57 protein-coding genes (2 of these 57 cut by a window edge) are annotated in these 57,671 nt (G+C 38.5%); 5 read left to right on the top strand and 52 right to left on the bottom strand.

Going from position 1 to position 57,671, the window contains the following annotated elements; genetic code table 11:
- The 6 genes from spoIIID to BMX10_RS03260 all read right to left on the bottom strand — a co-directional run.
- A protein-coding gene (gene spoIIID / locus BMX10_RS03285; protein WP_090439290.1) for a sporulation transcriptional regulator SpoIIID crosses the window boundary here: on the bottom strand, positions 1–131 show its beginning. 139 nt of this gene lie to the left of the window's left edge; only the first 131 of its 270 coding nucleotides appear in the window; it begins with the start codon at positions 129–131; its stop codon lies beyond the left edge, outside the window.
- A 199-nt stretch (positions 132–330) separates the two neighbouring features.
- Positions 331–1,200 (bottom strand): M23 family metallopeptidase, encoded by an 870-nt coding sequence (locus BMX10_RS03280; protein WP_090439287.1) that lies wholly within the window; start codon positions 1,198–1,200, stop codon positions 331–333.
- A gap of 72 nt (positions 1,201–1,272) precedes the next feature.
- The gene (spoIID, locus tag BMX10_RS03275) at positions 1,273–2,280 is read right to left on the bottom strand and encodes a stage II sporulation protein D (RefSeq protein WP_090439283.1); all 1,008 of its coding nucleotides are present in this window, start codon (positions 2,278–2,280) and stop codon (positions 1,273–1,275) included.
- 113 nt (positions 2,281–2,393) lie between these two features.
- Positions 2,394–3,671 carry a UDP-N-acetylglucosamine 1-carboxyvinyltransferase gene (gene murA / locus BMX10_RS03270; protein ID WP_170834660.1) on the bottom strand — a complete coding sequence of 426 codons (1,278 nt, stop codon included), beginning with the start codon at positions 3,669–3,671 and terminating at the stop codon, positions 2,394–2,396.
- A gap of 44 nt (positions 3,672–3,715) precedes the next feature.
- Positions 3,716–4,543 carry a YwmB family TATA-box binding protein gene (locus BMX10_RS03265; RefSeq protein ID WP_170834659.1) on the bottom strand — a complete coding sequence of 276 codons (828 nt, stop codon included), beginning with the start codon at positions 4,541–4,543 and terminating at the stop codon, positions 3,716–3,718.
- Positions 4,544–5,035: 492 nt separating this feature from the next.
- Entirely contained in the window at positions 5,036–5,587 is a 552-nt protein-coding gene (locus BMX10_RS03260; RefSeq protein ID WP_090439274.1) for a YueI family protein, read from the bottom strand.
- Positions 5,588–5,906: 319 nt separating this feature from the next.
- Between BMX10_RS03260 and BMX10_RS03255 the strand changes: the two genes are divergently transcribed.
- A complete protein-coding gene (locus BMX10_RS03255; protein WP_244272625.1) occupies positions 5,907–6,323 on the top strand; it encodes a NusG domain II-containing protein in 417 nt (138 codons plus the stop codon).
- Positions 6,324–6,501: 178 nt separating this feature from the next.
- Here the strand turns inward: BMX10_RS03255 and BMX10_RS03250 are convergent, their stop codons facing one another.
- From BMX10_RS03250 to BMX10_RS03145, 22 genes are all read right to left on the bottom strand, one after another.
- Positions 6,502–6,909 carry a F0F1 ATP synthase subunit epsilon gene (locus BMX10_RS03250; protein ID WP_090439268.1) on the bottom strand — a complete coding sequence of 136 codons (408 nt, stop codon included), beginning with the start codon at positions 6,907–6,909 and terminating at the stop codon, positions 6,502–6,504.
- 8 nt (positions 6,910–6,917) lie between these two features.
- Positions 6,918–8,315, bottom strand: coding sequence for a F0F1 ATP synthase subunit beta (gene atpD, locus BMX10_RS03245; RefSeq protein ID WP_090439265.1), 1,398 nt, complete (start codon positions 8,313–8,315; stop codon positions 6,918–6,920).
- A gap of 156 nt (positions 8,316–8,471) precedes the next feature.
- Positions 8,472–9,341 carry an ATP synthase F1 subunit gamma gene (gene atpG, locus BMX10_RS03240; RefSeq protein WP_244272624.1) on the bottom strand — a complete coding sequence of 290 codons (870 nt, stop codon included), beginning with the start codon at positions 9,339–9,341 and terminating at the stop codon, positions 8,472–8,474.
- A 15-nt stretch (positions 9,342–9,356) separates the two neighbouring features.
- Positions 9,357–10,868, bottom strand: coding sequence for a F0F1 ATP synthase subunit alpha (gene atpA / locus BMX10_RS03235; protein WP_090439262.1), 1,512 nt, complete (start codon positions 10,866–10,868; stop codon positions 9,357–9,359).
- A gap of 18 nt (positions 10,869–10,886) precedes the next feature.
- Positions 10,887–11,429 carry a F0F1 ATP synthase subunit delta gene (locus tag BMX10_RS03230; RefSeq protein WP_090439258.1) on the bottom strand — a complete coding sequence of 181 codons (543 nt, stop codon included), beginning with the start codon at positions 11,427–11,429 and terminating at the stop codon, positions 10,887–10,889.
- Entirely contained in the window at positions 11,417–11,926 is a 510-nt protein-coding gene (atpF, locus tag BMX10_RS03225; protein ID WP_244272623.1) for a F0F1 ATP synthase subunit B, read from the bottom strand. The genes BMX10_RS03230 and atpF overlap by 13 nt, the downstream gene beginning before the upstream one ends.
- A 49-nt stretch (positions 11,927–11,975) precedes the next feature.
- On the bottom strand, positions 11,976–12,242 hold the full coding sequence (atpE, locus tag BMX10_RS03220; protein ID WP_090439255.1) for an ATP synthase F0 subunit C: 267 nt from the start codon (positions 12,240–12,242) through the stop codon (positions 11,976–11,978).
- A gap of 76 nt (positions 12,243–12,318) precedes the next feature.
- The gene (gene atpE / locus BMX10_RS03215) at positions 12,319–12,873 is read right to left on the bottom strand and encodes an ATP synthase F0 subunit C (protein ID WP_244272622.1); all 555 of its coding nucleotides are present in this window, start codon (positions 12,871–12,873) and stop codon (positions 12,319–12,321) included.
- Positions 12,874–12,903: 30 nt separating this feature from the next.
- Complete coding sequence (gene atpB, locus BMX10_RS03210) at positions 12,904–13,605, bottom strand: F0F1 ATP synthase subunit A (protein WP_090439252.1); 702 nt, start codon at positions 13,603–13,605, stop codon at positions 12,904–12,906.
- On the bottom strand, positions 13,606–14,043 hold the full coding sequence (locus tag BMX10_RS03205; protein WP_244272621.1) for an ATP synthase subunit I: 438 nt from the start codon (positions 14,041–14,043) through the stop codon (positions 13,606–13,608).
- Positions 14,018–14,254 carry an AtpZ/AtpI family protein gene (locus BMX10_RS03200; protein WP_090439248.1) on the bottom strand — a complete coding sequence of 79 codons (237 nt, stop codon included), beginning with the start codon at positions 14,252–14,254 and terminating at the stop codon, positions 14,018–14,020. Before BMX10_RS03200 ends, BMX10_RS03205 begins: the two co-directional genes overlap by 26 nt.
- A gap of 229 nt (positions 14,255–14,483) precedes the next feature.
- Positions 14,484–15,638, bottom strand: coding sequence for a non-hydrolyzing UDP-N-acetylglucosamine 2-epimerase (gene wecB, locus BMX10_RS03195; protein WP_090439245.1), 1,155 nt, complete (start codon positions 15,636–15,638; stop codon positions 14,484–14,486).
- A 312-nt stretch (positions 15,639–15,950) separates the two neighbouring features.
- Positions 15,951–17,186 carry an efflux RND transporter periplasmic adaptor subunit gene (locus tag BMX10_RS03190; protein ID WP_090439242.1) on the bottom strand — a complete coding sequence of 412 codons (1,236 nt, stop codon included), beginning with the start codon at positions 17,184–17,186 and terminating at the stop codon, positions 15,951–15,953.
- Positions 17,187–17,337: 151 nt separating this feature from the next.
- Positions 17,338–19,701 carry an ABC transporter permease gene (locus BMX10_RS03185; protein WP_090439994.1) on the bottom strand — a complete coding sequence of 788 codons (2,364 nt, stop codon included), beginning with the start codon at positions 19,699–19,701 and terminating at the stop codon, positions 17,338–17,340.
- The gene (locus BMX10_RS03180; RefSeq protein ID WP_090439239.1) at positions 19,701–20,411 is read right to left on the bottom strand and encodes an ABC transporter ATP-binding protein; all 711 of its coding nucleotides are present in this window, start codon (positions 20,409–20,411) and stop codon (positions 19,701–19,703) included. Before BMX10_RS03180 ends, BMX10_RS03185 begins: the two co-directional genes overlap by 1 nt.
- A gap of 2 nt (positions 20,412–20,413) precedes the next feature.
- The gene (locus BMX10_RS03175) at positions 20,414–21,004 is read right to left on the bottom strand and encodes a TetR/AcrR family transcriptional regulator (RefSeq protein ID WP_090439236.1); all 591 of its coding nucleotides are present in this window, start codon (positions 21,002–21,004) and stop codon (positions 20,414–20,416) included.
- Positions 21,005–21,308: 304 nt separating this feature from the next.
- A complete protein-coding gene (locus BMX10_RS03170; protein WP_090439233.1) occupies positions 21,309–22,124 on the bottom strand; it encodes a beta-keto acid cleavage family enzyme in 816 nt (271 codons plus the stop codon).
- Between the two features lie 89 nt (positions 22,125–22,213).
- The gene (locus BMX10_RS03165; RefSeq protein ID WP_090439230.1) at positions 22,214–23,584 is read right to left on the bottom strand and encodes an aminotransferase family protein; all 1,371 of its coding nucleotides are present in this window, start codon (positions 23,582–23,584) and stop codon (positions 22,214–22,216) included.
- 181 nt (positions 23,585–23,765) lie between these two features.
- The gene (locus BMX10_RS03160; protein WP_170834658.1) at positions 23,766–24,107 is read right to left on the bottom strand and encodes a DUF3870 domain-containing protein; all 342 of its coding nucleotides are present in this window, start codon (positions 24,105–24,107) and stop codon (positions 23,766–23,768) included.
- A gap of 124 nt (positions 24,108–24,231) precedes the next feature.
- Positions 24,232–25,302: a glycosyltransferase family 4 protein gene (locus BMX10_RS03155; protein ID WP_090439991.1), complete on the bottom strand. Its 1,071-nt coding sequence runs from the start codon at positions 25,300–25,302 to the stop codon at positions 24,232–24,234.
- A 16-nt stretch (positions 25,303–25,318) separates the two neighbouring features.
- Positions 25,319–25,774 carry a deoxycytidylate deaminase gene (locus BMX10_RS03150; RefSeq protein ID WP_090439223.1) on the bottom strand — a complete coding sequence of 152 codons (456 nt, stop codon included), beginning with the start codon at positions 25,772–25,774 and terminating at the stop codon, positions 25,319–25,321.
- A 460-nt stretch (positions 25,775–26,234) separates the two neighbouring features.
- Complete coding sequence (locus BMX10_RS03145; protein WP_090439220.1) at positions 26,235–27,920, bottom strand: methyl-accepting chemotaxis protein; 1,686 nt, start codon at positions 27,918–27,920, stop codon at positions 26,235–26,237.
- 388 nt (positions 27,921–28,308) lie between these two features.
- Here BMX10_RS03145 and BMX10_RS03140 point away from each other — a divergent pair, with 388 nt between their 5' ends.
- Positions 28,309–29,220 (top strand): cobalamin-dependent protein, encoded by a 912-nt coding sequence (locus tag BMX10_RS03140; RefSeq protein ID WP_208976099.1) that lies wholly within the window; start codon positions 28,309–28,311, stop codon positions 29,218–29,220.
- 71 nt (positions 29,221–29,291) lie between these two features.
- On the opposite strand, the gene BMX10_RS03135 is transcribed toward BMX10_RS03140, so the two are convergent.
- From BMX10_RS03135 to BMX10_RS03040, 21 genes are all read right to left on the bottom strand, one after another.
- A complete protein-coding gene (locus BMX10_RS03135) occupies positions 29,292–30,428 on the bottom strand; it encodes an AfsR/SARP family transcriptional regulator (RefSeq protein WP_090439215.1) in 1,137 nt (378 codons plus the stop codon).
- On the bottom strand, positions 30,422–31,996 hold the full coding sequence (locus tag BMX10_RS03130; protein WP_090439211.1) for an amidohydrolase: 1,575 nt from the start codon (positions 31,994–31,996) through the stop codon (positions 30,422–30,424). The genes BMX10_RS03135 and BMX10_RS03130 overlap by 7 nt, the downstream gene beginning before the upstream one ends.
- Before the next feature lie 139 nt (positions 31,997–32,135).
- Positions 32,136–33,659: an amidohydrolase gene (locus BMX10_RS03125; RefSeq protein ID WP_170834657.1), complete on the bottom strand. Its 1,524-nt coding sequence runs from the start codon at positions 33,657–33,659 to the stop codon at positions 32,136–32,138.
- Positions 33,660–33,692: 33 nt separating this feature from the next.
- Positions 33,693–34,904 carry a M20 family metallopeptidase gene (locus tag BMX10_RS03120; RefSeq protein WP_208976098.1) on the bottom strand — a complete coding sequence of 404 codons (1,212 nt, stop codon included), beginning with the start codon at positions 34,902–34,904 and terminating at the stop codon, positions 33,693–33,695.
- A 117-nt stretch (positions 34,905–35,021) separates the two neighbouring features.
- Positions 35,022–36,455 carry a Na+/H+ antiporter NhaC gene (gene nhaC, locus BMX10_RS03115; RefSeq protein WP_090439203.1) on the bottom strand — a complete coding sequence of 478 codons (1,434 nt, stop codon included), beginning with the start codon at positions 36,453–36,455 and terminating at the stop codon, positions 35,022–35,024.
- Between the two features lie 290 nt (positions 36,456–36,745).
- Positions 36,746–37,792, bottom strand: a complete 1,047-nt coding sequence (locus tag BMX10_RS03110) for a 5-oxoprolinase subunit C family protein (RefSeq protein ID WP_090439202.1) — start codon at positions 37,790–37,792, stop codon at positions 36,746–36,748.
- Entirely contained in the window at positions 37,779–38,534 is a 756-nt protein-coding gene (pxpB, locus tag BMX10_RS03105) for a 5-oxoprolinase subunit PxpB (protein ID WP_090439199.1), read from the bottom strand. Before pxpB ends, BMX10_RS03110 begins: the two co-directional genes overlap by 14 nt.
- A 68-nt stretch (positions 38,535–38,602) precedes the next feature.
- Positions 38,603–39,805 carry an NRAMP family divalent metal transporter gene (locus BMX10_RS03100; protein WP_090439196.1) on the bottom strand — a complete coding sequence of 401 codons (1,203 nt, stop codon included), beginning with the start codon at positions 39,803–39,805 and terminating at the stop codon, positions 38,603–38,605.
- A gap of 20 nt (positions 39,806–39,825) precedes the next feature.
- Entirely contained in the window at positions 39,826–40,596 is a 771-nt protein-coding gene (locus tag BMX10_RS03095; RefSeq protein ID WP_090439192.1) for a LamB/YcsF family protein, read from the bottom strand.
- Positions 40,597–40,769: 173 nt separating this feature from the next.
- Positions 40,770–42,164: a sigma-54-dependent transcriptional regulator gene (locus BMX10_RS03090; RefSeq protein WP_090439189.1), complete on the bottom strand. Its 1,395-nt coding sequence runs from the start codon at positions 42,162–42,164 to the stop codon at positions 40,770–40,772.
- On the bottom strand, positions 42,139–43,923 hold the full coding sequence (locus tag BMX10_RS03085) for a sensor histidine kinase (RefSeq protein ID WP_090439186.1): 1,785 nt from the start codon (positions 43,921–43,923) through the stop codon (positions 42,139–42,141). The genes BMX10_RS03090 and BMX10_RS03085 overlap by 26 nt, the downstream gene beginning before the upstream one ends.
- A gap of 2 nt (positions 43,924–43,925) precedes the next feature.
- Entirely contained in the window at positions 43,926–45,395 is a 1,470-nt protein-coding gene (locus tag BMX10_RS03080; protein ID WP_090439183.1) for a sodium:solute symporter family protein, read from the bottom strand.
- A complete protein-coding gene (locus BMX10_RS18415) occupies positions 45,388–45,516 on the bottom strand; it encodes a hypothetical protein (RefSeq protein ID WP_280140735.1) in 129 nt (42 codons plus the stop codon). Before BMX10_RS18415 ends, BMX10_RS03080 begins: the two co-directional genes overlap by 8 nt.
- Before the next feature lie 82 nt (positions 45,517–45,598).
- Positions 45,599–46,228, bottom strand: a complete 630-nt coding sequence (gene upp / locus BMX10_RS03075; RefSeq protein ID WP_090439180.1) for a uracil phosphoribosyltransferase — start codon at positions 46,226–46,228, stop codon at positions 45,599–45,601.
- Between the two features lie 13 nt (positions 46,229–46,241).
- Positions 46,242–46,691 (bottom strand): ribose 5-phosphate isomerase B, encoded by a 450-nt coding sequence (gene rpiB / locus BMX10_RS03070; protein ID WP_090439178.1) that lies wholly within the window; start codon positions 46,689–46,691, stop codon positions 46,242–46,244.
- A 91-nt stretch (positions 46,692–46,782) separates the two neighbouring features.
- The gene (locus tag BMX10_RS03065; RefSeq protein ID WP_090439175.1) at positions 46,783–47,481 is read right to left on the bottom strand and encodes a low molecular weight protein arginine phosphatase; all 699 of its coding nucleotides are present in this window, start codon (positions 47,479–47,481) and stop codon (positions 46,783–46,785) included.
- Between the two features lie 57 nt (positions 47,482–47,538).
- Entirely contained in the window at positions 47,539–48,591 is a 1,053-nt protein-coding gene (locus BMX10_RS03060) for an L-threonylcarbamoyladenylate synthase (protein WP_330387790.1), read from the bottom strand.
- Positions 48,588–49,997, bottom strand: a complete 1,410-nt coding sequence (locus BMX10_RS03055) for a peptidoglycan D,D-transpeptidase FtsI family protein (RefSeq protein ID WP_090439172.1) — start codon at positions 49,995–49,997, stop codon at positions 48,588–48,590. The genes BMX10_RS03060 and BMX10_RS03055 overlap by 4 nt, the downstream gene beginning before the upstream one ends.
- Positions 49,984–51,195: an FtsW/RodA/SpoVE family cell cycle protein gene (locus tag BMX10_RS03050; RefSeq protein ID WP_090439169.1), complete on the bottom strand. Its 1,212-nt coding sequence runs from the start codon at positions 51,193–51,195 to the stop codon at positions 49,984–49,986. The genes BMX10_RS03055 and BMX10_RS03050 overlap by 14 nt, the downstream gene beginning before the upstream one ends.
- Complete coding sequence (locus BMX10_RS03045) at positions 51,196–51,636, bottom strand: FHA domain-containing protein (protein ID WP_090439166.1); 441 nt, start codon at positions 51,634–51,636, stop codon at positions 51,196–51,198.
- Between the two features lie 73 nt (positions 51,637–51,709).
- Positions 51,710–52,447, bottom strand: coding sequence for a ZIP family metal transporter (locus BMX10_RS03040; protein ID WP_244272620.1), 738 nt, complete (start codon positions 52,445–52,447; stop codon positions 51,710–51,712).
- Between the two features lie 347 nt (positions 52,448–52,794).
- On the opposite strand from BMX10_RS03040, the gene BMX10_RS03035 reads away from it, so the two are divergent.
- From BMX10_RS03035 to BMX10_RS03025, 3 genes are all read left to right on the top strand, one after another.
- The gene (locus BMX10_RS03035; protein WP_090439160.1) at positions 52,795–53,013 is read left to right on the top strand and encodes a helix-turn-helix transcriptional regulator; all 219 of its coding nucleotides are present in this window, start codon (positions 52,795–52,797) and stop codon (positions 53,011–53,013) included.
- Positions 53,010–53,783 carry a DUF3169 family protein gene (locus BMX10_RS03030; RefSeq protein WP_090439157.1) on the top strand — a complete coding sequence of 258 codons (774 nt, stop codon included), beginning with the start codon at positions 53,010–53,012 and terminating at the stop codon, positions 53,781–53,783. Before BMX10_RS03035 ends, BMX10_RS03030 begins: the two co-directional genes overlap by 4 nt.
- Before the next feature lie 109 nt (positions 53,784–53,892).
- On the top strand, positions 53,893–54,504 hold the full coding sequence (locus BMX10_RS03025) for a stage II sporulation protein M (RefSeq protein WP_170834656.1): 612 nt from the start codon (positions 53,893–53,895) through the stop codon (positions 54,502–54,504).
- 34 nt (positions 54,505–54,538) lie between these two features.
- Here BMX10_RS03025 and prfA read toward each other — a convergent pair whose 3' ends face one another.
- The 3 genes from prfA to BMX10_RS03010 all read right to left on the bottom strand — a co-directional run.
- Entirely contained in the window at positions 54,539–55,609 is a 1,071-nt protein-coding gene (gene prfA, locus BMX10_RS03020) for a peptide chain release factor 1 (protein ID WP_090439151.1), read from the bottom strand.
- A 268-nt stretch (positions 55,610–55,877) separates the two neighbouring features.
- Positions 55,878–56,750 (bottom strand): peptide chain release factor N(5)-glutamine methyltransferase, encoded by an 873-nt coding sequence (prmC, locus tag BMX10_RS03015; protein WP_090439148.1) that lies wholly within the window; start codon positions 56,748–56,750, stop codon positions 55,878–55,880.
- Between the two features lie 58 nt (positions 56,751–56,808).
- On the bottom strand, positions 56,809–57,671 hold the 3' portion of the coding sequence (locus BMX10_RS03010; protein WP_090439145.1) for a DUF1385 domain-containing protein. Its footprint extends 73 nt past the window's final position; 863 of the gene's 936 nt are visible here — the last part of the coding sequence; its start codon lies beyond the right edge, outside the window; its stop codon occupies positions 56,809–56,811.

The following is a 57,671-nucleotide window of genomic DNA, read 5'->3' as shown; positions in this document are numbered from 1 at the left end:
CTTTCAGTAACATCCTTATGAACTGTACTTTTGCTAACTCCAAATACCCGAGCGGTTTGTCTAACAGTAGTTTCTTCTTCAATGATATAACGAGCTATATCAACAACTCGTTTCTCTATATAGTCCTTCAAGTGTGTGACCCCCCTCTATATATATGTCTTAGTCTATTAATATGAGGAAGGATACAAATTTAGAATTGTTATTTTTACAGGTTTCTGAATTTATAAGTTATCTATAGACTACATGGCTTGTAAATTTATATCCACTAAAAAAAGAAACGAAGTTTTTTTCTCCGTTTCCGTTGGTTTTGCTATATAAAAATGTACTATTTTAATTGATTTTAGGAAGATAGTTCTGTGGATCTACTGCCCTTCCTTCTTTTAAGACCTGAAAATGCAGTAGAGGTCCTTCTAAGGTTTTATTGGCCGCTGTTCTTCCTATGCCGCTAATAACCTGTCCCTTCGTTACCTTCTGTCCTACCTTCACCATGGCATCGGTAGATAAATTGCTGTACCTGGTAATTAAATCCTCTTCATGCTGCAGGCTTATGGTTATTCCCATAATAGTATCATTGACAACCTCTATTACTTCGCCATCTAATACCGCCCTCACAGGAGCTCCTTCTTCTCCATGAATATCCATTCCACTATGGATGCTCCAGTGCTCCAAGGTCTCATGATACACTAATCTGTCCTCTGCAAAGGGCAATCCTACCTTCCCTATTACTGGCTGTATCATGATGATATCTTGAGCAGCTGTGGTTGGTGTGTTATCTTTTTCTGCTGCAGGCTGTCTTTTAGGACTTACCTCCAGCTGCGGCTCCTGCTTTGGTTGTGTTACTTCTTCAACAGCAGCGGCTTGAGTATCAGATTCTTCAGCAGTCGGCTTTTCTACTGGTTCTGACACTACTATATTATTTGAGTCTCCTATTTTTGCAGCTTCCTGACTATCCTCTTCTGTAGATGTGTCTTCCTCTACTAAGGTAATCTCTACTCTACTGAAATCTTCTTCTAGGTTTTCAGGAGGAGCTTCCGATAAATGATATTCTTCCTCCTGCCTAGATACCCACATAGCGGTTACTAGCACGATAGATACACATAATAATAAAATAAGATAAAACCCTTGTTTGTCCAAAAATCTGTAAACGGACCTCTTGTTTTCCTTTTCATTGTTATTGTCGTTGTTATTATCAAAAGACATTGAAATCCACCTCCATCTGTAATTATCGCCCGTTTCCGATAATTTATACCTATGGAGGTATTAAAAGTTATTTTACTCACTCCTATTACTTGTAAGTTTGCTAAAAGTGACACCCTGATAATAATGCTTTAGGATCTCTTGAAAATCGCTGCCCTGTTCTGCCATACCATTGGCTCCCCATTGACTCATCCCCACCCCGTGGCCATAGCCTCTGGTAGAGAAGGTTACAGTGTTGCCGCTAACAGTTATGGTAAAATCCGAAGACCTTAAATCAAAGGTTTGGCGGATTTGAGAACCAGTAAAGGTTTTGTTGCCGATTTGGATTTTACTTATACTACCACCCTGATTTTTTTCTAGAATGTTTATCTGAGAGGCTGCATTCCTCCTATCAATGGTAAAGTCTCTGTCTCTGCTTCTTAAACCATTTATAAATGCATCCATTGTGATCTTTTTTTGATCCACCAATACAGGTGATCTTTCCTCATAGGGACTAGAGACACTTCTGAGATATGGCTGAGCAGAAGCAAATACATCCTCAGAGTTTTCTGTTTTTCCACCACTGGTAGAATGATATAATGGTTCTATCGGTTGCATGTTATAGGTCATAATGATGCCTGTGGTGCTTTCTACCGCCTCTTGTATCTTATCCCAATAGTTTTCCATCCATGCCTTTCCATGTCTATTTTGTATTTCCTCCATGGATAACCACTCCTGACAATGGGCATGACTAGTACATACACTGGCACCAGGATGAGAAGGATGTCCTGCTTTCCCATGGGTGCTTTCTCTCCAAATAGCATAGGTCCTAGCTGCCACCGCCTGTGCCTTTAGGGCTTCCATTTCAAAGCTAGCGGGCATTTCTGCCACAAGGACCTGAGTGATATATTCCTCTAAATACAGTTCCATGATTTCTTTTGTTTCGTGATTGAATACATGAATGATAAGATCTGATTCCCTGATTTCCTCCCTAACGCCATCGTGTCTTTGGGGAGCCTGCATTTCACAGCTGCTAATAATAAATAATGGTATCAACAGGGTAATAACTAAAATAGAAATAAACGCAAAAAAAATACCCTTCATTGAATCTATCCCCCAGTAGAAGCAAATGAAAAATATAAAGTGGAATACATTCTTCATTTTGCATTTTGCTTTACCTAGGTATATGTTCTCAATAAAGGTTTTAGAACTATATCTTATGCTTCTTTATCCTCTTCTTTATCTTCTTCTCTATATATATTGGCACCAAGCCCTCTTAGCTTCTTTTCTATGTCTACATAGCCTCTCTCGATATGCTGGATATTGGTAACCTCTGTCCTGCCTTCAGAAACCAACCCTGTCAAAATCAGAGCAGCACCTGCCCTTAAATCAGTGGCCTTCACAGGAGCCCCGGTTAAGTTCTGTTGTCCTTCTATAATAGCACTTCTTCCTTCAATCTTTATATCGGCACCCATTCTTTTTAGTTCACTTACATGCATAAACCTATTTTCAAATACAGTTTCGATAATAACACTTGTACCATTTGCTATACTTAACAAAGCCATAAATTGTGCCTGCATATCAGTAGGAAAGCCTGGATAAGGAAGGGTTTTAATATCTACAGGTTTTGGTCTTTCTGGCCCTATCACCCTTAAACCGTTGCCTTCTTCATAGATTTCTACATCCATTTCCCTTAGCTTTGCGATGACAGGCTTCAAATGATCTGCCTCAGCATTGTCTACTAAAACATTTCCCTTGGTCATTGCTGCAGCCACCATATAGGTTCCTGCTTCAACTCTGTCAGGAATAACAGTATGGGTAGTACCCGTTAGCTTTGCAACGCCCTTTATCTTGATGGTATCTGTACCGGCGCCTTTAATGTCGGCCCCCATTTTGTTTAAAAAGTTTGCAAGGTCTGTAATCTCCGGCTCCTCTGCAGCGTTTTCTATAATGGTTTGACCTTCTGCTAGGGAGGCCGCCATAATGATATTTTCTGTAGCACCTACGCTGGGAAAATCTAAATAAATTTTACTTCCTTTCAATCTATCTGCCTTTGCCTCTACAAAGCCATGCCCTAACGTAATCTCTGCACCTAAGGCTTTAAATCCTTTTAAATGCAAATCAATGGGTCTGGTGCCTATAGCACATCCACCGGGCATAGAGATTCTGGCCTTTCCCATTCTAGCCAACAGCGGTCCCATTACTAGAAAGGAAGCTCTCATTTTTCTAACCAGCTCATAGGGTGCTTCAAAATTATCAATTTGATGTGCTCTGATCTCAATTTGTTCTCTATTTACTCTTTTTACATCGGCTCCTAAGCTAGCCAGCACCTCACAAATAACGTCAACATCTCTTAAAGGAGGTACATCCTCCAATACACATTTCTCTGTAGCTAATAAGGTTGCGGCTAAAATAGGTAACACGGAATTTTTTGCTCCACTTACTCGAACTGTTCCCTTTAAAGGTTGACTTTTTTCAACAACTATTTTTGCCAATATCTACTCCTCACTTTCCATGGATGCCAAAGTACTTTATTGATTTAGTAGGTTAAGGTAATCAAAGGGTTGGCAATATACAAATAGGTCTTCTCCTCATAATCATTATATCGCATTGCAAGCTGCAAGTTTACTTTATGATTGCCATATTGAATTGCCTCTGGAATAGTTGGTGTATAAACAGTAGTACTTATATATAATTCCTCTGCAACTTCTTCAACTTTATTCCCATTTACTAATTGAATGAGTCCATTAATTATACTTTCTCCATCTTCCTTGGCCATCCTACCATCGTAAGTTCCAACTAAATTAATAGTTGTCTCTATATTACTTCCATGTTTTTCTAAGATTTCCTTACTTTGATTACACTGATCCACTATATCTTTATACCTTTTATTTTGGATGATGTCAATAATAATATACGAGGTTTTTTCTTCTTGAATCTCTGCTGTATATACGATAAAAGTAATAATATCCCCTGTTTCATTGGTATTGGTTACTATAATTTGGCTCATGCCAATATCTGAAAATTCATGAATAAATAACTTGTTTTCATCTTCCTCTATCGATGCTTCCTCATATAAGGACCAATACCCATCATGGATCACAATCTCTTCCTTATCACTAAACCCCAATTTCTTTTTTAGCGTTTCCTTGATCTCTTGTACTTCTTCTTTGCTCCATAAGGTATCTGGTAATTCTAAGGTAGTGGTAATGTTCGCCTCTAAAATGTCGGCACCACTTTCTTCAAATATCTTTACCATTGGGTCTTCTGTATCAATCATATTGTTTCCATTTTGTATAGCAGAGGCTATATAAAAGAAACTTAAGAATAATAAAAAAATAATTCCTGCATAATAAACTTTTTTCATAACTAACGCTCCTTTCTTTTCCTGTTTACTGAAAACTAAAAAAAGGGAGAGGCTTAAGTATGTAAGCATGATGTTAAAGGGGGACGAAAAACATCCTTACTACACTTTTGCACTCTTCCCTTTGTAGTTTCATTATTGACAGGAAAAAAAAGAGCTATACTTTTAAATGCAAAATATAAAATTAAAAGTTTAAAGCTAAAGGTATACTATAGATAAGCAACCCCATGATTAAATAAATAATGCTAAGCGGTACATTTGCAGAACATGACCATAACTCCCAGGGAATGCAGATGAGAAATACGTTAAGCAATCTGTATGTTTGAGGGTACCGAGTTTGCAGATTGTAGTATTGTTCATCGAAGTGAGCTGTAGGAGTTATTCATGGGCGAAACCGTAACGTGTGTATTATTAATTTAAACTCAAAATTGCTTATCTATACATTTTTCATTCTTCATTTTTCATTTTAAGTTGATGTAGAAGGATAAAATCCTTCTACATCAACGGACCTCCATCAATATCTTTCTCGCAGGCGCCGCAATATAAACCAAAAAATTTATCTATAAAGCTTTGTTTCTTAAAAGCCTTTACTGCCTCTGGATCTATTGCCTTTAATTCTTCATAACACTCTTTACAAAGCTCTTTATGTTTAGCATTTTTAAATTTTTCTGGCAGCTCCTTTACTTCTGGTACTACATTCTCTCTATCTACAGCCGTGCGACTGGCCACCACTACACCCATAGCCTCTTTAGCATCTGTCGCTACAGATCTGTACTCCTTATCCATTTCCTTTGCTATCTTCATATATTTTGAAGTAGTTTCCATTGGTATGTTATTATTAACAATTAACATCTCTGCCATTGAGTCCTTTAACCCTTCCTTTACTATATGCAATGCTTCTGTCTTTTTTGCTTGTTCCACGGATAAACCTAAAATAATTCTCTCTCTAAACTCCCCCAGCCATTTTCTTTTTTCCTCTGGCTTTATTTGCGGTACTCCCTTTAATGCATATTCTAAAGTTCTTTCTAGTTCATTTTTGTCTGACATCTCTTCACCTCCAGCTTTTTTGCTTATGTATTTACTATTGATATACCCTTTTCAAATAGGATTCATTCCCTTTATCGAAGGCATCTTTACCTAGTTACTTGTTTATCTACCTATGCAGTTAATTTCCCCTGTAAATATTAGGATTATTCCTCATAGGGTTTGTCAGTTGCTTCTAAATAGTATATAATAAAATTTGCAGATTATGTAGACTGCTATGGATACTAACATCATTCACTGACCAAGCTGTGGCTAGATGTGTTGAATTATTAGGCATCATTTATTATAAATAATACCGCCTGCTTGAATGGAGGTTTTTTTGATGAAAATAGTTACAAAAGCTGATATTGCCTTAATTGTTATCGTTGTAATCCTGAGTATAGTTTCTTTTTTTACCATACCAACACTTTTATCAACACCCAGTAATGGAAAAGAAATTGTTGTGAATTTAGATGGACAGGAAATTCATCGTTTTCCATTAGTAGAGACTGACACCTCAGAATTTATTGATTTTCCCTTTGAAATCAGTGGAGTAACCTATACAGGGAGGTTAGAAATGCTGGAAGGTTACGTAAGGCTTCATCGCTTACCAGAGGCCATTTCTCCCTTGTCTATTCATGCAGATATGGGATGGATCAGTGAACCTTATCAAATGATAATTAGTCTTCCCATCAGAATGGTTATTTCCATCGAAGCTGTGGAGGGCGAAGAGCTTGAGTATGATTTAATTGTACATTAAAAAGCAAGATTAAAATCAAGACTGTGCAAAATTCTTCAGATTCAAGGCACAAGAAAACCCAGCGACTGCAGCGTATAGGTAATACGTAAAGGTGCTGGGTTTTTGAAGTAACGAAGAAGATGGAGGTTTTTCAACAGTCTAAGGGCTTGGTGCATTAGCATCAAGCCCTTAGTTTTTACTATTTTTTGCCTTTATATATTTCTATTCGATTCACTGCTTTTCTTAAAGCAATCTCTGCTCTTGCTGTGTCTATATCCTCTTTACCTACTTCTAATCGCTTTTCTGCTCTTTCCTTAGCTTCTTCTGCTCTTTGAACATCAATCTCCTCAGGCCACTCTGCAGCATCAGCAATAATAGTGGTTTCACCTTGGATTACCTTAACAAAACCGCCAGCGATGGCAGCCTCCTTAAAGCTTCCTTCCTTCTTGATCTTGATTTTACCGATTTTTAAAGGTGATACCATAGAAATATGTTCATCTAAGATTCCCACGTCTCCTTCAGTGGTTCGCACCACCGCCATCTCTACCTCATCATCGTAAAACACTCTATCTGGTGTTACGATTTCTAGATGAAACTTCGAAGCCATTTAATCACCTACTTCTCTTTTTTCGCTTTTTCTACTGCTTCGTCTATAGAACCTACATACAGGAAGGCAGACTCTGGTAAATCATCATGCTTACCCTCTAAAATTTCTTTAAAACCTCGGATGGTTTCTTTTAATGGTACGTATTTTCCTGGGAACCCTGTAAACTGTTCTGCAACGTGGAAAGGCTGTGATAAGAAACGCTGCATCTTTCTAGCACGGGCAACAGTTAGTTTATCTTCATCAGAAAGCTCATCCATACCAAGGATGGCGATAATGTCCTGCAGCTCTTTATATCTTTGTAGTACTTCCTGCACGCCACGGGCTACCTCATAATGCTCCCCTCCTACAATAGCAGGGTCTAGGATTCTTGAGGTAGAATCCAATGGATCCACCGCTGGATAAATACCTAGCTCAGCAATTTGTCTTGAAAGTACTGTTGTCGCATCAAGATGAGCAAAGGTTGTAGCTGGAGCCGGGTCAGTCAAGTCATCCGCAGGCACATAAACTGCCTGAACCGATGTGATGGAACCCTTCTTTGTAGAAGTAATACGCTCCTGTAATGCACCCATCTCTGTTGCCAGTGTCGGCTGATAACCAACGGCACTTGGCATACGTCCCAAGAGAGCAGAAACCTCACTACCAGCTTGGGTAAAACGGAAGATGTTGTCGATAAATAAAAGTACATCTTGACCTTCTTGATCTCTGAAATATTCTGCCATGGTAAGACCTGTTAAACCAACCCTCATTCTAGCTCCTGGCGGCTCATTCATCTGACCATAAACTAGAGTAGCTTTGTCAATAACGCCAGAATCAATCATCTCATGATATAGGTCATTACCTTCCCTAGTTCTCTCTCCAACTCCTGCAAATACAGAAAGTCCACCATGCTCTTTGGCAATATTGTTGATAAGCTCCATGATAATAACAGTTTTACCAACACCAGCACCACCGAAAAGACCGATTTTTCCACCCTTTGAATAAGGAGCGATTAAGTCAACAACCTTAATCCCTGTTTCAAGAATCTCTGTGGATGCTTCCTGTTCCTCAAAGCTTGGAGCAGCACGATGAATAGGTGCATGAAAATCAGAGGTTACCTCTTCTTTCTCATCCACTACCTCTCCAAGTACATTAAATATTCTACCTAATGTAGCCTTACCTACCGGTACAGTAATAGGACTGCCAGTGTCAACAGCTTCTGCTCCCCTCACTAGTCCATCTGTAGAACTCATGGCAACACATCTTACAGTGTCATCCCCGATATGCTGTGCAACTTCTACAGTAACCTTGTGGTCTTTTCCCTCAATGACAATAGCATTTAATAGGGCTGGTAGGCTTTCAGTACTGAATTTTATATCTACAACTGGTCCAATAATTTGCACCAATTTACCTACATTTGCTTCAGGCATTACTTTACCTCCTTTGCCGCATACTGCGGGATTAAAAATTGAAAGTGTAAAATGTAAAATGTCAACCTTAAAACCTTTAAATCATCTATCTATAGATAAAGTAATGGTTTTGACCTTCATTTTTCATTTTCATTACTTTTTTTATTTTTCATTGTCTTATTTAAGTGCTTCTGCTCCACCAACAATTTCAGCGATCTCCTGGGTGATGGAAGCTTGTCTTGCACGGTTATATTGCAGCTGTAAATCGCCAATCATTTCAGTAGCATTGTCAGTGGCACTTTCCATCGCCACTCTTCTTGCCGCCTGCTCACTGGTGGAAGCCTCTATCAATGCACCAAAAATCATGCTTTCGATATATTTTGGTACCAAAAAGCTTAGCACCCCTTCAGGTGATGGCTCATAGGCCATGAATTCTTCATCCTCGGTTTGAGAAATCTCTACGGCTTCAGCAGCTACTTCTATTGGTAATAGCTTTATTACCGTTGGTTTTTGATTGATAGTACTAATGAATTCTGTATAGACAAGATATACTTCATCCACCAGCTCCTGTTTATATAATTCTATCGACAGCTTTCCTATACTTTGCGCATCGCTAAAGGAAGGATTTTCTGATATACGGGTAAACTCTCCATCTAAATCATAGCTTCTTTTTCTAAAGTAGTCTCTAGCTTTTTGACCGATAGCCACCACAGATACCCTTTCTTTATCCTCCATATGCTGAACAGCTTTCTTTATCACATTGGTATTATAGCCGCCACATAGTCCTCTATCAGCTGTGATCACAATGTACCCTGTCTTTTTCACTTCACGGGAATTCAAAAATTCATGCTGTATTCCCTTGGTGGAGGCAACGATTTCTTCTACTGTACTTTTTATTGTTTTAAAATACGGCCTTGTTTTTTCTAGTCGTTCTTTCGCTTTTCTCAGCTTAGCAGAAGATACTAGCTCCATCGCCTTTGTGATCTGTTTTGTACTATTAACACTTTTGATCCTTCTTTTTATATCTTGCATTCCTAGTCCAGCCAATATATCACCTCCCGACTATTGGGCTAAAAACTTCTTTTTGAACTCCTCAAGGGCTGTCTTCAGTTTTTCTTCTGTTTCCCCTTCTAACTTCCCAGTTTCCTTAATGGTTTTTCCCACTTCAGCATACTGGGTATTGACAAACTCTAGGAATTGATCTTCAAAATCTCTTACCTGCTCCACTGCAATATCTGCTAGATATTTATTTGTTACAGCATAAATCATCATAACCTGGTTTTCTACTAGAACCGGTTGATATTGTGGCTGTTTTAAAATCTCAACAATTCTTTCCCCTTGGGCCAGTCTTGCTTGTGTTTCTTTATCCAGCTCAGAGCCAAACTGGGCGAAAGCCGCCAGTTCTCTGTATTGTGCCAGCTCTAAACGAAGCTTTCCAGCAACCTGCTTCATAGCCTTGATTTGGGCACTACCCCCAACCCTTGATACAGAAATACCAGGGTTAACCGCTGGACGTACTCCTGAGTAAAACAGCTCAGCCTCTAGGAAGATCTGTCCATCTGTGATGGAGATAACATTGGTAGGGATATAGGCAGAAACATCACCGGCTTGGGTTTCAATCAATGGCAAGGCCGTTAAAGAACCGCCGCCCCTTTCATCACTTAGCTTTGCAGCTCTTTCCAACAATCTACTATGTAGATAGAATACATCTCCAGGATAAGCCTCCCGGCCTGGTGGTCTTCTCAATAGCAATGACATAGCACGGTAAGCCACCGCATGCTTGGATAAGTCATCATAGATAATCAGTACATGCTTACCATTTTCCATAAATTCCTCTCCCATAGCACAGCCTGCATAAGGAGCAATATATTGTAATGGCGCCACTTCACTGGCGGTAGCCGATACAATAATGGTATAATCCATCGCACCATTTTTCTCTAAAACATCTTGTATTTGAGCTACAGTAGATTTTTTCTGACCGATAGCCACGTAAATACAGATAACATCTTCTTTCTTTTGGTTAATGATGGTATCAATGGCTATAGCAGTTTTTCCTGTTTGTCTATCTCCGATAATAAGCTCTCTTTGTCCTCTACCAATAGGAATCATAGAGTCTATCGCCTTGATTCCTGTTTGTAACGGCTCATGTACAGATTTTCTTGCAATAATACCAGGTGCTACTCTTTCGATTTCTCTATATTTATCAGTGTTGATAGGACCTTTTCCATCAATAGCTTGACCTAAAGCGTTAACAACACGACCTAACAGCGCCTCTCCTACTGGCACTTCCACGATTCTTTCGGTACGTTTGACGATATCGCCTTCTTTGATATTATCATCTGAACCCAAAAGCACGCATCCTACATTGTCTTCTTCAAGGTTTAAGGTCATGCCATATACATCGCCAGGAAACTGTAAAAGCTCACCCGCCATACACTTTTCCAGACCGTGAATTCTTGCTATCCCATCACCAACCTGAATAACAGTTCCAACGTCCTTCATCTCAAGCTTGTTTTCATACCTTTTAATCTGCTCTTTAATCACCGAGCTAATCTCTTCAGGTCTGAGATTCATGTGATATCACCCCTATTCCTATAATATAACTTGCGCCAACTGCTGCTTCAAATGCCCAAGTCGATTTTTCAGTGTTCCATCAATTACTTTGTCCCCGATCTTGACCAGGACACCACCAACAATCTCTTGATCCACTTCATTTTTTAATTTAACATTTTTACCAGATGCCATGGAAAGCTGTACCTGAAGCTTTAACAAAGTTTCTTCCTCTAGGGCTACTGCTGTGATGGCTACGCCCTCCACCATGTTTTTAGAAGCATCTGCCATTCTGTTAAATTCTTTAATCATGTCATAGATATAGTTGGTTCTTCTTTTATCTACCAAAATGTATAAGAAGTTTAACACTTCATTGCTAAGCTTGTCTTTAAAGACTTTGGTAAGGATTTCCTTCTTTTCACTGGAATTGACAAGTGGTGTATTCAAGAGTTTTTCAAAATCTTGATTTGCCTTTAAGCTTTCCTCAGTGAAATTTAGTTCTTCTCTTACCTGCTGAAGATTATCGTCCCCCTGGGCAACTTCAAATAGGGCCTCGGCATATCTCTTTGCAATTAATTCTGCCATGGTGTTTCCCCTACCTCTTTAATAAATTCTTCAATCATTTTTGTATGAGCTTTTTCGCTTAGTTCTTCTTCGATTACCTTAGAAGCTGCCATTATGGCTAATGTAGAGATTTGATCCTTCAGCTCGTTCACTGCTTTTTGTCTTTCTCTTTCCATGTCCTGGCGGCCCTTTTCTATAATCTTTTTTGCCTCTACTTCTGCCGCCTTGAGGATATCGTTGCTTCTTTCTTCAGCACGCTTTGTAGCCTCACGGATCATTTCATTTCTCTCTTCTTTGATATTGGCTAATTTACCTTCGTATTGTCCCTTTAAATCCTCAGCTTCTTTGTTCTTTGTTGCTGCATTTTCAAGGGCATCTTCAATACCCTTTGTTCTATTCTCCATAAACTCTGTAGCAGGCTTAAACAAGAAATGTCTAAGTACTAAAAAGATAATAACTGTGTTTGTGATTTGAAAGAAAAAGGTCCAACCAAATTCCACTAATCCTTGTTGCATCATTAACTGCCTCCTTTCCTTGTCTTAAGAGGTCCTTCTCAGAAAGACTTTCTTATAATAGGCCGATTAGTGGGTTTGCAAATAATAAGATTAAAGCAATAATTAATCCGTAGATACCTGTTGTCTCCGCAACCGCTGCACCTAGTAACATCGTTCTTACGATATCTCCTTGAGCTTCTGGTTGTCTTCCAACACCCTCTGCACCTTTACCAGCTGCGTATCCTTGTCCGATACCAGGTCCGATACCTGCGATCATCGCTAATCCTGCTCCTATAGCTGAAGCTGCTAATACTAACGCTCTACCTGTGATTGGTTCCATAATAATAATTCCTCCTTCAAAATAGTTTCATTTTATAAATTTTTATAAATTTTAAATTGTTGATAAAAAAGAATTTTTATAGTAATCCAACAAGTGGATTGGCAAACAATAGGATCAAGGCTATAATCATAGCATAAATGCCTGTAGTTTGTGCTACCGCCTGGCCTAAAAACATAGTCCTAACAATAGCCGGTTGATGTTTAGGCCTCTTTCCTACCATCTCTGTTCCTTTACCAGCTGCATATCCCTGACCTATCCCAGGGCCTATTCCAGCGATCATAGAAAGGCCTGCTCCTATGGCTGAAGCCGCCACCACCAATACTGCTCCAGATGTGTTGACCAACGGATTGGCAAACAGCATAATTAAGGCAACCACCAAAGACAGTATCCCTGAGGTCTCTGCCACCGCTGCACCCAGCAGCATAATCATTGTAGCCTGCTTACCACTTTTAGGATTGTAGCTTACAGCTTCTGCACCTTTGCCAGCTGCATAACCTTGACCAATACCAGGACCTATCCCGGCTATCATAGTAAAGCCCACTCCTATAGCTGAAGCCGCCAGGATCAGAGCTCTACGGTCGAAGGTCATCAACCATTCTAAAAACCTCATGATAAAGTTTGTATTTTCCAAGTTTTCACCCCCTTAGGGACCAAATTACCATTAATCCATAGCAATTGAAATAAATACCATTGAAAGCATTACAAAAATAAAGGTTTGTAAAACACCTGCAAAAACATCAAAATACAAATGAAGAGCTATAGGAATTCCCGCTTGAAATATTGGGAAGGACCCTAACCCTACGGCACTACTGAGACCTATCAATCCGCCATATACTAAGGACATGATAATAAGTCCGCCTACAATGTTTCCAAACAAACGGAAGGAAAGTGATATAGGTGTAGCTAGCTCACTTAAAATATTTAAGGGTAATAAGAATGGAATTGGTTCTAAAAATCCCTTCAGATACCCTCCAACACCCTTTCGCTTTGCACCAAAAAAGTGAATCATACAAAAGGTCAAAGCTGCTAATGCAAAGGTGGTGTTGACATCTGCAGTGGGTGGCCTAAGTCCTAACAAACCAAATAAATTGGCACATAATAAAAACAAGAAAAGTGCACCCATATAGCTTGCAAAAGTCTTTTTGTCTTCTCCCATTGTTTGAATCGTTAGCTTATTGATAGCATCTACAACGACTTCTACTACATTCTGCCTACCAGTAGGTACCTTTTTAAAAGCTTTTCCCCCAATAACAGCCAGCACTGTCAATACCAGCATAATTAGCCAGGTATTCACAACGGTTTCTGTCACAGGTATCCCCCCAAGGATAGGAATCTCAAATATGACCTTTGGGCCAAACTCCATTTATTTTGCCTCCTTTCTTTTGAATATATTTTTAAAGTATTGTTTATTATTAAACAACTCTTTTTGCAGAATTACAAACTTTAAAGATAGAATACCAAAAATGGTACCCAATACATGAATGTACTCTGCTTGTATAGATATATATAATACAAGCCCTATAATCAAGTACCGAATCATATACCTTATACTAGTATATGCTTGGGCTTGATGGGGCTGCATTTTCACCGCCTTATTCAATGTAAGAGAAAGTAGTCTAAAGTTTAACAAGGAAATAATGGTTCCAAATAGCAACCCTACCAGAAATGGTAAGGGAGGGTTTGCTATAAAAACCCCAATTACTCCTATTGCACTATTTACCAAAAGAACCCCCTTAATGATTTTAAATTGCGTCTCCCATACTGGGTTCATTTTATCACTTCCTTTGTTTCTTTTTAACATCCTTTGTGGCCACCTTAAAAAGGTTTATAAAGGCAACGATAACTCCTATGATAATACAAGCAAATAAAAATATCGGCTGCGTATCAAACCTGTTGTCTACCCATCTGCCTATGTATACGCCCCCAATAATAGGTATAATCATGGATATGCCAATATAGCTGATAAGGGCTATATTTTCCAAAACATTTCCTTTTTTTCTATTTGACGCCATAGCCCCTCCCCATTTTAAAAACCCTTGTGATATTTATGTAACAATGCTCATGTTTATTATATCATAATCTTTTTTGAATAGAAGATACTGTAAAGAAAAACTTTTGGAAATATTTAAAATTTAACTTCATTCCATTTTAATAGATTTTCAGATTTTTGCAAGAGAATAATCTTAATTTTCAGCACTAATTTTCGACAAACTCATTAGGATTTGCTTATTTCTTTGTTTTTCATATTGTCGAAAAGCTTTCTGGCACTTCTTGAGATAAGCCTAAGTGATATTTTAAAGCTGTGATGATTCTTTCACAGGCTCTACCATCTCCATAGGGATTTACAGCATTTGCCATATGTAGGTAATCTTTGCTGTTTAACAATAATTTATCTACTTCCTTTATGATAGCTTCCTTTTCTACCCCCACCACCTTTACTGTACCTGCCTCTACTGCCTCTGGCCTCTCTGTTTCAGTCCTCATGACCAATATAGGCTTTCCTAAGGCTGGGGCCTCTTCTTGAATACCACCAGAGTCCGTCAGTATTAAATGGGCTTTATTTAATAGGTTAGCAAAGGGTTCATAATCAAGGGGTTCGATTAAATGCATGGCTTTTGTCTCTCCCATGATCTCTTTTGCTAGGCTTCTGATACTGGGATTTAAATGTACAGGAAACACCACCTCTACATCCTTATGCTTTTGGGTAATTTCTACCACAGCCTCAAAGATATTTTTCATAGGTTCTCCCCAATTTTCTCTTCTATGACATGTCATAAGCAGGACTTTTTTGTTCTCATAATCAATTTTATTTAATCGAGGATCCTCAAATAAATAGTCCTTTTTTACTACCTGTAGTAAAGCGTCAATGACAGTATTTCCAGTGATATAAATGTTTTTTTCTTGAATGTCCTCTTTGACTAAATTTTTATAATTTCCTTCAGTGGGTGCAAAATGAAGATTTGCCAAAGATCCTGTAAGCCTTCTGTTCATTTCCTCAGGATAAGGAGAATAAATATTGCCGCTCCTTAAGCCTGCCTCCACATGTCCTACTGGAATCTGCTGATAAAAAGCCGCTAGAGCTGCTACAAAGGTTGTGGTAGTATCTCCATGGACAAGAATAATATCTGGTTTCGTCTCCTGTAAAATCTGTTCCATGCCCTTTAGTACCTTCACTGTAATATCAGAGATAGTTTGCCCATGCTGCATAATATTTAGGTCATAATCTGGTTGAAGCTCAAATAAATTTAATACCATATCCAGCATCTCTCGATGTTGAGCAGTAACACATAGAATAGAATCTATTCCCTCCGCTTCCTGCAGTTTTTTTACCAAGGGCGCCATTTTTATCGCTTCTGGACGGGTACCAAATATGGTCATCACCTTTAATTTCTTCATCCTTTTACTTCCTCTCTATCAATCTTATTTCTGAAGTATATAATTCGACATAAATATGCAGATACCCTTTATATTTATGTTGGCAAAAAAGTTTCAGATTTTATGTCATTTTTCATTATGGTGCTTAAATGAAATGAATGCAATGTTTTTTTAATTATCCCCTATTTTATCAACTATAGCTTTAGTATATGTATTTTCTTTATTTTTTAAGTTGTTTTCTTTCATTTATTGTCACAAAAAAAAGATAGGGGTATAGTTGTAGGTCTCCAACAAAAGCCCCTATCTTTTTATGATTCTTACATCCTTTTACTATTAATCTTGTCTTTTTATTCCAATACCATCCTCTAGCTTGTCATCTGGAGTAAGCACCACAGCATCTCCTTCTTGAAGTCCGCTTATAACCTCTACCCTTCTACCACTTTCAATACCAGTTTCTATTTGTCTCAAAGCCGCTGTCCCATTTTCCTCCACAAAGACAAACTCTTTACCATCCTGTTGAAATACAGCGTTTTCTGGTATGATTAAAGCATCCTCTCTCCTGTCGATAATCACCTTTATGTCTAAGTCATAGCCCGGGCGCAGAGCTGCTGCCTCTCCTTTTATATCAATCTCAATGGTAACTCTTTTTTGTTCAATCCCTAAATCAGATATCTTACTAAAAGCTTGAGGGTGGATCTTTCTAACAGTTCCCATAACACCGTCAATGGCTAAATCCCTATTAGATATTTCTACCATGGCTCCCTCTGCTATATCCGCCATATCACCAATCAAGATATCACTTTCTATATACAATATGCCTTTATTGCCAATCTCCATCAAGGGGGTTCCTGGCTGTAGATAACTTCCCACCTCTACCATCTTTGTCATCACTGTCCCGCCTATAGGAGCCGTCACAACAAAATCTTTCTTTTTGCTATTTAGATCCTCTATTTGAAGATCTACTTGATGAAGCTGTGCTTGGAAACCAGCAACGATATTGTCGGAAACAGGTTTTTTCAGTATTTCTAGATCAAGTTTTATCCCTTCTAGGTTTGCCGTTTCAGTTTCCAGCTGGGTTATGGTGCTCTCATATTCTTCACGGCTGATGGCTCCAGCCTCATAAAGCCTTTTGTTGCTATCAGCCCTTCTCTCTGCCTCCTGTACCCGTCTCTCTTGGATAGACAGCTGTAATTCTAATTTATCAATCTGTTGCTGATCGATTGTTTTTATAGCCTCATTGTACTGTGCAGTGATCACAGACTTCTGTGCCTCTAATTCCCTGATCTGTCTTGTCAACTGTTGATCATCTATTCTCGCTAGTATTCCTCCCGCTTCAATGGAATCTCCTACCTCCACCAATACCTCTATTACTCTTCCCGCTGTAGAGGCATAAACACTAGCTTGGTTCTGTGTTTTTACAACGCCCAGCTCCTCCACATAGGCAGCTATGTTTCCTTTTTCTACCAATGCCATATTTACATCCACAGCCTTGCCTCTATTGACTATAAAAATTCCTGCACCTATCAATACTACAATAATAGCAATAATCCCAATGATTTTCTTTTTCACCTTATTCACATCCCCTCACTGCCTAAAGGCAGGATTTAAAATTTAAAATGTAAAATGCAAAATTAAAACCATAAAATTCTTTAATGTTGTTGATTATAGATGGACTTTTGTTGTCATTTTTCATTTTTCATTCTTCACTTTATTATTGTTTTTAAGAGATTCTATTTTTCAGTGCATCTATAAAGTTGAGACGATAAATTTTTCTTATGGTGGCTAGCTGTGCTAGAGCAACAAAGATAATAGTAGCAACGCCAGCGATAAAATAACTACTGATATCTATAATCAGAGGAATGCCAAATATGTCTGTTGTTACCATGGCATTCACCATAGCTACACACATCCCATAGGCTACAGGGATTCCTAGTACAATCCCCAGTATAGTCATTAAACCATTTTCTCTGCTAATCATTTTATAGATTTCTTTTTTATCGAAACCCAGTACCCTTAAGGAAGAAAACTCCAATATCCGTTCGCTGATACTGATGACAGTTACATTGTACACAATAGCAAATCCTAACACACCGCCAAAGACCATCAATACCCCTACACTGTAAATAATCATATCCATAAATTCTAGAAAGCTGTTTTTCATATCCTCCACCGATTGTATCTGCCTAATATTTTCTACATCCTGTAGCTTGGGTATGACATCATCTCTAGAAGCTACCAGAGCACCTGTTACCATGCCTTTTTCTCCCATTAAGGCATTTAATGCTTCAATATCCATATAAGCATTGGTTCCTAAATATTGTTCGATGACTCCCTTTACTACAATCCTCTCATCCTCTTTGTCCGGCATGAAATTCTTTATAAGGATTTCATCCCCCACCTTTACTCCCAAGGAATCCGCCAGTCGATCCACTAGAATAATTCCATTTTTAGGTACCTCTATTGGCTGTCCTGTTGGACTTTTAAAATGATAAAATTCTGTATCTCTGGGTACCCCGATGACACTAACAATTTTTTTCTTCCACCCATTTCTTAATTCAAAGGGGATCTCTGTTTTAGGCTCTATATGATCCACCTCAATTACTTGTGTCAGCTCTCTGATAGCATTTCCACTCATAGGATGGGCAAAGTCAATATTATAGTCCATTGTTTGAAGCTCTCCATACTGCAATAAAAAGATATTGGTCCATACAGAGGACATAAAAACCGGTACCATGGTAATCCCATAGGTTAGAGCAATTCCTGCCACCAGAAAGGCTGCTCTTCTCTTATTTCTTAGGATATTTCTGATAACCATCTTCCAGCTGAAGGAAATCTTATCCCAAATAGCCTTGATTTTTTCTAGCCAAATCCTACCTCCTGCCTTAGGAGCTTCTGGCCTCATAGAATCAGCAGGAAATATTTTTAACACACTTCTAGCTCCTGCTAATCCTGATGCGATACAGAATCCGCTGGTTAATAAGATGCCGTAAACAAAGTAAATGTAATAAATCTCCATTTGCAGCATTGGGATATTCATAAACATCATATACATATCCGTAAAAAGCATAGATAATGGAATACTGAGAACCATACCCACAATGGAGCCTGTTAAACCAATCAACAGGGAGTATTTTGTATAGTGACCTAATATATCTAGATTACTATATCCCAAAGCCTTCATTACCCCGATGGACATTCTGTCATTCTTTACCAGCCTAGATAGCATAACATTGATAATCACTGCCGCAACGATTAAAAATAATAGGGTAATGGCGGTGGACATGTTTTCCAGCTGTTCCACCTCCTGCATCATCATGCTATGACTTAGCTGATCCTCTCTTTTGGTTACCCTGCTGACGCCATAGCGATCCAGCTGATCCTCGATATCATCTACAATCCTATCTATTTGATGGAGATAGTTCTCATCTATCTTTATCATAACTTCATTATAACTGCCCTGATATCCTAATGCAGATTGGGCGAAATCCTCTGTCACATAGATAACACCAAATTTTTCTGGTGTTGGCAGCAAACTCTGCTCATTCTCCATAAGATAGATATACTCTGGACTTCCTACGATTCCTACTACATCCAAAGGATACTCTCTTCCTGCAATATAAGGAGTGATCTTATCCCCCACCTCAATACCTCTAGCATCTGTAAATTGCTGTAACACTGCTGTGGCTCTAATATCTGTCTGCTGCAGCTCTCTTCCTTCCAGAGTATGGAGACTGTTAATTGCGTCTGTTTCCTTAGGAATTGAGACAATCCGCACCCTTACCTTTTCATTAGGATCCTCTACTCTAAGGGGGACTTCACTGCTGACCCTTCCCTGGGCTGCCTCCACCCCCTCTATCCTATGAAGTCGATCTATTGCTGTTTTAGGAATCCTTACTACCTCTACAAAAACATCTCCAAAATTTGTTTCATCATAATAATAGAATATAGAATCATTTAAGTTATCTGCCATCATACTAAAGGAAACATAGACCGTCAGGGCTAAAATCACCATCACCGTCACAGAAATGAACTGTCCTTTTGAGTTTTTGATGAGTCTCAACAACCTTACATCTAACTTTTTCATCACCATTCAATCCCTTCAGGGTCAATTGGATTGGTATTTATAGTCTCCTCAATAATTTCTCCACTTCTCATTTTAATTACTCTGTCTGCCATTTCACCAATAGGTACATTATGAGTAATGATCACCACCGTCTTATTAAAATCTTGGTTGATTTTTTTTAATAGAGATAGGGTCTTTATTCCTGTCTCAAAATCTAAAGCTCCAGTAGGTTCATCACATAATAGCAGGGCTGGATTTTTTGCCACTGCTCTAGCAATGGCCACCCTTTGCTGTTCACCACCACTCATCTGAGCTGGAAAATGTTCCTTTCTATCTCCCAATCCCACAGCCTCCAGCACCTCATCAATATTGAGAGCTTCTTTGCAGATTTCTGTAGCCAGCTCCACATTTTCTTTGGCGGTTAAATTGTTCATTAAATTATAAAACTGAAAAACAAAACCTATTTTTTCCCTTCTATAAGCAGTTAGCTTCTTATCATTATAGTCTGTGATATCCTCACCCTGCATAAATACCTTGCCTTCTGTAGGTAGGTCCATTCCGCCTATTACATTTAGTAGTGTACTTTTGCCGGAACCACTGGGGCCTAATATGACAACAAACTCTCCTTCATATAATTGGAGATCTACATCCTTGATGGCTGCCACCTGGACCTCTCCCATTTGATAGATCTTGCTGATTTTTTCCGTCTTCATAATTATGTTCCTATCCATCCTTATTCCACCTCTTTTTCCCCTAATAGGCCATACTTAAGAAAATCATAAAAGTCTCTTGTTGCAGCTTCTATTTCTTCCTTTGAAGTGATTTTATCAAAATATTTATCTCCGAAGACCCCAATAAGCATGATCAGCATATCTGTCATAAAATCTACATTGACCTCCCTTATCTCTCCCTTTCTTACCCCATCTGTAATGATCTTCTGAAAGAAAACCCTGCTGACTCTGTATTTTTCCTTCATTACCTTTTCCATGATGGGAGGACTCCCCATGATATCCTTATAAAAAGCCAGAGAGTACTGCCTTGACATCTCCACATTATACTTCATTAGATGATCTATTTTCTTTAGCGTTCCTGGTATCTTTTTCATATCTTCTTCAAGCATGACAGTATTTCTATCCAGAATAGATAGGATTACTTTTATAAAAAGCTCTTCTTTTGATGAAAAATGCTTGTAAATTGTCATCTTGCTAATCCCTGCTGCCTCTGCAATCTCATCCATGGAAACCGCTTTATAGCCTATCTTTGTAAAAAGCTCCTCTGCCTTTTCCATCAACCGATTATATTTTATCTCACTCTGTGTAGTCATTTTGCCACCTCCTACAGCCACAAAAAAAATTGGACAAATTTGTACTTTTATACTTGTTGAGTATAATTTTATTATACTTCTTCTACCTTCTTTCTTCAATGCTTTTTCCACAAAAAAACAAAAAGGACAGGGGACGGTTCTTTGTCCCTCTAACCTCTGTTTTCTTCTGCATCTAGTGCTTATATTTTGACCTAAACTAAAAGAGAGAACACTTTTACTAAGTGTTCTCCCTCATTCTTTCAATGCATTGCTATTTTTATGTTTTTTTGCTGGGACACATCTCTGTTCCCCGTCCCTTGAGGATTTATTTTAGGCTTAGGATTTTTCTTGCTTCCTCTGGTGTTGCTATTTCTCTTCCTACTGCTTTGGCGATTCCTACTACTCGTTCCATCAGCATTTCATTGCTGGCGGGTACACCTTTTCTTATTTCTAATATATCCTCTAGACCTGTTCTTACATGTCCACCCATTGCAATAGCCATGGTTAGTAGTGGTACATGGGCTTTCCCGATAGCAGTTACGGACCATGTGGAATCTGGCGGCAGGCTTTCTACCATATGGATCAGGTTTCTAGGGGTTCCCGCTATTGATCCCGGTACATTCATTACTAGGTTAAAGTGCAATGGACCTTCTAAAATTCCTTTTTTCATTAGATATCTAGCGTTATCAATCATACCCATGTCAAAGGCTTCGATCTCTGGTTTCACACCATTTTCCTTCATGGTGTTGATTAAATGTTGAATAAGCTCTGGTGCATTGGCATTGACAGCGTTAGGAAAGTTTGAAGATCCAGTAGCAAGGCTGGCCATCTCAATATTTAAATCTAACATCTGACTTCTCCACTCTGGTGTATTGCCGCCACCTCTGGCTCCTGTTGATAATTGAGTGATTACGTCCATCTTTTCTTCATGGATTTTATCTACTACCTCTTTAAATAATCCTCTATCACTGGTTGGCTGGCCTGCTTCATCTCTAACATGTAGATGTGCTATAGATGCCCCCAATTCTCTACATTTTTTCACAGTTTCTACGATTTCATCTGCTGTAATGGGTGTATTAGGATTTAGTTCCTTTGTAGGTACGTTTCCGGTAGGTGCTATGGTTATAATTAATTTTTCCATGTATAATCCCCCTCCTTTACCGCCTGTGGCGGAATTTAAAATTTATAATGAAAAATGTAAATTCTTCATTCTTCATTTTCCATTTATTGTTAAGCCTTAACTCCCAGCACATCGTCACAGGTTTTTGCAATGGCTTTCTCTAGTCCTGTAAACAGCTCGTCAACCTCTTCTCTTGTAATGTTGATTGGCGGTGCTAATAAAGTATCGTCTCCTCTTACCCCGTCTGCTGAGCCTCCACCTGGATAAGGTACGATTCCTTCTGCTAAACAATTCACAGTGAATTTGCCTTTTACATTTTCACTGGTTTCAAAAGGTTCTTTTGTCTCTTGATCCTTAACAAACTCTAGGCCTGCCATCAGTCCTACTCCTCGAACATCTCCGATGATAGGATATTTATACAGCTCATTAAGCTTCTCCATAAAGTATTTACCCTGTACCTTAGCATTGTCTAAGTAGTTTTCTCTTTCAACAATCTCTAGTACCTTTAAGGAAATACCACAGGATAATGGGTTGCTGGCATAGGTATGACCATGTATAAAGTTTCCTGAGCCCTTCACCATAATGGTTTCAAAAATTTCCTCGTTACAGATGGTTGCTCCCATTGGTGTATACCCAGCACTCATACCTTTAGCACAAACAATAATGTCTGGTACTGTATCAAAATGATTTACAGCAAATTTTTCTCCAGTTCTTCCGAACCCAGCCATTACCTCATCTACAATCAACAGAATATCATATTTATTACAAATCTCTCTTACCATTTGGAAATAAATTTTTTCAGGATGCACTCCTGGTATTGCCGAGCCTACTACTGGCTCTGTGATAAAGGCTGCGATATTGTCTGCACCCTGCTTTAGTATTTCTGCTTCCAAAGCCTCTGCAGCTTTAATACTGGTTTCTTCTAATGTTTTACATCCCCATGGATTCCTGTAATGATAAAACTGTGGGATTTTAGGGAAATTTGCCAGCATAGGGTCATAATACTTTCTACGTCCTGGATGTCCAGTCATGGATAAAGCCCCTAAGGTATTGCCATGATAGGAATCCCATTTAGAGATAATTTTCCATTTTGAGGACTTTTTCCCGTCTCTTTCAATGTAGTACTGTCTTGCCATCTTCATTGCTGTCTCTGTAGCCTCTGAACCGCCGGAAACAAAGTAGACATGATTTAAATCTCCAGGTGCCCATTCACATACCTTTGCTGCACAATCTTCAATGACATCTACTGTCCATCTAGATAAATGGGTAAAGGCAACTCGCTCAATCTGTTCCTTAGCAAACTGTGCAATTTCCTTATTGCCATGACCAATATTGGCAACAGCTGAACCAGAGCAAGCATCTAAATACTTTTTGCCATCTTCTCCAAAAAGGTAAACCCCTTCACCTTTTTGAATTCTTGGGTAATGCCAGTTTTGATTTCTGTAAAAAACATGATTCTTAGGAGCCTTGTTAGCACTCATGAAAAAACCTCCCTTTATATTATTATTTAAAAATTATTTTGTTTATAGAAAAAACCCACTATAATAATGCCTACTTATCCAGCCAAATTTTGGTGTGGAAAAATAATAGGTATAATTATACTGGGTTTTACTTACTTAACAATCATGGGTTACACAATCGTTGTAAGAAAAGCAGTCAGTTCTATTTTTTTATCTGTTCTTGCTTCCATGTGTTGTAGCGTTCAATACTGCCTTTGATGGCTACACATACTGCCTTTTGTGCATAGCCATGGTACCTTAGTTTAATGGTGTTGATAAGATCGTCAATATCTTCCTCGTGCAGGTTTCGCCCAATCAGTATAGATTTCATAAAATCCTTTGCCTCTTGGGTAAGTAATGTACAAGAAACATCAACGATTCTACCAGTCACAATATTAATAATTAAACCTATTCCCACCACTTTATGCAATGCGGCCGCTGGAATGTCTGTAGGTAGCTTGGCATAAGAAATAAAATATACTGTATCTTCATCATAGTATTTCACAATATCACCGCAAATGGTTAATTTTTCTCAACTTAATTATATACCTTGCAAAGAAAAATTACAACTGGTATATTCTATAATAATATACCCATGTTGTCATTCATTACTCATTAACTTTTAAATACTAGGAGTTGGCCTTTGTCTCTTGGGTTTTCTTTACCAATCCAATCCTGACGGCCCCAAGGAAAACGCAGTAGGCTACTGTCACGATTATTAGATAAGCTGTTACTCTATTTGTATGGGATACAGCTATAGCACTGGCTCCCAGCATCATGCTGATAATGTATAGAACCACTACCGTTTGTCTTTGACTTAAGCCATGTTCTAAGAGTCTGTGATGAAGATGTCCTTTATCCGCCTCCATAATAGGTCTCTTGTTCACAAGTCTTCTTACGATGGCAAAGGTTGTATCAAAGATTGGTACCCCTAAAGCTAAAACAGGAATAGCCACAGCAATGGTGGTGGCACTTTTAATAACCCCTTCTACAGATACAGTGGCCAAGATAAACCCTACCAATAAAGAGCCTGTATCTCCCATAAATATTTGTGCTGGATTAAAGTTATAGGGCAAAAATCCTAGTAAAGATCCAGCTAAAATAATAAGGATAATGGATATCCCCACCGGGGTTTCAGGATTTAAAAAAGCTACATAGGCTAAGGATAAGGCAGCTATAGAGGAAACTCCTGCTGCTAAACCATCTAAACCATCTATTAAATTCACTGTATTGGTTATACCTACAATCCAAAAGATGGTTAAAGGTATGCTTAGTTTCCCTAGTCCAGACATTCCAGTAGTCTTGTTAAGAATGTTGGTTATAAACTCTATCCTCACACCGCTGTAAACAACAATAATTGCCGCCAAAATCTGTCCCAAAAGCTTATATTTGGCTGATATTTGTTTAGAGTCGTCTATAATACCTATAGCTACAATAATAGTGGCGCCTATCAATATCCCTATTAATTCACTAGTAATAGGTAAAATATTCTTCCCTATAGATGCCATAACCAAGATGCCAACTACAAGAGCTATATATATTGCTAATCCACCTAATCTAGGCATGGGTTTTTTATGCACTCTTCTATTATCCTTAGGAACATCAATAGCTCCTATTTTATATGCTAATTTTTTTGCATAAGGCGTCAGCATATAGGAGATCACCATGGCTATAAGAAATCCTAAAATATAATAATCCATTCTTCCACTCCATTCTTTAGCTGCTTTCATCCTTAGAATACTTTTTTACGATTATACCAGCTTCCTTCAGCATCTCTTGTGATAAAGAATCTGGATAATCTCCCTTATATATCAATTGCTTGATACCTGCATTAATCATCATTTTGGTACAGATAATACATGGCATGTGGGTCACATAAATAGTACTGTCTTTAATACCTACTCCATGTAAAGCTGCTTGTATGATGGTGTTTTGTTCCGCATGCAATCCTCTACAAAGTTCATGCCTTTCTCCAGAGGGTACCTGCAGCTTTTCTCTTAAGCATCCGGCTTCCTCACAATGCAAAATGCTGCTGGGGGCGCCATTATAGCCGCTGGCTAGAATCCTCTGATTTTTTACAATCACAGCTCCCACCTGTCTCCGTAAACAGGTAGAACGCTTCTTTGCCACCTCTGCCATTTCCATGTAATACTCATCCCATGAAGGACGCATATTCGCCAACCCCTTGTCCCTTACCAATATCATTATTTCTATCATATCATATTTTTATAACTGTTTCAGTAAATGTAATGAAAATTTAATATTTACAACTTCATATTATACTACTCCTTTAGACAAAGCACAAGCAGATGAGCCATATGGTAGATGTTACTAAGAGGGGAAGGAGTAAACATTTCCCCTCAAAGGATTAATGAGAAAAGTTAAGCTTCCTAAAACCAACTCATCCTATTAGACGTTATATCTTTGTGTTTTGTTTCATTAATTAATCGAAAAGCTCTTCCTTGAGTTTGACCCTATACCATTATATAAATAACTTGTAGAAGCGCCCCTTACTTGTAGCTTTTAAAATCCAGCCAGCATAACCAAAACAAGCAACTAAGTATTTTTCTATCAAATACCTGACTGCTTGTTTGAATGCTTGTATTAAAACTTGTATAGTTTCATTATCTACTTACGCATACTTAAACTTCATAATACTCTCCTGCAATTCCTCTGCTAGTCTAGCTAAGGATTCGCTGGCATTAGCTATTTCCTCCATAGAAGCTGTTTGTTCTTCTACAGATGCAGAAGCTTCTTCTGTCCCAGCAGCATTTTCTTCAGCGATTGCTGCTAAGTTCTGCATAAGATCTGCAAGGGCATTTTTAGTGTTATCCATTGTTGTTACTGACTCCACTGATTTAGCTACGATTTCTCCCACTTTCTCTATTTCTTCAGCGATACCAGTAAATTTGTTTTCTGTCACCCTTACACTCTCTACTTGCTCTTTAATAATCGACAAAACATTTTCCATAATAACTACAGCGTTCTTTGAGTTGCTTTGCAATTTTTTAAGCATCTCATCGATTTCCTTTACTGAGTATGTAGATTGCTCTGCCAGCTTGCGAATCTCATCAGCTACCACCGCAAAGCCTTTACCAGCTTCTCCTGCTCTGGCCGCCTCTATGGCTGCATTTAAAGCCAATAAATTCGTTTGCTCTGCAATCCCTTCAATGATTCTACTAGCTTCTCCAATTTTCTCTGCACTTTCATTGGTATCTACAGCACTTTGATGAATGTTTTTTATTGCCTCATTGCTGTTATTTGTTTTTTCTGTTAGCTGCTTTATTGTTTTTACACCGTCGTTTTTTAGTATAGTTAATTGATTTACAGAATTATTGATTCTATCCATATCCTTTAAATCTTCTTCTATGATTTTGTTTAATTCGTCTGTTTTTAATACACCGCTTTCTGTATCCTTTGCTTGTTCATTGGCACTTTTGGCTATTTCTTCTATCGTCCTAGCTACTTCATCCGATGCCATAGAGGATTGCTGGCTGGTAGCTGTTAACTCCTCTGAGGAGGATGCCACCTGTTGTGATGTATCGGATATATTTTTTATAAGCATTACAAGATTTTCTTGCATTTTTTTCAACGCTCTAGTAATGCTTCCTATTTCATCCTTTCTATTTATATAGCTGGCTGCCTCATCATCTTCCCTAAAGGTAATGTCATAATTAGACATTCTTTCGATTGTATTGGATAGAAGCAAAATTGGAACTGTTATCTGCTTATTTAAGATAGATGCAATCAATATAACCAGAATCACAGCAGCCACAGCTATCACAATATTTAGTATCATTCCTCTTTTTTGCAGCTCCTCAATTTCAGCCTGTAGATCTAATACCCTTTGTCTCTCAACCTCCTGCAATAATCCTAAGTTATGCTGAACCTCTGCAACTGCTGGAGCAGTTACATTTTGAAATGTAAACAATGCCTGTTCTACCTGATTATTCTGAAAAAGTTCTACAACCCTGTGTCCACTGCTATGGGCATTGATATGAGGTGCCTCCAACGCCATATAGATTTCATGATTATGCTCTTCTGGCTCGTAGGCGTAATACCATTGTCCTAAGTCACATTCAGTATGATCAACAGAAGCAGGTATTTCTCCGGTGATGAACATGCTACTAAGGCCATTTAACCACCTGAGATGGTCTACCTCTTTTTCAATAAAGAAAGCGATAGTATCCTTATCTTCATAGATTTGCTGGTTTCTACCATAAATACTATCACTGTTAATGGTCGTAAACATCATCATCCCTATCATTAGGATAATTATTGCTAGAAATGCAGCCAAAAGCTTTTTAAAGATTGTCATTTTTTCCTTACCCCCTTCTAGTTAAATGAAATATTTAGTGCATGGCAGTTTGGTGAAGATTTCGAAAATATTTTATGCATGAATGTAATAAGTCCTTTATGGCCTTTATGTAGCTTACTGAAATCAAGTGCTAAGTTTTTTAAAAATGCAACCTCAGCACTATTTACATATTCCATAATGTGGTATATGTCTAATTATATACCACAATTTGAAATATTAAAACATTTTTTTGTCATGTTTTGTTATTTTTTGATATTTTTTGTTGTTTTTGATTATGGATATGCTTGTAAAAATAATAGTAGATATTTTTTCCAAACATAGAAATCTGTATCTTCATAGATTTTTATTGGATTTGATGATATTATCTTATTTAGAGGGAGGAGTTAGTTTGGATAATTTTGGAGACAGGCTAAGGGAGTTAAGATTAGAAAAAAATCTGCGTCAGATTGATCTAGCAGAAAATTTAGGACTAGCTCAAACTACAATAGCTAACTATGAGCAAAACCTTCGATTTCCAAACGAAGAGATATTGGTTAAACTGGCAGATTATTTTAATATTTCTCTAGATTATTTATTAAGTAGAGAAACTGTTGTAATAAACACCAATAATGGGCGCTTAAGTAATACCAGCCTTATTGACTGTAATGATAAACCAATATCTTTATCCTGTATTTCCGAAGCATATCAGAATGCTCTATTAGACAAAGAAAAGCCTTTGGCAGTCAAGATAATTTTAGATGCTTTCCAGCAAGGTATTGCAATAAGCGATATTTATACCAAAATATTTGAGCCTTCATTGAAAAGAGTAGGACACCGATGGGAATGCAATCAAATCCATGTATCTCAGGAACATTTTTTTTCTGAAATGACTCAGCTAATTATGTCAAAGCTATATATCGATAGTATGCCTCGCTACTCAAAAAAACATAAAATTGCAGCCTTAGCTGCAAATGGTGAATATCATCATATAGGGATTAGAATGGTGACAAATTTATTAGAATTAGAGGGTTGGAAAGCCTACTATTTAGGAATCAATATACCTTCCGACAGTATTATAAAGGTAATCGAAGAAGATGCTGTGGATGTTGTTGCAATATCTGCTACGATGTTCTTTAATGTCAATTCTGTAGAAGATTTAATCCGAACAATTCGTTCAACAGAAAGCTGTAAAAAGGTTAAAATTATGGTTGGTGGTAGCGCCTTTAATACAGATAAGACATTGTGGAAACAAGTCGGTGCAGATGCATATGCTTCTAATGCAGTAGAGGCTGTGAAAGTTGCTAATGGTTTAGTCAAATAGAAAGATGAATCTATAGAAATCTTGATTCATCTTAGCCAAAAGGACCTGAGTTTTTTCACTCTAGGTCCTTTTTATGTATTCTTTTTAATTGTGATTTGTAGGTTGGCATGATTCACACTTATATATTTTAAGAATTGTGAGGATGCATTGTCCACTTCACCTTTAATTTCAATAGCAGGTAGCTCTCCTAATGCCTGAGCCTTTTCTAAAAGCTCTGCTGTTCCTTTAAAAATTCTTAGTTTTTCTATCTCCTGAGACTGATAATACATGGGTGCCGCTTGAGGATACTTTTCAAGACTAGGAACCAGTTTTGAAAGCTCCCAAAGGATTCCATTAGGAAGCTCCCCCAATGCCTCTGGATAGACCCCTACTACTTTTTCAATGATTTCTGCCATTACAAAGTAGTTTATATTGTTATAAATCACTTTACTGCTGGTATAACCCTTTCCTTCCTCCTGCTGTGTCTTGATACTATGATAAAGCTCCTTCATATCCTCCATAGGACTAATATTGAGCTCTGATCTTAGTACCTCTACACATTTTTCATATTGTTGCAGAGCCTTTACTCTATCGCCTTTTAAATAATAGAGCTCCATTAACTGCTTATGCAGCTGCTCCTGGAGGGGATTAATATATAATAGCTTTTGCAGACAGGTTATTCCTTTAGCATACTGCCCTATATGAGAAAAATACTGGGCTAATAAAGTCAAACCATCAAAATATAGTTTTTGCAGCCTTTCCCGCTCATAAATAATCCAATCATCCAACTCTGGATTTCCCCTCAAGGGAATATCCTTTAAAAACTCTCCTCCGTAGAGATGGATGATATCCTTATAGTGAGCTAGGGATGCTCCTTCATTTCTTATGGTTTCTATTACTTTCTCCAGTTGGACGGTATCGCTTTTCCAAGGACCTTTCTCTGCAAAACTGCAGGATTCCTTGTCAGGAGTAAGGATAATTTCTTCTTTGATTCCTCGATCCTTTAATGCCTTTTTAATAGACCAAAGGGTATAACGAAAATTGTATTTAGAGGATTGGCGTGTGCTTTCATTCCAAAAAATAGAGGCGATTCGATCCCGAGAAACCCTCTGGCCTCTATGGCTAACAAGGTAGGCTAAGATGCCTACCCCTTTACTGCTAATTTCTTTGTTTATTTCTTCTTCTTTGACTAAAACCTTTGGTTCCCCTAAGAATTGAAATCTTAACACACTTCCTCACCCCCAGCACTTATCTCCTCTGATAAGTACAATACTTCCCCATTTTTTATCGTTCCCAATACTTGTATATCTTTTATTTTATCCACATCTATTTCTAATGGATTTTTGTCCAGTAGGCATAAATCTGCTATATAGTCTTTCGCTATCCTTCCCTTTATATCCTCCTTACCTATGGCTATTGCACCATTTATGGTAAACATTTTTAGAGCTTCTATAGGACTAACCCTTTCCTCTATTGTTGGGTGATTTACAGCCCCATGGATTCCTAGTAGAGGATTGATAGGAGTAACATCACTGTCAGAGCCTCCTGCAATGATGCCTCCATTAGCAATGATGGTGGCAAAGGGATTGGTATTTCTTCGTCTCAAATCCCCTAATCTCATTTGATACATTTTTCCTTCTCCACCCCAAAAATACTCATAAGCCGGCTGCATCGATAGTATAATTCCCAGCCTTACGGCTGTTTCAATTTGTTCCTTGGTAGGCAATTCAAAATGCTCAATTCGCATAATGCTAGTACTATTAGGATTTTTCCTGATGGCTATCTTATAGGCCTCCAATACAAGACTTAAAGCTCTTGTACCAATAGCATGGACTGTAACATCTAGATTGTTTTCAACCGCCTCTGTAGCGAAGGTTGTAATCTCTTCCTTTGTAAAGAACAATGTTCCTTTATTTTCTTCATTATCCGTATACGGATTCTCCAATGCTGCTGTAGAGGAACCAAAGGAGCCATCAACAAAAATACAACCACCAATTTTTTTTAGGTGCATTTTCTTGACCTTATTGATATCTGTGGTCTGGAAAAAGAGCTCCACATCAATGGGGAATTTTTTTAGGTTTTTATGGACATACACCGCATCTCTGTCGTGAAAGAGAAAGCCTCCTTCCATGGCATTTATGGTGGTAACCCCCGCAGCAATTATCTTTTTAAAGACTTCCCTTACTCCTTTTCCTCTAGTTTCATCAGAGGTAATGCCTAATAGTTTTTTTCTAGCCAAAAAGTTTGCTCTACCTCTTAGCACTCCAGTTGGTACCCCTTCTTCGTCTCTTTCTATACCAGGGAGGTTAAAGGGCAAGTTTAGTAATCGAAAGCCTAAGGTGTTTACTACACTCACATGATACTCTACCGTTGAAATCCAAACCAATTTGTTTTTCACCACTTGATCCAGCTCCCAACGGGTGGGCATTCTTTTTTCATGAAGATTGATTTCTTCTAAACCAATACAATGAATCATGGTTCCCCACTCGGTTTTTTCTTCCTTCGCGGTTTTTAATAGGTCTAAAATATCCTGGATACAGCCGCAGTCCCCTAAATGATTGCTCAAAACATTGAGGGCCGTTTCCATAAGATGTACATGACTGTCAATCAAGCCTGGTACAACAGTAGCACCCTTCAGGTTAATGACTTCCGCATCAAAGATATAAGCCTTGTACCCTTCACCTATTCCTATATCTTCAATCATGCCTTTTTTTATATAAACCCATTCTCCTGCTGGCCTTGCCTCAGAGAGGGTGATTATTTTCCCATTATAGAGTAATAAATTTTTATTATGCATGTTCAAACCTCCTATTTCAAGGCATCTATTTTTCTGCACATCCCACTCAATAGGAAATTATAAGCTACCCACAGTTGTAGTAATTTATAATTTACTATTGAGAGACAAAGCCCCTGCATTTTAAACAAGGGCTGTTTATTTAGACTTCTTCTCCAGCAACATAGGTTTTTAATACAGCAATATCCTTAATCACCTTTGCTTCGGTAGTAAGAGGATTTTTTTCTAGCACTACAAAATCTGCAATTTTTCCCGTTTTAATCGAGCCTCTACAGTCCTCCTGAAAAACACCATAGGCTCCATGGATGGTAAACATTTTTAAAGCCTCGTATGGAGAAACTCTATGCTCCTCATTTTCATGGGTGACTGCCCCTTGTATGCCCAGCAGTGGGTCAATAGCTGTTACATCACTATCTGAACCCCCTACAGCAATTCCTTTATGCTTCACCACCAAGCCCAATGGCGTGGTTTTACAGCCTCTTACCTCTCCTAATCTTTCTCTATACATACCATCTGCGCCACCCCAAAAACACTCAAAGGCTGGTTGCATAGATACTATCAATCCCATAGCTGCCGCCTCTTTGATTTGCTCCTCTGTGGCCAGTTCAAAATGTTCAATTCTATGTCGATGATCCTTTCTAGGAAACACCTCTTGACAATACTTATAGGTGTCTATAATTTGTTGGATAGCTCTATCTCCTAAAGCATGGACCGTCAGCTGCAGTCCATTGCGGTGGGCCTCTAGCACAAACTCTCTTAATGCTTCATCCTGAAAATACAGTACCCCATTGGTGGAAGGATCATCGAAGTAAGCTTCAGAAACAGCTGCAGTTCTAGAGCCTATGGAGCCATCTAGTATGACGCATCCGCCTATTCTCTTTAATCCCTTTTCCAGTACCTTTTTCACATCAGTGGTTTGATAAAAAAGTACTACCTCTATTTTAAGCTCTTCTTTGTGCTGCAGCAAAAATTCTGCATCATTATCATGAAAAAGCTTACCCCCTTCTAGGGCATTGACTACTGTTACCCCCTTTGCAAGGGCAATCCTCTCCGCCGCTTTGACAGCCTTGATTCTTTCTTCTGTAGTGGTGCTTTCTAGCACATAGCCTCTAGTTAAGGAATTGGCCTCCTGTTTTAAAACCCCTGTCGGTCTTCCCACTTCATCCTTTACAATACCGGCAGTATCCTCCGGCAACTCTAACTGTTGAAAAGCCATAGAGTTAACTACACTGGCATGTGAATCAATTCTACATATCCATAGAGCTCTATTGCCCACAGCATCGTCTAGCTCCTCCATGGTGGGATAACGCTTTTCCTTTAGAGCGCTTTCATCAAAGCCTACTGCTCTAATAATGCCCCTTGCGGCCTTAGGGGCACTTTTTATGGTTTCTAATACTTCCATTATTGTCTTACAATGATGAAGCTGTATAGCTAAAGCATTGAGACCTGTTTGGACGAAGTGGACATGACTATCAAAAAAGCCTGGTACCACTGTTTTCCCCTGAAGGTCATGGAAAATACCAGTTTTTCCTGCTGCCTTCATCACTTCCTCTTTGGAGCCAACAGCTATGAAATTGCCATCCTTCACAGCAAAAGCCTCAACAGTTTTTTTATCCTCTTCACAGGTAATCACATTACCATTTGTATAGATGTCTACTTTACTCACAAGGTCACCATCCTCATTCATATAAAGTGGTAGTTAAACAAGTATCTCTACTAAATAATGATATATGATTTCAGCCGTTTTTACAACCGAATCAATTTCTACATATTCGTCAGCGCTATGATAGTTTTTCCCTACTGGCCCAAAAACATAGGTAGGCAGCTTTGCTCTATCTCCTAAGGAGTTAAAATCCCCTATGCTTGGAAAATATGTTATTTTTGCCGGCTTTCCAACTACCTTCTCCATAGTACTTTTCATTACCCTTGTATAAGGATTACTTTCTGAGACGATATAAGGATGAAATCCTCCGGAATCTGGATGAGGCGCTTCTCTAAACTGCATCGTGGCAGTAGATTGTATCCCAGCTCTTTGTATGGCTTCCTCCACTTCTCTTCGGAGATAGCTAAGATCCTCACCTCGAACTGTATGTCTAAATACTGTAAAGGATGCAGTATCTGCTACACTGCAGGCTGCTCCTCCTCCTTTAAATTCAATAACAGCGATGGAGCCTGTGCCTAGCTTAGGATCATTATTGGTGGGTGCATTTTGAAGCTCCAACAATACCTTTGCCGCATCTCCTATGGCATCTACACCCTTCTCAGGACTGGCAGCGTGGGCACTTTTTCCCTTAAAGGTAACTGTATAGTTCCAGCCTCCTCTAGCCCCTAGGCATAGGCATGGAAAAACTTCATCCAGAAATCCGCTGCTGGGCTCTGTTACAATGGCCACATCAGCATAATCTGTATAACCATCTAAAATCAGCGCATCTGTCCCTAGTCCATAAGGCCCCTCTTCATCCGATACAAAGGTATAAAGCACCTCTCCATTAAACTCCTGTACTGTATTGTTAAAAGCATCTATTGCCAGCATCATAGCAGCACAGCCTGACTTCATGTCTAAAGCCCCTACTCCATAAAGCTTATTTCCTTCTATCTTTGCTCCTAATGGATCCTTCGTCCAGCCTTCACAAATCTCCACTGTATCTAAATGTCCATTTAACAATACAATAGGTCCTTCATCCTTCCCCTGCAAACGGCCAACAACATTGGTTCCACGGAAGTTGGTAACTTTTTTTTCATGATAATGGTGAAAGTTGGCATCCATCCCTCTGTCTTTCAACCATTTATGGGTGTACTTCATGATTTCATCCTCTTTAAAATAGGGACTATAGATTTTCACTAAGTCTGTTAGTAAAGCAACTACCTTTTCTCGGTTGATGTATTGAGATAAATCCTTTGTAGCTTCCACAAAATACCTCCTTATTGAAAAATTTACTTCCTTATACTTTTCTCTAGATGAAATAGAATGCCTTCCCACATATAAATAGGAAGGCATATATAATTTCTATTCTTACAATAGCTTTAACTAAGCTTTTGCTTCTTCTGCATCATCATTATAGGTTTTTACAGACTTGATATCTCCTTCTTTAAAAATAAACATTCCAGTGAAACCATAGATAACCGCTATAATTGGTGTAACGAAGGATAGATATACATAGGGGAAATACTCCATGGTAGGAACACCTAAGGCTCCAGTGAAGAATACCCCGCAAAGTCCCCATGGTACCAATGGAGAAGTTACTGTTCCAGCATCCTCAGCAGTTCTAGAGTTCACCTGAGGTAAGATTCTCTGCTTTTTATAGGCAGGAACAAACATACGACTTGGAATCAAGATGGCCATATACTGACTTGCAGAAAACAGGTTAACTGCTATAGCAGAGATTACATGGGTAGTGATCAATCCCTTTGCAGTGCTTACAAGACCTGAGATTTTTTCTAATAATACCTCTAATACCTTTGTTTTCTCAAGGATGCCCCCCATACTAAGGGCAATAAAACCTAAGGATATGGTCCACATCATGCTTTGTAATCCACCACGACTTAGCAGTGCATCTACATCTGCAATCCCTGTGCTAGAAGTATATCCATAGTTCATAAAGTTGGCTACATCTCCAACACTATATCCCTGGAAGAAGATTGCAAACAAGCCACCAACGATGGAAGCAATAATCATAACCGCCAAGCCAGATACACGCTTTACCGCTAAGATAACAACGATAATTGGCGGAATCAAGGTAATAGGACTAATAAGATAGTTTTCCCTCAAACCTGCTAAAATAATATCGATTTGGCCTGTATCTAATTCTCCTCCAGCAAAACGCATGCCCAGGAAGGCATATAATACAAAAGAGATTAGGATTGCAGGTCCAGTAGTATAGAACATACTCTTGATATGGTCAAACAAATCTGCCTCTGCCACACCTGCCGCTAGGTTGGTAGCGTCTGATAATGGTGACATCTTATCTCCAAAGATAGCACCTGAAATAACTGCACCAGCTGTCATGGCTGGCGGGATACCTAATCCATGACCGATTCCCATAAAGGCTACACCAAAGGTAGCACCTGTGGTCCAAGAGCTTCCTGTAGATACAGAAGCTACAACACAAACAATGGCTACAGTAAGCAAGAATACTGAAGGTGATATAAAGCTAAGTCCATAGTAAATCAAGGTAGGTATGGTCCCTGCCGGTATCCATGAACCAACCAGAACCCCTACCATCATCAAGATCAGCATTGGAAGCATAGCGATTTCACAGCCATATAATACTCCCTTTTGAACATCATCATAGGTAAAACCAGAAGCCATAGCTACGATGGCTGCAACCGCTGCAACTACGATCAATGTAATGTGTGTGATCCAATCTTCACCGATAATAAAAATCTGTGCGAACATTGCAAAACATAAGAATAAAATAACAAAAAGTGCCGCACCAAAACTTGGTCGTTTTTCTGTACTCATACAATAAATCCCCCTTAACTTATATTTTTATTAAAACAAAACAATTTAAACCCTCTACACCTCCTTAAGCCATTTTCCATTACTTTTCCGCTATAATGTAATGTAAGCTTGTCATATACAAGGTCAAAAATAGTATGTTCTTATAATAACATACCACGCCTTTGTTTGTTGGTTCGTTTTAGGTTTTGTTTTATTTCGTTTTATTTTTAGAAAATTCCAATAAAATTTTTATTCTTTTTATAACACTAAATAAACAGAAAATAGGTGAAAAGGGGGCTTACCCCTTTCACCTATTTTAGCTCTTCTACCACTACATTATATGGTTTACCATTGATTTTTAAATGGAATTTTCTAGTTCTTTTTACTTCTTTTTCTTGTTTACCATACTTTCTACTACACTGTTGCTTTAATATTGTTATTTTGTCCTCTAATCCTTTCAACAATTGATGCGCTTCTTCTAAGGTTATTTCTTTAAAGACAATCTTATCTCCTGGCTTCACCTGAGCCGCCTTAGGTAAATCAACAGTAATAACATTTCCTATCTTGGTATACCCACCTGTTGTCTGTCGATCTGCCATCATAATAATCGGTTTGCCATGACTGGGAATTTGTATCGCTCCCATGGAAATTCCGTCAGAGATGATATCTCCTCCATCCTTGTGCTCAATGGTTTCTCCTTCAAGTCGATAACCCATCCTATCGCATTCGTTGGTGACAGTATATTCATTACTAAAGAAGGTTCGTCGTCCTGCCTCTGTAAAAGCCTCCTCCTGAGGACCCAAAACCACTCTCAGTTCAACTACAGCATTGTATTCATATAGATTTTCATAAATCTCTCTATCTACCAATGAGCTGAAAGGTTCTTTTGGTTCACCGACCTTTAGGATATCCCCTGCTTTTAAAGCTCTCCCTTCATAACCGCCAATTTTTCCCCTAGTAAAGGTGGATTTGCTTCCCATCAATACCGGCACATCTATACCTCCAGAAAAAGCGATGTAACTTCTACATCCACTCTTCATGCCTTTAAAGGTCAGCTTATCTCCTTTTTGTACCAACATACTTCTGGCCATTGCTATAGGCTGGCCATTTAACCATGGCTGTAAATCTCCTCCTGTTATAGCTATAACCATGTCTTCTAAAAACTCTATTTCCGGCCCCTGCATTGTGATTTCCAGCAATCCTTCACCTTCGTCATTTTCTACTAAAGCATTGGCCAATCTAGCAGAAACATGATCCATCACACCCGAGACAGTAACGCCATATTGCTGATAACCATACCTACCTAGATCCTGCACGGTCGTCAACAATCCAGGTTTGATGATTTTAATTTGTCCCATGTTGACCACCCTCCTCTTTTTTCGGGTAGCTTTTATACTGATAGGTACCTTTTTTCACTGCTTTTTCTATTTCTTGATATTCTTTTTCTCCTATACTTTTAAAAACGATATAATTGCCTGCCTTTAATAAGATGGCAGGTTCTCTTTCAGGATCATATAGGCGGATAGGAGTTCTGCCAATCAATTGCCATCCCCCTGGACTATCAATTGGGTAAATCCCCGTTTGTCCACCTGCAATTCCTACTGATCCAGCAGTTATCTTAGTTCTAGGAGTTTCAAGTCTTGGGGTAGCAATACTTTCATCCATTCCTCCTAGATAAGGGAAACCTGGCGTAAAGCCCAACATATAAATTAAGTACTCTTTAGAGGTATGGACCCTGATTACTTCCCCTTCCGTCATTTGATTGTGTTTCGCTACATTTTCAATATCTGGACCATAATCCCCACCATATAATGTTGGTATTTCTACTACCTGTGGTGCTGGCAATTCAATACTTCCCAGTTGCTCCTCCAGCGCCTTCAAACTCTCTAACAATTCACTATAATTCACCTGCAGAGCATCATAATGAATCATCAAAGAGCGATAAGTAGGCACCAATTCAACAATTCCCTTTATATTTTGCCCTTCAATGGCGGCTGTCATAGAACGAATCTTACTATTGATTTCTTCTGATATGCTGTTGCCAAACTCCATCACTAGAGCTTGATCTCCAGCAGCTAGATACTTTGTTTTATCATACATTTAGGATTCCTCCATTAGAGGCGGACACAAACATCCACCTTGATTGTTATATGATTTTATGTCTTCCCTTAAAATAGATTTTGAATGTTTTGCAAGGACACCCATCCGCCATAGGCAGTAAGAATAACAACAATGATTCCAAATACCAATAACCAAGTAGGATGCTTGTATTCACCAACAATATCCTTTCTTCGTGATGCAAGTAAAATGGTACCTAAGGTTACAGGCAAAATTAATCCATTTAGAGATCCTGCTAAAACCAATAGTTTTGCAGGCTGTCCTATAAAGGTCATAATGGCAGTTGAGACAGCAATAAACCCAATGATAAAATAATTTTCATGCTTGGCAATTGTACTATTTAAGGTTTTAAGGAAGGATACAGAGGTATAAGCAGCTCCTACTACAGAGGTTAAACCAGCTGCTGTTAAAACCATCCCAAAAAATTTATAGCCTATATTTCCTGCCCCATGTAAAAATGCATCCGCTGCTGGGTTAGACGGATCTAATCCCATCCCTTTTGTTACAACCCCTAGTATGGCTAAGAAGAGCAACACTCTCATAATAGAAGCAATACCAATACCCATCAGAGAACTTTTGTTGATTTCTCTTAAATTTTCTTCCCCACTGATGCCAGCATCAATCAAACGATGGCCGCCGGCAAAGGTAATATATCCCCCCACTGTTCCACCTAATAAAGTGATAATGGGGAAAATCAACATGTTAATATCATCAGGAGCTATGGTTCTTGCCACCGCTTCACCCACTGGTGGGTTTGTAGAAACAGTAACATAGGCCACTAGGATAATCATTAATCCTCCCAACAACCTTGTAAATTTGTCAATAATAGGTCCAGCATCCTTTGATAAGAAAATAATGATACCGACAATCCCCGCAATAGCTGTTCCTAGCTTAATATCAATGCCAAGTAACACATTTAAGCCTAGAGCTGCGCCACCAACATTCCCTATATTAAAAGCCAATCCGCCTAAAGCCACTAAAGCAGCAATAAAATAACCTAATCCAGGAACTACTTTATTGGCAATATCCTGCCCCCTCATACCTGAAACTCCAATAATCCTCCATATATTCAGCTGTACACCAAAGGTTAAGATAATGGTGGCCAAAATAACAAAACCAAAGTTCCCACCATATCTTTCTGTAAAAGTTGCAGTTTGCGTCAAAAAACCTGGCCCAATGGCAGATGTTGCCATCAGGAAGGCTGCTCCTAATAGGACACCAAAATTTGCATTTTTCTTTTTGTTCTTTATCATTCTTTCTCTCCTTTTCTCTTTTACTTAATGAATTTTTCCATTGCGATCACTTGAACATTTTCATTTTCTAAGGTGCTTTTTATGGTCTTTACAAAGGCCACAGCCTGGGGATTATCTCCATGAACACAGATGCTATCCGCTTGAATCATGATATCTTCTCCATTCACAGCCTCTACCTTTCCTTCCTTCACCATACGAACCACCCTCGCTATGGCTTTATCAGTATCATGGATCACCGCACCCTCCAGCTTTCTAGATACCAGTGTGCCATCTGGATTATAAGCCCGGTCAGCAAATACCTCACTGGCCACCTTCAACCCTATTTCCTTTCCAGCCTTGGTCAATTGACTGTTGGCAAGCCCTACCAAAATCATATCAGAATCCACTTCATAAACAGCCTCAGCGATGGACTTGGCCAGCATTTCATTCTTGGCAGCCATATTATACAACGCTCCATGAGGCTTCACATGTTGTATCTTTGCACCCTTACTTTTTGCAAATGCCCATAAGGCACCAATTTGATATTTCATGTAGGCCTTTGCTTCTTCACCAGTGATGACCATTTCCCGTCTTCCAAAACCCATTAAATCCAGATATCCTGGATGTGCCCCTACAGCCACACCTCTTTTCACTGCCATTTCTATCGTTTTCTCCATGACAACAGGGTCACCAGCATGCCATCCGCAGGCAATATTGGCGGAGGAAATATGCTGAATCACTTCTTCATCTAAACCTAGTTTATAGTCTCCAAAACTCTCACCAATGTCACTATTTAAATCTACCTGATGCATCGTCACTACACCTCCCTATTTTTCTTATAATAATTAGCAAGATCGATGCCAAAATCATCACTGTTGAATTTTCTCTATTTTCGTATAATTGACATCTTTTTTTAATAAATTGCGTTCAGAATCGCTCGTGAAAAAGAGCGAATTCGCACAATTGTTGCAAAATCGCTCAGATTCTATTCTAAGTCATACTTTTCTATTTTTCTCTTTAAGGCAAATCTGCTTATCCCTAACATTTCTGAGGCTTTAGAATAATTGTTATTACAGTATTGCAATGCCAAAAGGATATATTGTGTCTCTATCTCTTGTATTTCTTTTTCTAAAGAAAAGTTTGGAGGTAGAGCTTTACCTAAGTCTTGCTGGCCTCTGCTCTTTATGTTCCCCAGGAGACTTTGATGGCTATCTTTATGGGCTTCAAACGGTAAATCCTTTAAATCAATTTCTTCTCCCTCTCCCAATAAAACACTTCTCTCAATAATATTTTTCAATTCCCGTACATTCCCCCTCCAAGAGTAAGTTAAAAGTCCTTTTTCTGCATCTCTTGTAAAGCCCTTTATCCTTTTGTGAAATTTTTTATTAAATTCCTGCAAATAATGCTCTGCCAGCACCAAGATATCTCTTCCTCTTTCTCTTAAAGGCGGTAGGTAAATAGGTACCACATTCAACCGATAATATAAATCCTCTCTAAACTCTTTTTTACTAATGGCCTCCTCTAAATTTTTATTGGTGGCAGCTATAATTCTAATGTCTACCTCGATATCCTCTAAACCGCCAACTCTTTTTAGCTTTCTCTCCTCAAGAAACCTCAGCAGCTTCGTTTGAACATTTAAGGAAACTTCTCCTATCTCATCTAAAAAAACTGTTCCTCCATCCGCCACCTCCAACAAGCCTTTCTTTCTAGTATTGGCACCCGTAAAGGCATTTTTTTCAAAACCAAACAGCTCACTCTCTACAAGCTGCTGAGGCAATGCCCCGCAATTGATTTTTACCATAGGAGCATCTTTTCTAATACTATTGTTGTGGATGGCAGAGGCAACAAGCTCTTTTCCTGTTCCCGTTTCCCCTTGGATTAATACAGTTACCGTATCATTGCTGGATAAAATATGAATTTTATCTATTACCTCCTGCATACTGGGGTCTTCCCCCAGCATATATTCATACTGTGCTTTTTTTTCTTGTTCTAGTAAATAAACCTTTTTCTGTAATACTAAGCTTTTTATAATCCGCCTTATAATAATGTCGATCTCTTCTAGATCAAAGGGTTTATTAATATAATCAAAAGCCCCTCTTTTTATAGCTTTTACCGCTGTCTGTATATCTCCATAGGCCGTCATGATGACCACTTCTACATCCCTATCAATTTCCTTTATTTTGGGAATTAACTCTAATCCGCTTTCACCCGACAACCGCATATCCAAAAAAATAATTTGAGGTTTGAAATCCTCCATTTCTCCTAAGGCTTTCATGCCATTTTCAGCGGTACTGACTTGGTAGCCTAAATCCGTTAAGCCTTCCTTTAGTGACAGACGTATCATCTCTTCATCATCAACAATCAATATTCTTTTCCTCATGGTCGCCACCTCCATACAAGGGAAATTTTATTTTGAATTTTGTACCTACATCCACAGTACTGTGAACATCCATTTTTCCACGATTTCCTTTTACCAATTCATATACCACCGACAACCCCAGTCCCGTCCCTTGAGGGCTGGTGGTAAAGAAGGGATCAAAGATTTTCTCCAGATTATCTGGTTCAATGCCACAGCCATTATCATGAAACTCCATGGTAACAAAGGAAGCTTTCTCTTGACGATGAACATCCAGGATAATCTTCAGCGTTCCATTCTTTTCTACAGCTTTAAGGGCATTTTTTATAATGTTTAAGAACACTTGCTCAATTTGAGCTGAATCCACAAAAACCAAAGGTCTACTGCATCGGTTCTCGAGATATATTTTTATATGGTTTTCCTCAGCTGTTTTCTTTACTAAATCCAGTGCTCGATTTAAAATCATAAGTAAATCTGTTTTTTCATATTTCGGTGTTCTGGGTTTGGCAAAGTCTAAGATATCTGTAATCAAATGATTGATTCTATCAATTTCATATAATACCCCATTAAATAACTTTTCATTAGCTTGTCCCTCCTCTTTGCACAATCTATTCTTTAAAACCTGAATACTGGTTTTCATTCCAGCTAAAGGATTACGGATCTCATGAGCAATCCCCGCTGCCAATTGTCCGATAGAGGTTAATCGATCTAAGGTCTCCATGTTATTCTCAATCTTTTTTCTTTCACTGATATCATTGAAACTACAAATAGCACCGCTGACAAAGCCCTCATCTGTTTTTAACAAAGAAGTGGTAACATCCAGATAAATTTTATTGCCCTCATCAACATGATCAAATATTTCAACATGGTTGATATTTTTACTACTGCTCAAGGTTTCTTTTACCTGATTCAATAACTTTTTTTCAATATATTTTTGACCGTCTTTTTCTTTATACTCCACCAGCAACTCCTTTGCCGCTTGATTTATAGATAAAATCCTTCCCTGTTGATCTGTCGTGATAATCCCGGTTGCAATATTTCTCAGAATATCCTCATTCAACTGGGTGATTTCTATTAATTTTGTTGTTTTTTCTTGAAGACGGTACACCATATTATTAAAGGCATTGGCCAGCATCCCAATTTCATCTTTTCTTTTAATTTCAATTTTTTCATTAAAGCTGCCTTGGGCTATTTTATCACATAAATCCGCCAGCATTTTTATAGGCTTTGATATATTGTGAGAAATTACAATAGCTGCCTGCATAGAAAAAATCAAAGAAATAATTGCTACTAAAATCATATACTTCTGACTTTCTAGCACCTCATAGGAAAAGAGTCCTTTATTTAACCCATAGCCTATGATCCATCCCCAAGGATCATAGCTTTTATAAATCAAGATATCATTGCCTATGGGCAAGGTAGCTTCTTCACCATCCAAAGCTTCCTCCAAAAATTCTTTCGTCCTGTCATCATCTACATGAAACTTATTGAATAAGAGCCTTTCCCCATCAAAGATCACCAGATTTTCCTTCTCCTGTCGCTGATAATAATCAAGGACAGCTGCTTTTCCTTCTTCCTCAGTTAGTCCTCCGTCTTCAACACTTTCAGCAACATCCTCTATGAAAAATATCATTTCTTCTAAATGCATAGATAGATTTTTTGTTTCATTCTCTAACAATAGCTGATATCCATTCCAATAGGATACAATGCCCAGCGTGATAATAGACAGAATTAATAAAATCATAAAAGGGATGAGTATTTTGTTCTCAATATCAATTCGCACTGTTATCTCCTTCCCTTTTCATAAAAATATTTACTGACAAAATAAAATGTTAAGGCAGAAGCTATGACTCCAGGTAAGGCAGGATGTACCAAAGTGTTTGCTTCTCCAACAACTAAAAAAGTTCTTACCATAAAAACACTCATGGTGAAAAGCCCCATAATAAAAGCGGCAACAGCCCCCTCCTTTGTGGCTTTTCTCCAAAACAATCCTCCATAGAGGGGCAGCAAAAATGTGGAGGAGAAAAAACCCCAAATATACCCTCCATAAATCAGCAAGCTTTCTGGAGGATTAATCGCCAGAAGCAAAGAAACTGTTCCTGCAGCAAAGATAAACACCCTATTGAGATTTAGAAACCTATCCTCCTGTATATTTGGATTCACTAGATTTTTATATAGATCATAGGTGAACCCGCTGGCAGCAATGAGAAGTTGTGAATTGGCTGTAGAAATAGCAGCAGCTGTAATACTGATAAGGATAAACCCGCTAAAAGGAGAATAAATAACATTGTTGATCAAATACGGAAACACCTCATCAACAGAATCAATGGATTGTATAGTAGGCTGTAATACTCTGCCGCCTATTCCAATCACCATCATACCCACATAAATACAAGCTAAGAAAAATACGGAATAACAGATCATTTTGATTGCTGTTTTTGTATTCTTGGCAGAGGCAATCCGAATAGCATATTGAGGATTTGCTGCTAAACCCAGTCCCCATCCAAAAAAGGAAGTAAAGGTTAACAGAGGCGGCAGTTCTCCCTTTGCAAAGGGATCCAGCAACGCCCCCTGCTCTGTGTTATGAAGAAATCGTGGGAAGGGTTTCGTATCAATCAAAGCAGCCCCTTCATGCATAAGGTTGATGCCCCCAATATTTCTTAGAATAATCACTGTGGCTAAAAGTGTTCCTATGGCAGTTAATACAATATTTAACCCATCAGTTTTTGTCACAGAAAATAAACCACCAAAGGATGTATAGATGACAAATAAGTATACCAATACAATGGCAAAAATATAATTGATATCCAGCAGCTCTGAGATAACAATACCAAAGCCTCTTACTTGAATAATCATATATAGGATATAGGTGATCACAATCATGATACCTGCCATGGCTTGCAGCCATTTACTATCATACCTTTTATAAAAATACTCTGGCACCGTTAAAATATCATGCTGTTTAAGCCTTGATGCCAGTACCACCAAAAAAGCTGCTCCTAAAAACCATGGTACAATAGCATACAATACAGTATTATATCCATAAGCATATAGAGAACCAGAAACACCCTGCATGGAAGCAGCACTAAACCAAGTGGCACTAAAGGTAAAAATACTGGCTAGTAATCCCAAACTGTTTCCAGCTACAAAAAAGTCTCGAGCATTTTTTGTTTGTTTAAACCCACCTTTCCCAAAAAACAACAGTATAATGGTATAAAGGGTAAAGTATAAGAGATATACAATGGTTTTATTCATCTTCCCATCCCTTTCTATGCTTTATAATAAGTGCTGTAATAGAAGGAGCTAAAGTGGAAATAACAAAAAGCCCTCCCACAATCACAAAAGTTTTTATAGGTAATCCCGCAATATACGTCATTCGTCCCCTCTCCCCTTCACATAACTATATTTTTATAAAAGAAAAGCTCCAGAAACTAGCATCCAGAGCTTACTATATTTTCCTATTTTGTTCCAAACAAACGATCTCCTGCATCTCCTAATCCTGGTACAATGTAGGCATGCTCATTTAATCTTTCATCAATAGCCGCTACATAGATATCTACATCCTGGTGCTTCTTTTGTATGGCTTCAATTCCCTCTGGAGCAGCAATCAAACATACTAGCTTTATATTGGTAGCTCCTCTGTTTTTCAAGAACTGTATAGCTGCATTGGCAGATCCTCCAGTGGCCAGCATAGGATCCAATACAATCAAATCCCTCTCCTCTACATCTGATGGCAGCTTGCAGTAATATTCAACCGGCTCCAAGGTTTCTGGATCTCTATACAAACCAACATGCCCCACCTTCGCCGCTGGTATCAGCTGCAAGAATCCATCCACCATACCTAATCCCGCTCTTAGTATAGGAATAATCCCCAGTTTTTTACCAGATATCACCTTCGCCTTTGTTGGTCCAACGGGAGTTTCTATCTCAATTTCCTGTAAAGGAAGATCTCTAGTAATTTCATAGCCCATTAATAAGGAAACCTCTTTCACCAAATCTCTAAAATCTTTAGAACCTGTATCTTTATCTCTTATTAATGTCAGCTTGTGTTGAATCAATGGGTGATCTATTGTCACTACTTTACTCATAAAAAATCCTCCTTTATTTATAGTATTTTTCTTCAATACTACTGATTTTCTCCACCCTCTTTTGATGTCTCCCACCTTCAAATTCAGCGTTTAACCATACATCAACTATTTCTAATGCCAGCCCTGGTCCAACTACCCTGGCTCCCAAAGCTAAAACATTTGCATCATTATGCTGTCTAGTAGCTTTTGCAGAAAAGCAGTCCCCTACCAAGGCGCAGCGGATACCTGGAATCTTGTTAGCAGCTATCGATATACCGATTCCCGTCCCACATATCAAGATACCTCTATCGTATTCTGCCTTCACCACTGCCTCTCCTACCTTCTCAGCAAACTCTGGGTAGTCACAGGAAGCTTCAGAGTCTGTACCAAAATCCGTTATAAAGAACCCTTTGTCTTTAAGATGTTCCTTTATGATTTCCTTAAGACCATATCCTCCATGATCACTGCCTATGGCTATTTTCATTCTGACCCCTCCAAATAACAGCTATAAAAATCTACAAATAACTTATAATAGTTTAACCAGTATAATATTCGATATGTTTCTAAATATCCCTTTATTTTTTTAATAATTTTTTTAATAATTTTTTCAAGGATTCCTCTATCTCCACTGCACTTCTTCTATATGCATCTATAGGCTGGCCGAAAGGATCTACAATATCCATTTCTGGCAGCTTGGTTTTCAAGAAAATCAGTTGATCCTCGCAGTCTGTAATCTCCTCTTGAAAGTCCTTTTCAAGCTTTTCCACTTCCCTCTCTACACTTTTCAGTTCTCTTACTAAAGCATCTCTTTTTTCCTTTAGCTCCTTTAGCTTTTTTTGATTTTCTAACATGAAGCGTTGCTTTTTGGTACTGATTTTTCTGTATACTTCATTCATTTCATCTAAGACATCCTCTAGATTTTCCCCATCATTTGCATATTCCTTCAGTGTATATACCTTATTCTCCGCCTGAGGTGCCATGTTTAATACTGCATGTTTATGATTGGTGGTCATAGTCAAAACCAAATCCGCTTCATCAATCAAATCCTTTGTCAAAGCTCTGGCTTCATGATCATCCAAGGATAACCCCTTTTCTCTGATGATTTCCTTGGAGGCATAGGAGGCCTTGTCTCCCTTCATGGCACTGGTGCCAGCAGAGATAACCTTTATGTCTCCTAAGTCCTCTCCTGCTTTTTCTATTAAATCCTTACATAACACTTCTGCTATACTACTTCGGCAGGTATTGCCAGTGCAAACAAATAGAATGGTTTTCATTAATCTCTCATCCCTTTCCAAAGAAAAAATACTATCCTAATTTTTATTCTTCACTTTTCATTTTGCATTTATGACCCGATATCCTGCTGCCTTCATCAAGCGATTCATAATAGCCTGTCCTAAATCGGCTTCCTCTACAGCTTCCGCCAGTATGATGTCTACTTCTGTGCCATCAAATTCCCTTAGGACCTTAAATAAATTAGAGGCCACTAGATTCAGCTCCCTGCGACTTCCAACAGATTTTACCAGCCCCTCCTGATACTGTGGATAGGACTCGTCAAAACAAAGGATTCCTACTTTTTTTCCTTCTATTCTATAAACTGATGCCAGTTCCTTTATTTTTTCTACAGTTTTTTCTTCTATCCCTTTGACAATATAGACCGCTGCCTTTGGTGCATAGTGGGTATATTTCATTCCTGGAGACTTTGGTATAGCATCTGTATCTCCCCCCAAAGCTCCATCCACCTCAACCCTCTCCAATACCTGTAGAAGCATTTCCCTAGTAATACCCCCTGGCCTTAGAATCGTAGGGATTTCTCCCGTCATATCCAGCACTGTCGACTCTACTCCTACATGGCAGCTGCCACCCATAATAATCCCATCTACCCTTCCATCTAAATCCTCTACAACATGCTCTCCCCTAGTTGGGCTTGGCTTCCCTGAAATGTTGGCACTGGGAGCTGCTAAGGGTACTTCTGCTAGGGCAATCAATTTTTTCGCAATAGGATGTGCTGGCATTCTTATGGCTACAGTTTGTAGACCAGCAGTAATCACAGTAGGTACAACCTCCTTTTTATTTAGAACCACAGTAAGAGGTCCTGGCCAAAAGGCCTCCATCACTCTCAGGGCATCCTCTGAGAGTTCCTTCGCCAGACTTTTAACCTCCTCCATTCTTGCAATATGTACGATTAAGGGATTATCCGACGGCCTTCCCTTGGCTTCAAATATTTTTTTTACCGCCTCTGCTTCCAAAGCATTGGCCCCCAACCCATAAACGGTTTCTGTTGGAAAGGCAACCGTTCCACCCTCCCTCAGAATCTTAGCAGCTATTATTAACTTTTTTTCATCCATCCTGTCACAATCTATTTCTATAATCATGGTATTCTTCAATTTGTCCCACCTCTTCTCAGCGCTTCCTGCATTATTTCTCCTGCTATAGGAGCAGCAGCTACTCCACCAGCTTCTCCCTGACTTTCTAAAATCACTGCCACCGCCACCTGTGTCTCTCCACGGTTAGCAAAGCCGATAAACCATGCATGACTTCTTCCTGTTTCATTTTCTGCTGTTCCAGTCTTGCCTCCTACCACTGCTCCTGGTATGGCTGCCCTTCTTCCCGTTCCTCTTTCAACAACAGCAATCATCATAGCTCTTATTTCCTCAGCTATTTCATGTGAAACAACCCTATTCTCCTGCTGGCTGCCCCTCTCTAAAGCTCTACCTTGAGGACTTTGTACTTCTCCTATAATATATGGATTCATCATGATACCATCATTGGCAAAGGTAGAGGCAATTAGCGCCATATGCAGCGGCGTTACCTGCAGTCTTCCTTGACCTATGCCAATGGCGGCTAAATCTGTGGGTTCGATAGCATCTCCATAGGGAAATCTGCTTTGCTTAATAGGTATGTCCCCTTGGATGGGCCGGTCCATAAAAAATTTTCTTGAGATTTCTCTTATTTTCTCTCCTTCTAAATCCACAGTCATTCTTGCAAAGTTGGTATTACAGGAGACCACTAAAGATTCTGTTAGATCAAGACTTCCATGAGCTGTATTGCCATAATCCGAAAGGCTGTAGCCATCTATGATAATGCTTCCTGTACAGTCATAATTCTCATCAATAATATAAATATTCTCTAGGATTGCTGCAGTAATCACGGTTTTATAGGTAGACCCAGGTGCATACAATCCGTTGGTACTGCGATTCATCAGAGGACTTCTCTCATCGTTTACCAATTGTCCCCAATCCGTTACCAAAGTATTGGGATTAAAGTCTGGCTTACTGACCATCGACAGGATCTCTCCTGTAGTTGAATTGATGACTACAATAGACCCCATTTTCCCCTGCAATAATCTTTCTGCAGTTCTTTGAATTTCATGATCAATGGTTAAGATAAGATCGTTCCCCTTTATCATATCTCCCGCTAGCTGTTCACGTATTCTGGCCACAGGGCTTTCAGGATTTAAAGCCATCAACTGTTGATTATAATGGGATTCAATAGCTGATCGTCCATACTGCTTATAGCTATACCCAATCACATGACTATAAAGCTGATTATGGGGATAACTCCTAACGGGCCTTTCATTGACTACATCACTTTCTGCTAATACAACACCATTCCTATCATAAATCCTTCCCCTTAGGGTATTGTCCTCCCTCTCCCACTGTCTCTTATTATAAGGATTATCTAGGATAGCAGTAGCTCTAAATATCTGGAAATACGTTAAATAACCTATGATACTCAAAAACAATAGGCTTATTACTACGATTAAATGAATAATTTTTTTATTGCTCTCCAAGATCCAACAACTCCTCTACTTCCTGCGATCTTTTTGAAAGGGCCTGCATGATACCAAAGGCAATAAAAGCAGAAACCAAAGCACTGCCTCCATAGCTAATAAATGGTAGCGTAATCCCCGTCAAAGGAATCAGCTTGATGACCCCACCAATAATCATAAAGGTTTGATAGCTGTAGGTCAAAATGATGCCTAGAGCTAGTATCTTTCTAAAGGTATTTTGTATAGTTAAAGTAATCTTAAAGCCTCTATACATGAGAATGAAATATAAAAGCACTACCGCCATACCACCAAACACACCCATTTCCTCACAGATGGCAGAAAAAATAAAATCCGTATGAACCTCAGGAATAAAATCAGGACTTCCCATTCCTAGGCCAGTACCAAAAAAACCGCCAGTCCCTATAGCAAACAAGGATTGCGTGATTTGATAGCCCCTCCCAGCAATATCCCTCCATGGATTGAGCCAGGCTTCAAACCGCACCTGCACATGAGTCATAGTATAATAACCAAAGACCACAATCAAAATAGATGCACCTAGATTATAGAGGAACAGCTTATAATCTTGATAATAGACATAAAAAATACTAATAAATATTCCATAAAAAAGCATTGCCATTCCCATATCTCTCTGAAACACCAAAAATATAATATGTAGGTAGACAACCCCTAGAAAAAAATAGATGTTTTTCAATTTTTCTGGGAAAGTAAAATAGGCTGCAACAAAAAAAACAAAGCTTAGCTTGATGATTTCTGCAGGCTGGAAGGTAAATCCCCCGACCCGAATCCAGTTGGTAGCCCCTTTTACAGTGGTGCCTAATGCAAAGGTTAAGAGAAATAACAACATGCCAAAGCCAATATATAAATAAAGGTACCTGTCCCAATTTTTTACCCAGAGGAAGATGATGTAGCTTACAAAGTATAAGGATACTCCTAAAGCATACCAGGTGATTTGTCTAAATCCAAAAACAGGGTCTAAACGATAAATCATTACTACCCCTAGACTAGAGAGCATAGAAATAATCAAAAATAAATATTGGTCCCCCATATTCCCCTTAACGATAATAATATAAGAGATTATGATCAACAGGGTCAAGATGCCTCCTGCCATAAGGATAGAAGGATCCAAGGGCTCTACCAATAAGAACAATAGCCCAAACAACAAAGCATTTATAATAACCATGATACCAATGGGCCGCATTTAATCCACCTCTTTTACAAACAAAAACTCCACCTGTCCCAAACCAATCCTATCTCCACTCTTTAGCTTCACAACATCTTCTATCTGTGTACTATTTAGATAGGTACCATTTACACTTTCTAAATCCTCCAAAAAATATTCATCTTCGTCCATGGTAATCTTCGCATGAGAAGAGGACATAAACTTGTCCAAAATCTGGATATCATTCTCCTTACTTCTACCAAGGGTCACCACATCCTTTAAATCATAAAACTCCTGAATCTCAAAATCTAAAGTCTCCTTGCGATTCACCAGTTTGAGATAAGGGCTGTCAAATTGTTTATTCTGTCTTTCATTGATATGTTTTATGTCAAGATAAATAAGCCTTATAATATGATAGATAAAATAATAAATAAGGCCAATAAAAATGTATCGGATTGTCCAAGAAAGAATTGGGAACATAAAAGAACCACCTGTAAAATAAATTTTATTTTCTTCTTATTTTATACCAAATTATCATCAATTAACAAGAAAATCAAAAACTTTTAGAAATTAACATGCCAGCAATAAAGCCAAAGATGGAACAGATAGTAGAAATCCTGCCGCCATATAAATCCTTTGCCCTAGGAATAAGCTCCCCAAAGGTTATATATAGCATTGTCCCGCCTGCAAAGGCAAGGCATACCCCAATAAAACCATAAGCAAAGGTTCCAATAAAAGCTCCTACAAAAGCTCCCAATCCCATTGGAGCTCCTGCTGCTAAAGTCAGCAAAAAAGCCTTCGTACTAGAGTATCCTCCAACCCTCATAGGTGTCACCATCGCCAATCCTTCCGGCATATTATGGAGGGCAATAACAATGGCTAGCCCAACCCCCAGCCTTGATTGAGCAACAAAGCCTGAACCGATGGCCAATCCCTCTGGAAAGTTATGGAGGGCAATACCTACTCCCAATAACACACCCGTTTTAATGAATCCAGGCTTTCCATATAAACTCTTTTTATATAAATGAGAAATCATAATATCTAAATAGGATGCCAGAAATGCACCAATGGCAATACCAACTGCAATTTGTATAGTTCCTCCCAGCATAAAAGCCTCAGGTATCAATTCAAAGGTAACAATGGCTACCATCAAACCACTGGATAATCCTATAATACCACTTAAAAACCGCTTTGAGGGATTTTTTAGCAAAAAAGCCATAGACCCTCCAAGTCCAGTTCCTATCATTCCCACCATCAATCCAATCAAAGTAGTCCTCCACAAGTCACTCATCTATTTTCCCCCTTAAAACTCTATATAAAAGCACCTCAGCTTTTAAATATATATTCTTATCCCCAGACAAATAGACCCCACTTATTGTGGAGACATGCTTGTGAAATTGTCGGTTACAGAGATTACTTCTCAATTTACAAGATGACTTCTCGGGTTACTATTAAGTTTTATTAATATTATAAAGTGGTTAAAAATACCAATATGTAAATGATAGTTGTCTTTATGACAATAATTATTGACAAAATGACAATAATCGTTTACAATTTTACTTGACGCACTTATTAGGAAGGCATTTATTTGACTTAATAGGCAAGCACACTACTTATTATAATCCAAGGAGGGTTATGATGGAGCTTACAAACCAAGTAAGATTATTTAGAGCAAGGGATAATTTAAGTCAAGAACAGCTGGCAAATTTGATCGGAGTATCTCGCCAAACTATTGGTTTAATAGAAAAGGGAGATTATTCGCCATCTGTAGTGTTAGCTTTGAAAATAGCAGCTACTTTCAAAGTAAAGGTGGAGGATGTTTTTCAATTAGAAGAGCAAGGAGGTGTAGAGAGATGAAAAAAATCGTAGAAGCTTTTATGAAGGTCAGCTATATCAAGTGGATTGGAATCTGTGCATTAATAGGGGCTGGGCTAGGATTTATTGTTGCTCTGACAGAAGACACCTTTGATACATCTATGCAAGCTTTAACAATGACAGAGATTGAAGCTATGTTTCAATTAAGAAAAATTATTTTTTCCTCTAATTTTATTGGAGGATTGAGTGTTTTAATGATTCTAAGTCTATGGATGATTTATCTTTTATATCAATTCAAGCAAAGCAAGTCTAGAGAAGATGTATTTGAAAATCCATTAGAAAAAGAAAAAATCTATGAGACAAAAATAGAAAGAGCATTAATGCTTAGTACCATTGCCACAGTAGGATCCCATTGTTGGTTAGGAACAACTTTAGCACTAAAGGAACAATTAAGCAGCCAGTTTCTTCTTTTGATTCCATTAGCTATGCTCTTATTTATTAGCCTACTACAAAAGCGTATTTTAGACTACCATAATGAAGTTTATCCTGATAAACCCTTTAACCTGAAGGATATAGATGCCCATGCCGAGTATTTTAAAAGGCTTGATGAGGGAGAGAAGTGGATCGTTTACCAAGCCTGCTACAAAGCTTTTATGTCTATAGACCAAATATTTACCATATTTCTAGCTGCTTTATTGGTATTCAATTTCTTTTTCAGAGGCGTTATTTTTCCAGTTCTACTTATATCTATCATCTGGATACTACTAAAGATTATCTATTTCCGTGAAGTGAGAAAATATAATGTAGGTTAACAGTATAGATGAGAAAAGACTACTGTGTCTATATGAATGCTTTCTATCTATAATTGATTGCATGTATAATCATTATTTACAATGTAAAAAAGGGAGAGGAATTTATATAATGAGAGAACTATATTTAAAGGAATGGAATAATTTTAAAAATTATTATAGGAAAGGATTTTTCTGGATTTTAGGGATTTCCATTGGCTTTTCCATACTGCTATATGGAGGTTTGCTTTTAAATGAGAATGCTGCAATGGAGGCAATGGAAGGTCTTATGGGGATGTTTGAAGACAAAGGATTTGTTGCTGAAATGAGTCAACTGGATATGTTCAGGTTAATATTGATCAACAATCTAAGAGCTGCACTGGTATCCCTACTAGCAGCATTTATCCCAATCGTCATTCTTCCAGCTGTCAGTGCATTGATTACTACAGCAACAATCAGTGTTCTTCTGGCCTTCATAAAGATGCAGGGAGAAAGCGCAATGTATGTATTAGTAGCAGGTATACTTCCTCATGGGATTCCTGAATTAACAGCATTATTTTTAACCGGCAGCATAGGGATCTATTTAAGTTTTACAGTAGCAAAAAAGATTTTTTCTAAGAAGAGAAAAGACATACCACTGAAAGCCACCACACTCATGGTTGGTAAAAGCTTTTTACTGATTATCATACCTTTGATTCTTATAGCGGCTATTTTAGAAGCTTTCTTAGTGCCTCTTTTGCTATAAAACTAAAGAAGATGGCTCTTTAGGCCATCTTTTTCTATTCTACTGCTTTCAGTTTTTCTGCCTGATCGGAAGTAATCAGTGCATCTATCATCTCCGCCATATCCCCATCTAGGAAGCTGTCTAGCTTGTATAGGGTTACGTTGATTCTATGATCTGTTACTCGTCCCTGTGGGTAGTTATAGGTTCGAATACGTTCACTTCTATCTCCTGATCCAACCTGACTTTTTCTATTTTGTGCAATTTCATCCTGTTGCTCCTGTGTTGCTTTATCTTGAAGTCTTGCCTTTAAGATTTTTAAAGCCTTTTCTTTATTTTTTAACTGAGATTTTTCATCCTGACAGGAAACCACTAGGCCTGTTGGCATATGGGTAATCCGTACAGCGGAATCAGTGGTATTAACACTTTGTCCACCACAGCCGGAGGAACGGAAAACATCAACCCTTAGATCATTGGCATTGATTTGAAACTCTACATCATCTACCTCTGGCAGCACCGCTACAGTAGCAGCTGAGGTATGGATTCTTCCACCTGACTCGGTGGAGGGAATTCTTTGTACTCTATGGGCACCACTCTCATATTTTAGATGGGAGTAGGCTCCTTTTCCCTTGATCATAAAGATAACCTCTTTGTAACCCCCTACTCCAGTTTCATTTAAACTCATCATTTCTACCTTCCAGCCCTGTCTTTCTGCATATCTTGTATACATCCTAAAGAGGTTAGCAGAAAACAGCGCCGCTTCTTCTCCCCCTGTACCGCCACGTATTTCTACGATAACATTTTTATCATCATTAGGGTCCTTTGGAAGCAATAGAATTCTTAGTTCTTCTCTTAATGTTTCTATTTTTTCCTCTAAATCGTCTATTTCCATTTTAGCCATTTCTTTTAGCTCTTCGTCGGCAGCTTTATCATAAAGAATTTCCTTAGCATCCTTCAGGGCAGTCTCTGCAGCCTTATGCTCTTTGTATTTTCCCACGATTGGCTCTAGCTCTGAATGCTCCTTAATCAGTTTTTGCCATAGATTTTGATTATTGATTACATCAGGGTCACTGATTTTTACCCCTAAGTCCTCATATTTTTCCTGTAAAAAATCCAATTTTTCTAACATTGTCTCACCTCATATATAAATTGACTTGTAGCTTATTTTCGTAATAGCTATGTCGTAATTATTTATAGTTTTTATTGCTACCAACTCTATATTATATCAAATTTATAGAGAAAGGACTACATAATTTGAAATTTATTGAAGGATCTCCTGTAGATGTAACCCTTCAAGATATATTTTTTGAATACTAGGGTCCTACATATACAAGTATGATCCCTTGATGAAACAGCAGAAACAAATATCTTTGAATTAGCATCTAATGAATATATTATCAGTAATCTCTTTTTCCTATTATTACCCTATCTAGTCCCGCTAAATCCTTTATGATTTCTATATGTCTAAAATCTTTTTTCTCCATTATTTTACTCAGGTCTTCTCCTTGATCATGACCGATTTCAAAAACTAACCAGCCTTCTTTTCTTAAAAACATAGGAGCCTCTTCAACAATCTTTCTATAAAAATCCAATCCATCCTCCCCACCATCTAGGGCTAAGGATGGCTCATAATCCTTCACTTCCTTTGACAGGTTTGCTATTATTTGTTTTGGTATATAAGGGGGATTGGAAACAATAAAATCAAAACCTTCCTTCTTATTTCTCTCTACTAGTGGTGTAAATAGACTTCCCTCAGCAAAAGTAATTTTATCCTCCACTTGATGGGTTTTTGCATTTTTCAGTGCCACCTTCAATGCCTTTGGAGAAATATCTACAGCAGTTACCCTGCAGTCCTGTATAAAGGCAGCTAGGCTTACAGAGATGGCGCCACTGCCTACCCCTATATCCAGCACCTTAACACTATCAGGTGAATAATGCTTCCTATAAAGCTCTATTACCTTCTCTACTAGAATCTCTGTATCTCCCCTGGGAATCAATACACCTTCCTCTACCCAGAAATCCAAACCCATAAATTCTTGTCGATTAATGATATACTGTACCGGCATATGCTTTAGCCTTTTTTCTACAGCTTCCCAATATCTATGACAAATTTCCCGGGAAATTTCCATTTCTGGATAGATGTGCAGCTTTACCCTTTCAATCCCCAGCAAATTACATAAAACCACCTCAGCATCCAGCTGAGGGGTGTCGATATTTTTCGCCTTTAGTTTCTCCACTGCTTCCTTTAAGATTTCTTTGGCTGTAATCACTAGGATTCCTCCTTTAAAAGCCTCCATCTTTACTTGCATAGACGGAGGCTTTGACTTTTTACCACTTGGTTTCTTCTTCGTTTTCCACCAATACACTTTTTAAGGCTTCTATTGCCACCTCCAGTTGCCCATCATCTGGTTCAAAGGTGGTCAGCTTCTGCATCAGCATTCCAGGATAATTGATCATTTTCATAATAGGAGAACTGCTTCTGCCTCCTATTTTAATAATTTCATAGGATATTCCCGCTACTACAGGCAGTAATGCTAATCTTGTGGCAGCCCTTATCCATGGATTTGGCCATCCTATCATAGAAAACATAATAATACTTACCGTCATGACAATAAATAAAAAGCTGGTTCCGCATCTTGGATGCAGGGTTGTATACTTACGGGTGTTTTCCACCGTCAGTTCTTCACCATGCTCATAGCAATAAATTGCCTTATGCTCTGCCCCATGATACTGAAACACTCTTTGAATGTCTTTCATTCTAGAGATCAAAAGAACATAGCCAAGAAACATACTTAATCGTAAAAAGCCTTCTGCTAGATTTAAAACAATATTTTTTTCTACATATCTTCCAAGGAAGCTGGTGGCAAAGGTAGGTCCTATGAAAAATAATCCTATGGACACTACCATGGCTATTGCAACAGATGTATAAAGTAATACATCATTGGCCTTATCTTTAAAAAGCTTTTCCATCATTTTCTGAAACTTATCTGGTTCTTCCTCCTCTATTCCTTCCTCTGCAATTTCTGCAGAATAGGTTAGGGAGCGCATACCCAATACCATGGAATCTATTAAGGCAATAGCGCCTCTTAGAATCGGAATCTTGTTCAATTTATATTTTTGTACTATACCTCCAACTGCTTCTTTTTTTACTATAAGCTGCTGGTCAGGACGTCTCACAACAATGGCTATTT

The sequence above is a fragment of the Natronincola peptidivorans genome (assembly GCF_900111615.1).
Classification (GTDB): Bacteria; Bacillota; Clostridia; order Peptostreptococcales; family Natronincolaceae; genus Natronincola_A; species Natronincola_A peptidivorans.
Note: the sequence above shows the minus strand (reverse complement) of the source record. Positions and strands in the feature narration are given on the sequence as shown.

What these genes read in the sequence shown, in the direction of transcription:
- atpB (WP_090439252.1), bottom strand. Translation starts at nt 13,605, where the DNA reads ATGGAGTTTGGCCCAAAGGTCATATTTGAGATTCCTATCCTTGGGGGG.
- BMX10_RS03250 (WP_090439268.1), bottom strand. Translation starts at nt 6,909, where the DNA reads ATGGCTTCGAAGTTTCATCTAGAAATCGTAACACCAGATAGAGTGTTT.
- BMX10_RS03265 (WP_170834659.1), bottom strand. Translation starts at nt 4,543, where the DNA reads ATGAAAAAAGTTTATTATGCAGGAATTATTTTTTTATTATTCTTAAGT.
- BMX10_RS03205 (WP_244272621.1), bottom strand. Translation starts at nt 14,043, where the DNA reads ATGTTAAAAAGAAACAAAGGAAGTGATAAAATGAACCCAGTATGGGAG.
- BMX10_RS03100 (WP_090439196.1), bottom strand. Translation starts at nt 39,805, where the DNA reads ATGATAAAGAACAAAAAGAAAAATGCAAATTTTGGTGTCCTATTAGGA.
- atpA (WP_090439262.1), bottom strand. Translation starts at nt 10,868, where the DNA reads ATGAATCTCAGACCTGAAGAGATTAGCTCGGTGATTAAAGAGCAGATT.
- upp (WP_090439180.1), bottom strand. Translation starts at nt 46,228, where the DNA reads ATGAGTAAAGTAGTGACAATAGATCACCCATTGATTCAACACAAGCTG.
- BMX10_RS03200 (WP_090439248.1), bottom strand. Translation starts at nt 14,254, where the DNA reads ATGGCGTCAAATAGAAAAAAAGGAAATGTTTTGGAAAATATAGCCCTT.
- atpD (WP_090439265.1), bottom strand. Translation starts at nt 8,315, where the DNA reads ATGCCTGAAGCAAATGTAGGTAAATTGGTGCAAATTATTGGACCAGTT.
- BMX10_RS03185 (WP_090439994.1), bottom strand. Translation starts at nt 19,701, where the DNA reads ATGAAAAAGTTAGATGTAAGGTTGTTGAGACTCATCAAAAACTCAAAA.
- BMX10_RS03130 (WP_090439211.1), bottom strand. Translation starts at nt 31,996, where the DNA reads ATGCATAATAAAAATTTATTACTCTATAATGGGAAAATAATCACCCTC.
- pxpB (WP_090439199.1), bottom strand. Translation starts at nt 38,534, where the DNA reads ATGTATGATAAAACAAAGTATCTAGCTGCTGGAGATCAAGCTCTAGTG.
- atpF (WP_244272623.1), bottom strand. Translation starts at nt 11,926, where the DNA reads ATGATGCAACAAGGATTAGTGGAATTTGGTTGGACCTTTTTCTTTCAA.
- BMX10_RS03145 (WP_090439220.1), bottom strand. Translation starts at nt 27,920, where the DNA reads ATGACAATCTTTAAAAAGCTTTTGGCTGCATTTCTAGCAATAATTATC.
- BMX10_RS03030 (WP_090439157.1), top strand. Translation starts at nt 53,010, where the DNA reads ATGAAAAAAATCGTAGAAGCTTTTATGAAGGTCAGCTATATCAAGTGG.
- BMX10_RS03025 (WP_170834656.1), top strand. Translation starts at nt 53,893, where the DNA reads ATGAGAGAACTATATTTAAAGGAATGGAATAATTTTAAAAATTATTAT.
- BMX10_RS03150 (WP_090439223.1), bottom strand. Translation starts at nt 25,774, where the DNA reads ATGCGTCCTTCATGGGATGAGTATTACATGGAAATGGCAGAGGTGGCA.
- BMX10_RS03045 (WP_090439166.1), bottom strand. Translation starts at nt 51,636, where the DNA reads ATGTTCCCAATTCTTTCTTGGACAATCCGATACATTTTTATTGGCCTT.
- BMX10_RS03170 (WP_090439233.1), bottom strand. Translation starts at nt 22,124, where the DNA reads ATGGAAAAATTAATTATAACCATAGCACCTACCGGAAACGTACCTACA.
- BMX10_RS03260 (WP_090439274.1), bottom strand. Translation starts at nt 5,587, where the DNA reads ATGTCAGACAAAAATGAACTAGAAAGAACTTTAGAATATGCATTAAAG.
- BMX10_RS03110 (WP_090439202.1), bottom strand. Translation starts at nt 37,792, where the DNA reads ATGGGACAAATTAAAATCATCAAACCTGGATTGTTGACGACCGTGCAG.
- BMX10_RS03095 (WP_090439192.1), bottom strand. Translation starts at nt 40,596, where the DNA reads ATGCATCAGGTAGATTTAAATAGTGACATTGGTGAGAGTTTTGGAGAC.
- prfA (WP_090439151.1), bottom strand. Translation starts at nt 55,609, where the DNA reads ATGTTAGAAAAATTGGATTTTTTACAGGAAAAATATGAGGACTTAGGG.
- spoIID (WP_090439283.1), bottom strand. Translation starts at nt 2,280, where the DNA reads ATGAAGGGTATTTTTTTTGCGTTTATTTCTATTTTAGTTATTACCCTG.
- BMX10_RS18415 (WP_280140735.1), bottom strand. Translation starts at nt 45,516, where the DNA reads ATGACGTATATTGCGGGATTACCTATAAAAACTTTTGTGATTGTGGGA.
- BMX10_RS03255 (WP_244272625.1), top strand. Translation starts at nt 5,907, where the DNA reads ATGAAAATAGTTACAAAAGCTGATATTGCCTTAATTGTTATCGTTGTA.
- wecB (WP_090439245.1), bottom strand. Translation starts at nt 15,638, where the DNA reads ATGAAGAAATTAAAGGTGATGACCATATTTGGTACCCGTCCAGAAGCG.
- BMX10_RS03080 (WP_090439183.1), bottom strand. Translation starts at nt 45,395, where the DNA reads ATGAATAAAACCATTGTATATCTCTTATACTTTACCCTTTATACCATT.
- BMX10_RS03230 (WP_090439258.1), bottom strand. Translation starts at nt 11,429, where the DNA reads ATGGCAGAATTAATTGCAAAGAGATATGCCGAGGCCCTATTTGAAGTT.
- BMX10_RS03040 (WP_244272620.1), bottom strand. Translation starts at nt 52,447, where the DNA reads ATGAGTGACTTGTGGAGGACTACTTTGATTGGATTGATGGTGGGAATG.
- nhaC (WP_090439203.1), bottom strand. Translation starts at nt 36,455, where the DNA reads ATGAGTACAGAAAAACGACCAAGTTTTGGTGCGGCACTTTTTGTTATT.
- atpE (WP_090439255.1), bottom strand. Translation starts at nt 12,242, where the DNA reads ATGGAACCAATCACAGGTAGAGCGTTAGTATTAGCAGCTTCAGCTATA.
- BMX10_RS03155 (WP_090439991.1), bottom strand. Translation starts at nt 25,302, where the DNA reads ATGGATTATTATATTTTAGGATTTCTTATAGCCATGGTGATCTCCTAT.
- BMX10_RS03065 (WP_090439175.1), bottom strand. Translation starts at nt 47,481, where the DNA reads ATGAAAACCATTCTATTTGTTTGCACTGGCAATACCTGCCGAAGTAGT.
- BMX10_RS03035 (WP_090439160.1), top strand. Translation starts at nt 52,795, where the DNA reads ATGGAGCTTACAAACCAAGTAAGATTATTTAGAGCAAGGGATAATTTA.
- rpiB (WP_090439178.1), bottom strand. Translation starts at nt 46,691, where the DNA reads ATGAAAATAGCCATAGGCAGTGATCATGGAGGATATGGTCTTAAGGAA.
- BMX10_RS03050 (WP_090439169.1), bottom strand. Translation starts at nt 51,195, where the DNA reads ATGCGGCCCATTGGTATCATGGTTATTATAAATGCTTTGTTGTTTGGG.
- BMX10_RS03180 (WP_090439239.1), bottom strand. Translation starts at nt 20,411, where the DNA reads ATGGATAGGAACATAATTATGAAGACGGAAAAAATCAGCAAGATCTAT.
- BMX10_RS03165 (WP_090439230.1), bottom strand. Translation starts at nt 23,584, where the DNA reads ATGAGTGCTAACAAGGCTCCTAAGAATCATGTTTTTTACAGAAATCAA.
- BMX10_RS03280 (WP_090439287.1), bottom strand. Translation starts at nt 1,200, where the DNA reads ATGTCTTTTGATAATAACAACGACAATAACAATGAAAAGGAAAACAAG.
- BMX10_RS03090 (WP_090439189.1), bottom strand. Translation starts at nt 42,164, where the DNA reads ATGAGGAAAAGAATATTGATTGTTGATGATGAAGAGATGATACGTCTG.
- BMX10_RS03175 (WP_090439236.1), bottom strand. Translation starts at nt 21,004, where the DNA reads ATGACTACACAGAGTGAGATAAAATATAATCGGTTGATGGAAAAGGCA.